Origin of the sequence: Pantoea eucrina, assembly GCF_001691555.1 — a bacterium.
GTDB lineage: Bacteria > Pseudomonadota > Gammaproteobacteria > Enterobacterales > Enterobacteriaceae > Pantoea > Pantoea borealis.
Genome location: NZ_MAYN01000007.1, coordinates 243,893 through 301,563, shown reverse-complemented (window position 1 = coordinate 301,563; position 57,671 = coordinate 243,893). Strand labels below are relative to the sequence as shown.

General features: G+C 58.3%; 35 protein-coding genes and 1 other RNA gene (1 of these 36 cut by a window edge). 10 read left to right on the top strand and 26 right to left on the bottom strand.

Annotated elements, in window-relative coordinates; genetic code table 11:
* Positions 1-783 carry the 3' portion of a tRNA-modifying protein YgfZ gene (gene ygfZ, locus BBA90_RS05435; RefSeq protein ID WP_065648266.1) on the top strand. It extends 201 nt beyond the left edge of the window, so only the last 783 of its 984 coding nucleotides appear in the window; the start codon falls outside the window, past its left edge; it ends in the stop codon at positions 781-783.
* A 50-nt stretch (positions 784-833) separates the two neighbouring features.
* Here the strand turns inward: ygfZ and trhA are convergent, their stop codons facing one another.
* A complete protein-coding gene (gene trhA, locus BBA90_RS05430) occupies positions 834-1,487 on the bottom strand; it encodes a PAQR family membrane homeostasis protein TrhA (RefSeq protein WP_065648265.1) in 654 nt (217 codons plus the stop codon).
* 175 nt (positions 1,488-1,662) lie between these two features.
* On the opposite strand from trhA, the gene BBA90_RS05425 reads away from it, so the two are divergent.
* Together BBA90_RS05425 and BBA90_RS05420 are read left to right on the top strand one after the other, a co-directional pair.
* The gene (locus BBA90_RS05425; protein WP_065648264.1) at positions 1,663-2,394 is read left to right on the top strand and encodes a MurR/RpiR family transcriptional regulator; all 732 of its coding nucleotides are present in this window, start codon (positions 1,663-1,665) and stop codon (positions 2,392-2,394) included.
* A gap of 125 nt (positions 2,395-2,519) precedes the next feature.
* Positions 2,520-3,959, top strand: coding sequence for a 6-phospho-beta-glucosidase (locus BBA90_RS05420; RefSeq protein WP_065648263.1), 1,440 nt, complete (start codon positions 2,520-2,522; stop codon positions 3,957-3,959).
* A 19-nt stretch (positions 3,960-3,978) separates the two neighbouring features.
* Here the strand turns inward: BBA90_RS05420 and BBA90_RS05415 are convergent, their stop codons facing one another.
* The 8 genes from BBA90_RS05415 to BBA90_RS05380 all read right to left on the bottom strand — a co-directional run bounded on the left by BBA90_RS05415 (position 3,979) and on the right by BBA90_RS05380 (position 14,381).
* Positions 3,979-4,722: an SDR family oxidoreductase gene (locus BBA90_RS05415; RefSeq protein ID WP_065648262.1), complete on the bottom strand. Its 744-nt coding sequence runs from the start codon at positions 4,720-4,722 to the stop codon at positions 3,979-3,981.
* A gap of 58 nt (positions 4,723-4,780) precedes the next feature.
* Positions 4,781-7,654 carry an aminomethyl-transferring glycine dehydrogenase gene (gene gcvP, locus BBA90_RS05410; RefSeq protein WP_065648261.1) on the bottom strand — a complete coding sequence of 958 codons (2,874 nt, stop codon included), beginning with the start codon at positions 7,652-7,654 and terminating at the stop codon, positions 4,781-4,783.
* A gap of 96 nt (positions 7,655-7,750) precedes the next feature.
* Positions 7,751-8,137, bottom strand: coding sequence for a glycine cleavage system protein GcvH (gene gcvH, locus BBA90_RS05405; RefSeq protein WP_065648260.1), 387 nt, complete (start codon positions 8,135-8,137; stop codon positions 7,751-7,753).
* A gap of 20 nt (positions 8,138-8,157) precedes the next feature.
* On the bottom strand, positions 8,158-9,255 hold the full coding sequence (gene gcvT, locus BBA90_RS05400; RefSeq protein ID WP_065648259.1) for a glycine cleavage system aminomethyltransferase GcvT: 1,098 nt from the start codon (positions 9,253-9,255) through the stop codon (positions 8,158-8,160).
* Positions 9,256-10,034: 779 nt separating this feature from the next.
* Positions 10,035-11,237: an FAD-dependent 2-octaprenylphenol hydroxylase gene (ubiI, locus tag BBA90_RS05395; RefSeq protein WP_065648258.1), complete on the bottom strand. Its 1,203-nt coding sequence runs from the start codon at positions 11,235-11,237 to the stop codon at positions 10,035-10,037.
* A 13-nt stretch (positions 11,238-11,250) separates the two neighbouring features.
* Complete coding sequence (gene ubiH / locus BBA90_RS05390; protein ID WP_065648257.1) at positions 11,251-12,429, bottom strand: 2-octaprenyl-6-methoxyphenyl hydroxylase; 1,179 nt, start codon at positions 12,427-12,429, stop codon at positions 11,251-11,253.
* A complete protein-coding gene (gene pepP / locus BBA90_RS05385) occupies positions 12,426-13,748 on the bottom strand; it encodes a Xaa-Pro aminopeptidase (RefSeq protein ID WP_084798748.1) in 1,323 nt (440 codons plus the stop codon). Before pepP ends, ubiH begins: the two co-directional genes overlap by 4 nt.
* Before the next feature lie 51 nt (positions 13,749-13,799).
* Positions 13,800-14,381 (bottom strand): YecA family protein, encoded by a 582-nt coding sequence (locus BBA90_RS05380; RefSeq protein WP_065648256.1) that lies wholly within the window; start codon positions 14,379-14,381, stop codon positions 13,800-13,802.
* A 170-nt stretch (positions 14,382-14,551) separates the two neighbouring features.
* Here BBA90_RS05380 and zapA point away from each other — a divergent pair, with 170 nt between their 5' ends.
* The 3 genes from zapA to BBA90_RS05365 all read left to right on the top strand — a co-directional run bounded on the left by zapA (position 14,552) and on the right by BBA90_RS05365 (position 15,847).
* A complete protein-coding gene (gene zapA / locus BBA90_RS05375; RefSeq protein ID WP_034823204.1) occupies positions 14,552-14,881 on the top strand; it encodes a cell division protein ZapA in 330 nt (109 codons plus the stop codon).
* A 39-nt stretch (positions 14,882-14,920) separates the two neighbouring features.
* Positions 14,921-15,104: non-coding RNA, 6S RNA (gene ssrS / locus BBA90_RS05370), on the top strand.
* Positions 15,105-15,244: 140 nt separating this feature from the next.
* Entirely contained in the window at positions 15,245-15,847 is a 603-nt protein-coding gene (locus tag BBA90_RS05365) for a 5-formyltetrahydrofolate cyclo-ligase (protein ID WP_065648255.1), read from the top strand.
* Between the two features lie 21 nt (positions 15,848-15,868).
* Here the strand turns inward: BBA90_RS05365 and serA are convergent, their stop codons facing one another.
* The gene (serA, locus tag BBA90_RS05360) at positions 15,869-17,107 is read right to left on the bottom strand and encodes a phosphoglycerate dehydrogenase (RefSeq protein ID WP_065648254.1); all 1,239 of its coding nucleotides are present in this window, start codon (positions 17,105-17,107) and stop codon (positions 15,869-15,871) included.
* Between the two features lie 278 nt (positions 17,108-17,385).
* The gene (rpiA, locus tag BBA90_RS05355) at positions 17,386-18,045 is read right to left on the bottom strand and encodes a ribose-5-phosphate isomerase RpiA (protein ID WP_065648253.1); all 660 of its coding nucleotides are present in this window, start codon (positions 18,043-18,045) and stop codon (positions 17,386-17,388) included.
* Positions 18,046-18,227: 182 nt separating this feature from the next.
* Between rpiA and BBA90_RS05350 the strand changes: the two genes are divergently transcribed.
* Complete coding sequence (locus tag BBA90_RS05350; protein WP_039380043.1) at positions 18,228-19,133, top strand: LysR family transcriptional regulator ArgP; 906 nt, start codon at positions 18,228-18,230, stop codon at positions 19,131-19,133.
* A gap of 39 nt (positions 19,134-19,172) precedes the next feature.
* Here BBA90_RS05350 and BBA90_RS05345 read toward each other — a convergent pair whose 3' ends face one another.
* The gene (locus BBA90_RS05345) at positions 19,173-19,907 is read right to left on the bottom strand and encodes an oxidative stress defense protein (protein ID WP_065648252.1); all 735 of its coding nucleotides are present in this window, start codon (positions 19,905-19,907) and stop codon (positions 19,173-19,175) included.
* Between the two features lie 214 nt (positions 19,908-20,121).
* Here BBA90_RS05345 and BBA90_RS05340 point away from each other — a divergent pair, with 214 nt between their 5' ends.
* Positions 20,122-21,435: an MFS transporter gene (locus BBA90_RS05340; protein ID WP_065648251.1), complete on the top strand. Its 1,314-nt coding sequence runs from the start codon at positions 20,122-20,124 to the stop codon at positions 21,433-21,435.
* On the opposite strand, the gene BBA90_RS05335 is transcribed toward BBA90_RS05340, so the two are convergent.
* The 7 genes from BBA90_RS05335 to tkt form a co-directional block, all read right to left on the bottom strand.
* Entirely contained in the window at positions 21,419-22,117 is a 699-nt protein-coding gene (locus BBA90_RS05335) for an IclR family transcriptional regulator domain-containing protein (protein ID WP_065648250.1), read from the bottom strand. The genes BBA90_RS05340 and BBA90_RS05335 overlap by 17 nt on opposite strands.
* A 77-nt stretch (positions 22,118-22,194) precedes the next feature.
* Positions 22,195-22,815: an arginine exporter ArgO gene (gene argO, locus BBA90_RS05330; protein WP_065648249.1), complete on the bottom strand. Its 621-nt coding sequence runs from the start codon at positions 22,813-22,815 to the stop codon at positions 22,195-22,197.
* Between the two features lie 131 nt (positions 22,816-22,946).
* A complete protein-coding gene (mscS, locus tag BBA90_RS05325; protein WP_065648248.1) occupies positions 22,947-23,828 on the bottom strand; it encodes a small-conductance mechanosensitive channel MscS in 882 nt (293 codons plus the stop codon).
* A gap of 297 nt (positions 23,829-24,125) precedes the next feature.
* On the bottom strand, positions 24,126-25,205 hold the full coding sequence (gene fbaA / locus BBA90_RS05320; protein WP_065648247.1) for a class II fructose-bisphosphate aldolase: 1,080 nt from the start codon (positions 25,203-25,205) through the stop codon (positions 24,126-24,128).
* A gap of 102 nt (positions 25,206-25,307) precedes the next feature.
* Positions 25,308-26,471, bottom strand: a complete 1,164-nt coding sequence (pgk, locus tag BBA90_RS05315; RefSeq protein ID WP_065648246.1) for a phosphoglycerate kinase — start codon at positions 26,469-26,471, stop codon at positions 25,308-25,310.
* Positions 26,472-26,522: 51 nt separating this feature from the next.
* Entirely contained in the window at positions 26,523-27,542 is a 1,020-nt protein-coding gene (epd, locus tag BBA90_RS05310) for an erythrose-4-phosphate dehydrogenase (RefSeq protein WP_039380059.1), read from the bottom strand.
* Positions 27,543-27,895: 353 nt separating this feature from the next.
* Positions 27,896-29,887: a transketolase gene (tkt, locus tag BBA90_RS05305; protein WP_065648245.1), complete on the bottom strand. Its 1,992-nt coding sequence runs from the start codon at positions 29,885-29,887 to the stop codon at positions 27,896-27,898.
* Between the two features lie 272 nt (positions 29,888-30,159).
* Here tkt and BBA90_RS05300 point away from each other — a divergent pair, with 272 nt between their 5' ends.
* Positions 30,160-30,915 (top strand): M48 family metallopeptidase, encoded by a 756-nt coding sequence (locus tag BBA90_RS05300; RefSeq protein ID WP_065648244.1) that lies wholly within the window; start codon positions 30,160-30,162, stop codon positions 30,913-30,915.
* Between the two features lie 45 nt (positions 30,916-30,960).
* Here BBA90_RS05300 and speB read toward each other — a convergent pair whose 3' ends face one another.
* From speB to speA, 7 genes are all read right to left on the bottom strand, one after another.
* Positions 30,961-31,881, bottom strand: coding sequence for an agmatinase (gene speB / locus BBA90_RS05295; RefSeq protein WP_065648243.1), 921 nt, complete (start codon positions 31,879-31,881; stop codon positions 30,961-30,963).
* Between the two features lie 144 nt (positions 31,882-32,025).
* Positions 32,026-33,222: an HlyD family type I secretion periplasmic adaptor subunit gene (locus BBA90_RS05290; protein ID WP_412159094.1), complete on the bottom strand. Its 1,197-nt coding sequence runs from the start codon at positions 33,220-33,222 to the stop codon at positions 32,026-32,028.
* Positions 33,223-33,245: 23 nt separating this feature from the next.
* Positions 33,246-35,426 (bottom strand): type I secretion system permease/ATPase, encoded by a 2,181-nt coding sequence (locus BBA90_RS05285; RefSeq protein WP_065648241.1) that lies wholly within the window; start codon positions 35,424-35,426, stop codon positions 33,246-33,248.
* Positions 35,423-36,874 carry a TolC family outer membrane protein gene (locus tag BBA90_RS05280; RefSeq protein WP_065648240.1) on the bottom strand — a complete coding sequence of 484 codons (1,452 nt, stop codon included), beginning with the start codon at positions 36,872-36,874 and terminating at the stop codon, positions 35,423-35,425. The genes BBA90_RS05285 and BBA90_RS05280 overlap by 4 nt, the downstream gene beginning before the upstream one ends.
* A gap of 71 nt (positions 36,875-36,945) precedes the next feature.
* Positions 36,946-51,474, bottom strand: a complete 14,529-nt coding sequence (locus BBA90_RS05275; protein ID WP_065648239.1) for an Ig-like domain-containing protein — start codon at positions 51,472-51,474, stop codon at positions 36,946-36,948.
* Positions 51,475-51,778: 304 nt separating this feature from the next.
* Entirely contained in the window at positions 51,779-52,468 is a 690-nt protein-coding gene (locus BBA90_RS05270; RefSeq protein ID WP_065648238.1) for an EAL domain-containing protein, read from the bottom strand.
* A gap of 659 nt (positions 52,469-53,127) precedes the next feature.
* Positions 53,128-55,107 (bottom strand): biosynthetic arginine decarboxylase, encoded by a 1,980-nt coding sequence (gene speA / locus BBA90_RS05265; RefSeq protein WP_075050711.1) that lies wholly within the window; start codon positions 55,105-55,107, stop codon positions 53,128-53,130.
* 788 nt (positions 55,108-55,895) lie between these two features.
* On the opposite strand from speA, the gene metK reads away from it, so the two are divergent.
* On the top strand, positions 55,896-57,047 hold the full coding sequence (gene metK, locus BBA90_RS05260; RefSeq protein WP_065648237.1) for a methionine adenosyltransferase: 1,152 nt from the start codon (positions 55,896-55,898) through the stop codon (positions 57,045-57,047).
* The last annotated feature ends 624 nt before the right edge of the window (positions 57,048-57,671 follow it).

Here is a 57,671-nt window from a genome sequence, read left to right as displayed (position 1 = left end):
AAAATGTGGAGCAACCTGCGCCTGTTTCATCGCGGCGAGGGATACGCCTATCTGGTGCGCCGCAGCCTGCGTGACCAGCAAATCGCTGAGCTGAAAAAGTATGCGGTGTTTGCCAAAGTGGCCATCGAAGCTGACGATGACGCTGTCCTGCTGGGCGTTGCCGGTTTTCAGGCGCGTGCGGCACTGGCCAATCTGTTTACGGCGCTGCCGGATGCAGAGCACGCGGTGGTGCAGCAGGATGAGAGCACGCTGCTGTGGCTGGATCAGCCTGCTGAACGTTTTGTGGTGGTGACCACGCCGGCAAAAGCGGAGGCAATTAAAGCGGCACTGGACGGTGAGGCGCAGTTCAACGACAGCAGGCAGTGGCTGGCGCTGGATATCGAGGCGGGTATTCCGGTTATCGACGCCGCCACCACCGCGCAGCTGATCCCGCAGGCAACCAACCTGCAGGCGCTGGATGCCATCAGCTTCAAGAAAGGCTGCTATACCGGGCAGGAGATGGTGGCGCGGGCAAAATTCCGCGGTGCCAACAAGCGCGCCCTGTTCTGGCTGGCGGGCAGCGCCGGTAAAGTTCCGGAAGCGGGGAGTGCAATGGAGCTGCAGATGGGCGAGCGCTGGCGGCGCACCGGCACGGTACTGAGCGCGGTACAGCTTGAGGATGGCAGCGTCTGGGTGCAGATGGTGATGAATAACGATCCGGAACCAGATGCTATCCTGCGCGCTGAAGGCGATGAGGGCGGCGAACTCACCCTTCAGCCACTGCCTTACGCACTGGACGCATAAGGCGCGTAAAGCGGGAGGCCATCAGGCGTCCCGCTTTGCGCATAACGCGTTTATTTCACATAAAAATAGATGGCACAGAAGTGCAGTACGCTGCCGCCGAGAACAAAGCCGTGCCAGATCGCATGGTTAAAGGGTATCCGGCGCGATACGTAGAAAATCACCCCCAGTGAGTAAACCACTCCCCCTGCTGCCAGCAGCCAGATACCACCGGCGGAAAGCCGCATCGCCAGCTGATAGATCACCACCAGCGACAGCCACCCCATACTGAGATAAGTCACCAGCGACAGGACCTTAAAGCGGTGCGCAATCGTCAGCTTAAAAATGATGCCTGCCAGCGCCAGGCTCCAGATCACTACCATCAGTCCGTGCGCCAGCGGCGATTTCAGCCCGACCAGCAGAAACGGCGTATAGGTGCCGGCAATCAGCAGATAGATAGCACAGTGATCAAATTTTTTGAGCCACGGCCGTGCGCGCTGGTGCGGAATCGCGTGGTAGAGCGTGGAGGCGAGATAGAGCAAAATCATGCTGCCGCCATAGAGGCTGTAGCTGGTGATGGCGGTGACGCTTGCCTGTGTTTCCACTGCCTGCGTCAGCAGCAGCACCAGACCGGCGATACCAAACAGGCAGCCAATGCCATGGCTGATGCTGTTAGCTATCTCTTCGGCCAGCGTATAGCCGGGCGTAGTGAGTGCGGGTTTTACCATGGCGCGGGGTTCCTGAAGATAGAGAGTGTTGTTTTTTTATCATCCCCAGCCTAACCGGGATCTTTTTCAGTGTACACCTGTACGCTCAACTATTTCTGTGACGAGGTGTGTCCTCCGGCACGCAACGCAATCTGGTACACTGCAGATCCCCTTTTCTGCCTGAGCGATGTCCCGCATGTTTGCACACCGCGATCTCTCCAGCCTGAACGATCTTGAGATGCAGGTTTACCATTTCATCATTAAACATCCGCAAAGCGTCAGCTATATGACCATTCGCGATCTGGCGGCGCAGGCGGGCGTCTCCACCACCACCGTGCTGCGCTTTTGCCGTAAGCTGCACTGTGACGGCTGGTCAGAGTTTCGCATTCGCTTTCGTCTGGCGCAGGAGCAGACAACGCCTGCGATCCCCTCATCGGGTCCCGGCGAAATGCTGAGTTTTTTCAAAAGTATTCATAACGCCGAGTTTGAGCAGCAGATTACGCAGGCCGCGCAGATGATCCTGCAGGCCGGGCACATTTTCTTTATTGGTGCCGGCACATCGGGCAGTCTCGGTAAATATGGCGCGCGCTTCTTTTCCAACGTGGGCAAATTCAGCCACCATATTGATGACCCTTACTATCCGGTTATGCCCGGTGCCAGTGAGAGCGCGCTGGCGATTATTCTCTCTGTTTCCGGTGAGACTGAAGAGATTTTGCGCTTCGCCAGTCAGTTCAGTCTCAACCGCTGCAAAATCATCGCCATCACCAATCACGACAGCAGCTCGCTGGCAAAAATGGCAGACTTTACCCTCTCCTATCATGTGCCGCAGATCACGCTGGCCGGGCAGCATGACCTCACCACACAGGTCCCGGTAATGTATATCATCGAAACGCTGGGACGCACGCTGGCGCGTATGCTATCTCCCTGAAAACAGCTTGTTTTTTGGCTGTAACAGGTTACATATGGCGCGCGGTGTTATAGCGTGACATTCGCCGGCTGCTTGTTACACTGCGAAAAATTCTGTTTTCACCTGACGTATGATGAGGCTGAACAATGCGTGATGATTTGCAGTTACCACAAGGGTTTCTCTGGGGCGGCGCGGTAGCCGCGCATCAGGTTGAGGGCGGCTGGGATCAGGGCGGCAAAGGCGTCAGCATTGCTGACGTGCTGACCGGCGGTGCACACGGCGTTGACCGCGTGATCACCGACGGCGTACAGCCGGGCAAACACTATCCTAACCACCAGGCGGTGGAGTTTTATTCGCACTACAAAGAGGATGTTGCGCTGTTTGCTGAGATGGGCTTTAAGTGCTTCCGCACGTCTATCGCGTGGACGCGCATTTTCCCTAACGGGGATGAAGCGCAGCCTAACGAGGCGGGCCTGCAGTTCTATGATGACCTGTTCGATGAGCTGCTGAAATATGGTATCGAACCGGTGATCACCCTGTCGCATTTTGAGATGCCCTATCATCTGGTAAAAGAGTATGGCGGCTGGGCTGACCGCCGGCTGGTCGATTTCTTTGTGCGCTTCAGCGATGTGGTGATGACGCGCTATCAGCACAAAGTGAAGTACTGGATGACCTTTAACGAGATCAATAACCAGCGCAACTGGCAATATCCGCTGTTTGGCTACTGCTGTTCCGGCGTGGTATTTACCGACCATGAGAAGCCAGAGCAGACGATGTACCAGGTCATGCATCATCAGTTTGTCGCCAGTGCAAAAGTGGTGAAGCGCGGGCATGAGATCAATCCCGATTTTCAGATTGGCTGCATGATTGCCATGGTGCCGGTCTATCCCTTCTCCTGCCATCCGGACGATGTCATGCGCGCGCAGGAGGCGATGCATCAGCGCTACGTCTTCAGCGATGTACAGATGCGCGGTGCTTATCCCGCTTACACGCTGAAAGAGTGGGCGCGCAAAGGCTATCACATTGAGATGGCTGAAGAGGATGCTGAAACCCTGCAGCAGGGCTGCTGTGATTATATCGGCTTCAGCTACTACATGAGCAACGCGGTGGATACCCGCGCCAGCGGCGTGGATGACCCGATTACCGGCTTTGACGGTGTGGTGCCCAATCCGCATGTCAAAGCCTCAGACTGGGGCTGGCAGATCGATCCGGTTGGCCTGCGCTATGTGCTGAATTCGCTCTATGAGCGCTACCAGAAACCACTGTTTATTGTGGAAAACGGTTTTGGCGCGATCGACAACGCTGATGCAGAGGGCTTTATTGCCGATGACTACCGCATCGACTATCTGCGGGCGCATATTGAAGAGATGAAAAAAGCGGTGGCGCTGGATGGCGTTGCGCTGCTGGGTTACACGCCGTGGGGCTGTATTGACTGCGTCTCGTTCACTACCGGCCAGTACAGCAAACGCTACGGCTTTATCCACGTCGATAAAAACGATGACGGCAGCGGCACCTTTGCGCGTTCAAAGAAAAAGAGCTTTAGCTGGTATCAGCAGGTGATCGCCAGCAATGGTGCCACGCTCTGACAGAATAGCGCGGCGGATATCAGAGTCCGCCGGTCACATCCAGCATGCTGCCGGTGACGTAAGCGGCGGCATCGCTGCTCAGCCAGAGGATCGCACGGGCGATCTCTTCTGGCTGCGCACCGCGGCCCAGCGGAATGCGCTGCGCCACCCGATCAACCCGCCCCGGCTCGCCGCCATCCGCATGCATGTCGGTATAAGTGGAACCAGGACGTACGCCGGTTACCCGGATCCCCTGTGCGGCCACCTCGCGCGCCAGCCCGCGGGTCAGCGTATCCACCGCCGCTTTTGACGCTGCGTAATCCACATACTCGTCCGGCGCACCGCTGTGCACGGCCCCTGATGAAACGTTCACAATCACGCCACCCTGCCCGCCATACGCCGTACTCATGCGTTTCACCGCTTCACGACAGCAGATAAAGGTTCCGGTGACGTTCGTGGCCAGCACGCGCTGAATGCGCTCAGCGCTCAGCGCTTCTACCCGGCACTGCGTAAACAGAACTCCGGCATTGTTCACCACGATCCGCAGCGCGCCCGGCTGCTCATCCAGCTGTGCAAACAGCCTCACCACCTGCGCCTCGTCGGCGATATCCGCCTGCAGCGCGCAGGCGCTGCCGCCCTGGCTGACAATCTCCGCAACCAGCTGTTCCGCATCGGCGGCCCGCTGACGATAGTTGATTACCACGCGGTAGCCCGCCTGCGCCAGCAGCAGCGAGGTGGCGCGTCCGATGCCCCGGCTGCCGCCGGTGACCAGTGCCAGATCCATATGTGCCTCCAAAAGAAAAGGACCGGCATCCGGTCCTTCCAGGGTCAGTTTACAGCACTTACTGATATTCGCTCATCGGCACACAGGCGCAGAAAACGTTGCGATCGCCAAAGACATCATCAAGCCGTTTTACCGTTGGCCAGTACTTGTTCGCGCTGCCTGCCGGAAATACCGCCAGCTCACGCGTATAGGGATGCTGCCACTCACCCACGATTTCCATCTGCGTATGCGGTGCGTTGACCAGCGGATTGTCATCAGCAGGCCACTCACCGGCGGCGACGCGATCTATCTCCATGCGGATCGCCAGCATCGCATCGATAAAGCGATCCAGCTCTGCTTTGCCCTCTGATTCAGTCGGCTCTACCATCAGCGTGCCTGCGACCGGGAAAGACATGGTCGGGGCGTGAAAGCCGTAATCGATCAGGCGCTTGGCAATATCCAGTTCGCTGATACCGGTCTGCTCTTTCAGCGGACGAATATCAAGAATACATTCGTGCGCTACGCGGCCGTCGCGTCCGGTGTAGAGGATCGGATAGGCCGATTGCAGACGACGCGCAATGTAGTTGGCATTAAGGATTGCCACTGAGCTCGCCTGTTTCAGTCCTTCTGCGCCCATCATGCGGATATACATCCAGCTGATAGGCAGAATTGAAGCGCTGCCAAACGGGGCGGCCGACACGGCACCCTGCTGCGTCAGTACGCCATCGATCTGCACCACGCTGTGCCCCGGCACAAACGGAGCCAGATGTGCTTTTACGCCAATCGGTCCCATACCCGGTCCGCCACCGCCGTGCGGAATGCAGAAGGTTTTGTGCAGATTAAGATGCGAGACGTCGGCACCGATGTAGCCAGGCGTAGTAATGCCCACCTGGGCGTTCATGTTGGCGCCGTCCAGATACACCTGACCACCATACTGATGCACAATCTGGCACACCTCGCGGATGGTCTCTTCATAGACGCCGTGAGTGGACGGATAAGTCACCATAATGCAGGAGAGCGCATCGCCTGCCTGAGCCGCTTTTTCACGCAGATCGCCGAGATCGATGTTGCCCTGTTTATCGCAGGCGACCACAACAACCGACATGCCCGCCATCTGCGCCGACGCCGGATTGGTGCCGTGTGCCGAACCCGGGATCAGGCAGAGGTTGCGCCGGCCTTCATTGCGGCTTTCGTGATAGCGGCGGATCGCCAGCAGGCCGGCGTACTCTCCCTGCGCCCCGGAGTTAGGCTGCATGCAGAGTGCGTCATAGCCGGTGAGCTGTACCAGCCACTGCGACAGCTGCCCAATCATCTGCAGATAGCCAGTGGCCTGTTCAGCGGGGCAGAATGGATGCAGTTCAGAAAACTCCGGCCAGGTGATCGGGATCATCTCTGCGGCGGCATTCAGCTTCATGGTGCAGGAGCCGAGCGGGATCATTGCCTGATTCAGCGCCAGATCTTTTTTCTCCAGGCTGTGCATATAGCGCATCATTTCGGTTTCGCTGTGATAGCGGTTAAATACCGGATGCGTCAGGTAGTCACTGCGGCGCTGCTGGCCTGCCGGGATAGCAGTACTCTCCGCGGATACGGCTGCATCAAGCGCCTCAATATCCAGCCCATGCGCGTCGCCCAGAAAAATAGCAAACAGCGCCTGTACATCTTCACGGCAGGTCGTCTCATCCAGCGTAATACCCACAGCGTTATGCATATCGCTGCGCAGGTTTACGCCAAAACTCAGCGCACGGTTCAGTACGGCGGCTTTGTCAGCAACCTCAACGGTCAGCGTGTCAAACCAGCTGGCGTGACGCAGCGTCAGCCCGCCTTGCTGCAGGCCGGTTGCCAGAATACTGGTCAGGCGGTGAATGCGTGAGGCGATGCGCTGCAGACCCTGCGGACCGTGCCAGACCGCATAGAGACCGGCGATATTGGCCAGCAGGACCTGTGAAGTACAGATATTGGAGTTCGCTTTTTCACGCCGGATATGCTGCTCACGCGTCTGCATCGCCATGCGCAGCGCGGTATTACCCGCCGCATCGCGTGAGACGCCGATAATGCGGCCCGGCATTGAGCGTTTGTGCTCATCGCGGCTGGCAAAAAAGGCCGCGTGCGGTCCGCCATAGCCCATTGGCACGCCAAAGCGCTGAGCGGAACCAAACACAATGTCAGCACCCTGTTTTCCGGGCGCCTCCAGCAGCAGCAGCGCCATGAAATCAGCGGCCACGCTTACCACAACTTTGCGACTGTTCAGCTCTGCGATCAGATCGCGGTAGTCATGTACTTCACCGCCGGTTCCCACCTGCTGCAGCAGTACGCCAAACAGATCCTCATGATCGCGTGCTTTTTCTGCCCGATCGATAATCAGATCAAAGCCAAACGTTTCGGCCCGGGTGCGTACGACATCCAGCGTCTGCGGATGAATATCATCGGCGATAAAGAACCGCGTAGCGCTCTTCAGCTTGCTGACGCGTTTTGCCATCGCCATCGCTTCAGCAGCGGCGGTAGCCTCATCCAGCAGGGATGCAGAGGCGATATCCATACCGGTCAGATCCAGCGTCAGCGTCTGGAAGTTCAGAAGCGCCTCCAGGCGTCCCTGCGATACCTCAGGCTGATAAGGCGTATAGGCGGTATACCAGCCAGGATTTTCCAGCATGTTGCGCAGGATCACCGGCGGAGTGATCACCGCACTGTAGCCCATGCCGATCCAGGATTTGTAGCGCTGATTCTGACTGGCAATCGCTTTCAGCTCCGCCAGCGCCTGCTGCTCGGTCGCAGCGTCACCCGTGGCGGGCGGGCCAGGCAGCTGAATATCCGCGGGTACGATGGCGCTAATAAGTTCACTGAGCGAACGGGCACCAATCGCTTCCAGCATGCTGGCCTGCTGTGCGGCGGTGGGACCAATATGGCGCTCAATAAATGCACCGTTATGTTCAAGCTGGCTGAGAGTCTGGGTCATTACAGTCAATCCTGCATCGGGCTGGGTTACACAAAGGACTTACAACAGGCAGATAAAGAAGAGGTGCCGCGCCGCGACACCTTCAGAGACTACCGGTTACTCATCAATACTGGCTTTATAGGCGTCAGCATCAAGCATGCTGCCGAGTTCAGCTTCATCGCTGGCTTTCAGGCGGAACAACCAGCCATCGCCATAAGGCGCGCTGTTCACCAGCTCGGGGGAGTCGGTCAGCGCCTCATTCACCGCCACAATTTCACCACTCAGCGGCGCATAGATATCGGAAGCGGCTTTAACCGATTCTGCCACTGCGCAGTCATCGCCCGCGCTAAACGTAGCGCCAACGTCTGGCAGGTCGACAAACACCATATCACCGAGCAGCTCCTGCGCATGCTCGGTGATCCCCACGGTGTAAGAGCCATCTTCCTCTTTACGCACCCACTCGTGGCTGTCGCGGTATTTCAACGTATTTGGCACATTGCTCATCGCCATTTCTCCTGAAAAATTTACTGAGCGACCGGCTTACCGGCGCGAACAAAAACGGGTTTAGTTACTTTTACCGGCATTTCGCGATTGCGGATCTCCACAATGGCCTGCTCGCCAATACCGGCAGGCACGCGCGCCAGGGCGATGCTGCAGCCCAGCGTCGGCGAGAAGGAACCACTGGTAATCATACCCTGCTGCGGTACACCCTGCTCATCGGTGAAGCGCACCGTCTGGCCACCGCGCAGTACGCCTTTCTCCGTCATGATCAGGCCTACCAGTTTTTCACTGCCCTGCTCACGCTGCGCTTCCAGCGCTTCACGTCCGATAAAATTGCGGTCGGCCGGCTCCCGGCTGATGGTCCAGCCCATATTCGCGGCCAGCGGCGAAACGCCCTCATCCATCTCCTGGCCATAGAGATTCATACCTGCCTCCAGACGCAGTGTGTCGCGTGCGCCCAGGCCGGCGGGTTTTACACCGGCAGCCAGCAGCTGCTGCCAGAACGCTTCAGCCTGGTCAGCTGGCAGCGCAATTTCATAGCCCGCCTCACCGGTGTAGCCGGTGGTGGCAATGAACAGGTCGCCTGACTGCACGCCATAAAATGGTTTCATGCCGGCAACGGCGGCGCGTTGAGTGTCATCAAACAGCGTCTCAGCTTTCTGCTGCGCATTCGGGCCCTGAACGGCAATCAGCGCCAGATCGCGACGCTCTGTCAGCGCTACGCCAAACGGTGCGGCGTGCTGCGTTATCCAGGCGAGGTCTTTCTCGCGTGTGGCAGAGTTCACTACCAGCCGAAAGAAATCTTCCTGCATAAAATAGACGATCAGGTCGTCTATCACGCCACCTGAAGCGTTAAGCATGCCGCTGTAGAGCGCCTTGCCAGGCTGCGTCAGTTTTGCAACATCATTTGCCAGCAGATAGCGTAAAAACTCGCGGGTGCGTACACCGTGCAGGTCAACAATGGTCATGTGCGATACATCAAACATGCCGGCGTCGCTGCGCACTGCGTGATGCTCATCAATTTGCGAGCCGTAGTGCAGCGGCATCATCCAGCCATGAAAGTCCACCATGCGTGCACCATCGCGCTGGTGCTGGTTAAACAGAGGCGTTTGCTGAGTCATAACCATCCTGTGAAAACAAATAAGCGGGCTCGTCTGCGCGAGAATACACGGCAACGCAAACGTTCTCTTTTCGCTGACGTTACCACTGAAAAACAGATTTAACCATAAGCAAAACGAGGTCGAAGCCGGACCTCACAGTTGCAGTGCGTCCTGTAGCATGCAGCATAATTCGCTGCCTTTGTGTGATTAACCGCGCAGATTATGCAACGTTCAGGTCATATTTCAGTAAATAAAACACTCAGACGTTGTTGATAAGTGAAAGGGTATAAAAGGGTGATGCATTATGCATGAAAATAACTAATGCGAATAAGGCAGTGAAATTAGAATAAATCAAACGAGGCATCATTATGATGCAAAGCGCTCTGTTTTAGTGCGAACAGGGAGTCAGGGAAGATTTTTTGCCGGGGCGCATTAATGCGCCCCCTGTATTTTCTCTGTAACCGTAGGGGCGCCATTTATGGCGCCCGGGATAATGCGGGTGCGAAATGTGACGTCCGCGGATGGATTTGAAACGGGGCGCATTAATGCGCCCCCTACAATAGGACGGTGCGAAATGTGACGTCCGCGGATGGATTTGAACCGGGGCGCATTAATGCGCCCCCTACGGCAAAATGGGTGCGAAACAATGATGCCCTGCATTGGGTTTTCGTAGGGGCGCCATTTATGGCGCCCGGGTTAATGCGGGTGCGAAATGTGACGTCCGCGGATGGGTCTAAACCGGGGCGCATTAATGCGCCCCCTGTGGTAAGGCGGATACGAAACAACAACGCCCTGGTTAGCTAGCGGATCCACTCTGGCAGATCGTTCAGTCCCATCGCCTGCTTCAGCAGACGCGGCTTGACGCCTGGCAGCGTATCGGCCAGCTTCAGACCGACGTCACGCAGCAGCTTTTTCGCCGGATGGGTGCCGGCAAACAGCTCACGGAATCCCTGCATGCCGGCCAGCATCAGCGCTGCGCTGTGCTTGCGGCTGCGTTCATAGCGGCGCAGTGAGAGGTGCTCGCCGATATCACGGCCCGCCTGATGCAGCCGGCGGATTTCACCAATCAGCTCGGCCGCATCCATAAAGCCTAAGTTCACGCCCTGCCCGGCCAGCGGATGAATGGTGTGCGCGGCATCGCCGACCAGCGCCAGACGGTGGGCGGCAAAATTGCGCGCATAGCGTGCCGTCAGCGGGAACGTTTTACGCTCGCTCTCAACGCTGCATAATCCCAGACGCATATCAAAAGCCACTGAGAGCTGCTGATTAAACAGCGCTGCCGGCATCGACTGCAAACGAGCCGCTTCCTGCGGAGCAAGTGACCAGACGATTGAGCACAGATGCGGATCCTGCATTGGCAGAAAAGCGAGAATGCCTTCGCCATGAAACACCTGACGCGCGACGGCATCATGCGGCATATCAGTGCGCACATTGGCGACCAGCGCATGGTGCTCGTAATCCCAGAACGTCAGCGGGATATCCGCTTTTTCACGCAGCCAGGAGCCGGCGCCGTCGGCGGCAATCATCAGCCGGGCGGTCATCATGGTGCCATCTTCCAGCGTGATAAACGCTTCATTATCACCAAACGCGACCTGCTGCAGCCGGGCCGGTGCAAACAGCGTGACGTCTTTGCACTGGCTGGCGCGCTGCCACAGCGCACTGTGAATAACCTCATTCTCGATAATATAACCAAGATGTGACAGCCCCTGCTGCTCATCATCAAAGCTGACGGATCCAAAGCTATCCTGATCCCACACTTCCATACCGTGGTAGGCGCTGGCGCGCAGGGCGAGGATGGATGACCAGACATCCAGCTTCTGCAGCAGCCGTTCACTGGCGGCATTAATAGCGGATACCCGGATCGACGCTGCCGCTGCCGAATCAAACTGCGGTTCCGCCGCTTTTTCCAGTACCGCGACGCGCAACCCGCTTCCCTGCAAACCGCAGGCCACTGCCAGACCGACCATGCCGCCACCGGCAATCACCACATCAAATGTTTGCATTGCTGCCTCTTTATTAACGCTTTACCCAGCCGAGCGTACGCGCGGCCAGCGGATGTTGCAGCCAGGGGAGGTGATCCATCGCCACCAGCCCGATATTTCGTCCTGCAACCAGCGGTGCATAACGGTTAGCGAACAGGCGCACCAGGCCGTCTGTCACGCCAATTGTTGCCGCGCGATCGGCCTGACGCCGGGCGGCAAAATGCTGCAGCACCGCATAACTGCCGGGATCCTGCCGCTGGCGCCAGGCGCCGGCCAGCGTTTCCGCCAGTGACATGACATCGCGCAGACCAAGGTTAAAGCCCTGACCAGCGATTGGATGCAGCGTCTGGGCGGCATTACCGACCAGTGCCAGCCGGTGCGTGACCTGACGATCGGCTGTTTGCAGCGCCAGCGGATAAATTTCACGCTGCCCGGCATGGGTAAAGCGTCCCAGCCGCCAGCCGAATGCGCGCTGCAGTTCGCGCAGGAAGGTTTCCTCATCCCACGCCCGCACGCCGGCTTCTGCCGCTGCCGGATGGCACCACACCAGCGACATCCGATTGCCGGACATCGGCAGCAGTGCCAGCGGCCCGTGTGGCGTAAATCGCTCAAATGCCTGTCCCTGGTGCGGCAGCTGAGTAGAGACATTAGCAATCACCGCCAGCTGCTGATAGTCGTCGCGCTGCCACTGAATACCGCATGATGCAGCCAGCGATGAGCGCGATCCATCTGCAGCGACCAGCAGCGAACCTTCCAGCGTGTCGCCGCTGTTAAGCGTCACCTGCACACGCGCTTTATCACGCGTCACCTGCGTCACGTAATCCGGGCAGCGCAGCGTAACGCCGGGCGCCTGACGGAGACGTTCAAACAGCCGCTGTCCGACATCAAACAGCTCTACCACCTGCCCCAGCGCAGCCAGCTTATACGCCTCTGCGCTGAGCTGTACAAAGCCGCTGTGACCGCGGTCAGAGACATGAATGCGGGTGATCGGCGTGGCACAGTCCGCCAGCAAACGCCAGAGGTCAATCGCTGCCAGCTGCTGGCAGGTGCCGGCAGCCAGCGCAATCGCCCGGCCATCAAAACCGGGGTGCGCACGACTGGCCGGCTCGCTGCGCTCAATAAGCGTGACCGGCAGCCTGCCCTGCGTAAGATGCGAGATCGCCAGCGCCAGCGTGGCACCGGTCATACCCCCGCCTGCAATCAGGATCGTCATACGCCGCGCGCCGCTGCCATCAGCGCTTCAATCGCGTCCGGATCTTTCACCACGCTATCGGTAAGATTCTCGTGGCCCGTCGCCGTGATCACAATGTCATCCTCGATGCGCACGCCGATGCCGCGATACTGCGGCGGCACGCTGGCATCAGGCGCTATATAGAGGCCAGGCTCGACCGTCAGCACCATGCCCGGCTCCAGCGCCCGGTCACGGCCTGGCGTACCGTAATCACCGACGTCATGCACATCCAGCCCCAGCCAGTGGCCCAGACCGTGCATGAAGAAAGGGCGATGCGCCTGCGCTTCAAACAGCTCATCGATATTGCCGTCAAGAATGCCGAGATCAACAAGACCGGTGATCATGATACGGACGACTTCATCATTCACATCATGAATACTGACGCCAGGCCGGAACATCGACAGCGCTTTATGCAGCGAGGCCAGCACAATGTCATAGACTTCCCGCTGCGCCGGCGTAAACCTGCCGTTTACCGGAAAGGTGCGGGTAATATCCCCTGCGTAACCGTGAAACTCACAGCCGGCGTCAATCAGCACCAGATCGCCATCGCGCATTGCGCTTTCGTTTTCGGTGTAGTGCAGGATGCAGCCGTTTTCTCCACTTCCGACAATGGTGTTATAGGAGGGAAAGCGCGCACCGTGGCGGGAAAACTCATGATGGATCTCCCCTTCAAGCTGATACTCATACATGCCAGGGCGACACTGCTGCATGGCACGGGTATGCGCCAGCGCGCTGATTTTTCCCGCCTGGCGCAGGATCTCAATCTCTTCCGCGCTCTTAAACAGCCGCATCTCATGCACCCAGGGACGCCAGTCAGTCACGCTAGCCGGTGCACTAAGATTCTGCCGGAAACCACGACGCAGCTTGTCCAGCGCGCTAAACAGCAGCTGGTCAGCGTGCTCATATTCGCCCTGTGCGTGGTACACCACGTCAAGGCCGTTTAGCAGCAAGTGCAGCTGTTCGCTAATATCATCCCACGGCAGTGCACGATCAACACCCAGCTTTGCTGGCGCCGCATCCTGCCCCAGTCGGCGACCAGACCACACTTCGGCAGTGAGATCGCGTATGCGGTTAAACAGCACGCTGTGGTTATGATGTTCATCGCTTTTGATCAGCACCAGCAGCGCCTGTGGCTCGTTAAACCCGGTGAAATACCAGAAGTCGCTGTTTTGCCGGTAGCTATATTCGGTGTCGTTGCTGCGCGTGACTTCAGGTGCTGCAAAAATCAGCGCCGCGCTGCCGGGGGCCATCTGCGCAATCAGCGCCTGACGACGCTGATGGAACTGTTCCAGTGTGATCATAGTTGCACTCCCTGTTGATAACGGGCAGCCAGGCTGCCCGCGATGACGCGCTTAGTGTAGCGTAGGTTTCTGCACTTCCGGTGCGGTTGGCGTATGCGGACGCGTGAAAGTGTCGTGGCACAGCAGCGCTGCGACGCGCACATACTCAATCACCTCTTCCAGCGACTGCTCCAGCTCTTCCTGATCTTCATCTTCTTCGTAGCCGAGCTGAGCAATCGTACGCAGATCGTCAATCGCTTCGCCGGTTTCACCGGTGACTTTATCCAGTTTAGGTTGCGTCACACCCAGGCCAAGCAGGAAATGGTTTACCCAGCCCGCCAGCGCGTCAGCCCGGTCAAAAACGGTAATATCTTCTTCATCCGGCAGCATCAGCTGAAACAGAAAGCCATCCTCTTCCAGCGTACTGGTCAGACTGTCATGCAGAGCCTGCAGCGGCTGTGCCAGGCTCTGTGAGAAGGCCATGCCTTCGTTAGCCAGATCGTGCACCAGCGTCTTCCAGCTGGCGTCCTGATTGCCGCCACACAGGATGCCACACAGCAGTCCATGCATTTCGGCAGGCGTCATGCCCACACCCTGCTGAGAGAGGGCTGCGGCCAGCGCGTTGTAAGTGGGTGTTGCGTTCTGTAAAGACATAAGCTTTGGTCGTCGTTGGCAGAATAAGTTCGTGATATGCTACCACCAGGTGCCTCAGGGTTTCCAGAAAAGGGGGTTGTATCTTCTTACCCGCGTCTATATAGTTGCGCACCTTCCGGACCAATGGCGAGCCGGGTGGAGCGAACGAAGTAATCAGTCAGGATGGTGGCATGTCTGCACAACCGGTAGATATACAAATTTTTGGTCGTTCTTTGAGAGTAAATTGTCCGCCTGAACAGCAGGATGCGCTAAATCTTGCCGCAGAGGACCTCAATCAACGGTTGCAAGATTTAAAAGTTCGCACTAGAGTCACAAATACAGAGCAACTGGTGTTCATCGCCGCGTTAAACATCTGCCACGAGCTGGCGCAAGAGAAAGGTAAAACGCGCGACTATGCAGCAAACATGGAACAACGTATCCGCATGCTGCAGCAGACGATTGAACAGGCTTTAGTTGAGCAGGGTCGTATTACCGACCGCCAGGGCCCTAAATTCGAATAATACTTCATGGTTCTCATGCCAGAGCAACGATGAAGTCCTGTTTCTCTGAGATGTTTGCAAGCGGGCCAGTCCCCTGAGCCGATATTTCATACCAACAGAGTGTGACGCTCTGTAGCCTGTGAGCATGCTCGGTTCGTCCGAGAAGCCTGATGGTTGCGACGGCATACTCACCTTGAACCAAGGGTTCAAGGGTTACAGCCTGCGGCGGCATCTCGGAGATCTCTTTTCTGTTTTACCCGGCATCATTACAGGTGGTGTCACAGCGGCAGACGCGACTGCCGCTGCCACCTGAAGTCAGCCCCCCTTCCCCCTCTTTTGCATGATATAGTCAGCGCACGCTAACCCATTTCTGCAGGGAACATTATGTCAGCTACTGATTACACCGAACGTCAGCTGCTGCGTCAGCACATTCGCCATCTGCGCCGGCATCTGACGCCTGAACAGCAGGCTGACGCTGCCGAACGGCTGGCTGAACATGCGGTTAACCTGGCGCCCGTCTCAGCAGCACAACATATTGCGCTGTTTCTCTCCACCGACGGTGAAATCAATACCCGGCCGCTGATTGCCCGCCTCTGGCAGCAAAAAAAAGCGGTTTATTTGCCGGTACTGCATCCGTTTGCGCCAGGGAATCTGCTGTTTTTGCGTTATACCCCTGAAACACAGCTGGTCATGAATAAGCTGCGCATTCCGGAGCCGCCGCTGGATATTACGCAGATGGCGACGCTGGATCGGCTGGATGTCATGCTGGTTCCGCTGGTAGCGTTTGATGAGAGTGGACAACGGCTGGGAATGGGCGGCGGCTTTTATGACCGCACGCTGCAGAACTGGCAGCGCCATGGCTGCCTGCCGATAGGCATTGCTCACGACTGCCAGCGCGTTGAGGCGCTGCCGGCAGCCGCATGGGACATCCCGCTACCGGCCGTGCTCACGCCGGCAAAACTGTGGCAGTGGGATGCGTCGTTCTGACGGGCGCCTGCCCGTCACTTATCAGTAGAGCAGACGGGCGCGCATCGTGCCCGGAATCGCACGCATCAGCTGCAGCGCTTTATCCGCAACATCTTTTTCGGCGTCGATATCAATTACTACGTAGCCGAGCTGAGGCGAGGTCTGCAGGAACTGGGCCGCGATATTAATATTCTGCTCAGCGAAAATCTGGTTAATCGCAGTGAGAATACCCGGACGGTTTTCGTGAATGTGCAGCAGACGACTGGCGCTGGCGCCGTGCATTGGCAGCGACACCTCCGGAAAATTAACTGCAGAGAGCGTTGAGCCGTTATCAGAGTATTTTGCCAGCTTACCCGATACTTCCAGGCCGATATTCTCCTGCGCTTCCTGCGTGGAACCGCCAATGTGCGGCGTCAGAATAACGTTATCAAACTCGCACAGCGGTGAATTGAACGGATCGCTGTTGGTTGCCGGTTCAGTCGGGAAGACGTCAATGGCTGCACCCGCCAGATGTTTGCTGGAGAGCGCATGACACAGCGCCGGGATATCGATGACGGTGCCGCGAGCAGCGTTGATCAGCAGCGCGCCCGGCTTCATCAGTGCCAGCTCTTCTGTGCTAATCATGTTCTGGGTTGAGGCGGTCTCCGGCACATGCAGGCTCACCACATCACTCATATTGAGCAGATCTGACAGGTGACGCACCTGCGTAGCGTTCCCCAGCGGCAGCTTGTTTTCAATATCGTAAAAGAAAACGTGCATGCCCAGGCCTTCCGCCAGCACGCCAAGCTGCATGCCGATATGCCCATAGCCAATGATGCCCAGCTTTTTGCCGCGCGCTTCATAGGAGCCGGTTGCCACTTTGTTCCAGATACCGCGGTGCGCCTTGGCGTTCGCTTCCGGAATGCCGCGCAGCATCAGCAGCATCTCCCCGATCACCAGCTCAGCTACGGAGCGGGTATTAGAGAAAGGTGCGTTAAATACCGGAATACCGCGCTGCGCAGCGGCGTTAAGATCGACCTGATTGGTGCCGATGCAGAAGCAGCCAACCGCTACCAGCTTCTCTGCTGCGGCGAAAATCTCTTCCGTAAGCTGGGTGCGGGAGCGGATACCGATAAAGTGCGCATCACGGATTGAGGCTTTCAGCGATTCTGCATCCAGCGCCCCTTTGTGAAACTCGATGTTGGTATAGCCTGCCGCGCGAAGATTTTCCAGCGCGCTCTGATGCACGCCCTCCACCAGCAGAAATTTAATTTTGTCTTTATCCAGTGATACCTTTGCCATTTCCCGACCCTATTCAGAATTCAACGTGGAGTGCCATAAGATTACCTTCTGCCAAAATAACAAATTCTGGCAATGCGGCAATACAAACGATTGCGACTGCGGCAGCACGCTCCGGCTTTCGGGCAGCACAAATCCATACAAAATCGCAGGATGCCGGAAGCAGAGAGCAGGAATCGGCTCTCCATGCCCTGTTTGTGACATAAGTCACTAAATTCAGGCCGGTAAAGAAAAGCAGAATTAGCCGGGTAAAAAACGGCGCGTCAGGCGCGCCGGAGAGATCATTTGAGAATAGTTTTGACGCCATCCGGTGTGCCAATCAGCGCGACATCAGCGCCCCGGGTGGCAAACAGACCCACCGTGACCACGCCCGCCAGCGCATTAATGTTTTTCTCCATGGTGACGGGATCGAGGATCTGCAGGTTGTGCACGTCGAGAATGATGTTGCCATTATCGGTCACCACCTGCTGCCGATACTCTGGCTGGCCGCCAAGCTTCACCAGCTCGCGCGCGACATACGCTCGCGCCATCGGGATCACTTCAACCGGCAGCGGGAAACGACCAAGAATATCAACCTCTTTGGACGCATCCGCGATACAGACAAACTTTTGCGCGACCGCTGCCACAATCTTCTCGCGCGTTAGCGCTGCGCCACCGCCCTTGATCATCTGCATATGCGGGTTGATCTCATCGGCACCATCGACATAGACCGCAATATCATCCACGTCGTTAAGATCGAAAACCGGTATGCCCAGCGATTTCAGCTTCAGGGTGGAGGCTTCAGAACTGGAGACCGCCCCCTCAATCTGGTGCTTCATGGTGGCCAGCGCGTCGATAAAATGCGCGGCCGTTGATCCGGTGCCTACGCCAACAATGGTGCCTGGCTGCACATACTGCAGCGCCGCCCACCCTACCGCTTTTTTCAGTTCATCCTGGGTCATGGTATGTTTAAAACCTGTGCGACATCAAAGTGCGCGTAGTATAAAACAACGCGCTGTAAAAGTGCGCGACTCACGCGCCACCGATTTATACCTTTGGAAGCCAGTCCGCAAAAATACAGCTGCCGCACAGTGCGGCCATTTTGTGGCATAGTACTTTCCACCCTGAACGAGAGAGAACCATAATGAAACGCCCGGATTACCGCACGCTTCAGGCGCTGGATGCAGTTATTCGTGAGCGCGGCTTTGAGCGCGCTGCACAGAAGCTTTGTATTACCCAGTCAGCCGTATCGCAGCGTATCAAGCAGCTGGAAAACCTGTTTGGTCAGCCGCTGCTGGTACGCACTGTTCCGCCCCGCCCCACTGAACAGGGGCAGAAGCTGCTGGCGCTGCTGCATCAGGTTGAGTTGCTGGAAGAGGAGTGGCTGGGTGACGATCAAAGCGGGACCACGCCGCTGCTGCTCTCGCTGGCGGTTAACGCCGACAGTCTTGCGACCTGGCTGTTGCCGGCACTGAAAGATGTGCTGGCGGACTCCCCGGTACGGCTGAATCTGCAGGTGGAAGATGAAACGCGCACGCAGGAACGGCTGCGTCGTGGCGAAGTGGTAGGCGCCGTGAGTATCCAGCCGCAGCCGCTGCCAAGCTGCCTGGTTGATCAGCTGGGGGCGCTCGACTATCTGTTTTGCGCCTCGCCCGATTTTGCCGCCCGCTACTTTCCTAACGGCGTCACGCGATCTGCTTTGCTCAAGGCACCGGCGGTGGCGTTTGACCATCTGGATGATATGCATCAGGCGTTTTTGCAGCAGAATTTTGATCTGTCACCGGGCAGCGTACCCTGCCATATTGTCAATTCGTCAGAGGCGTTTGTGCAGCTGGCGCGGCAGGGATCGGTCTGCTGTATGATCCCGCATCTGCAGATTGAGCGCGAGCTGGCCCAGGGCGAGCTGGTGGATCTGACACCCGGGCTTTATCAGCGCCGAATGCTCTACTGGCACCGCTTTGCGCCAGAAAGCCGGCTGATGCGCAGCGTCACCGATGCGCTGATTGCCCACGGACATCGGGTATTGCGTCAGGATGAGGTCACAGCCTGAGCATAGCGCAGCGGCAGGCGCCGCTGCGGCAGTCAGCTATCAGGGCGTAGCGGCGTTTGGCTTAATTTCAAACACTACATCGACCTGATCGTCAAAGTGGATACTCTGCTGTTCATACGTCTGCTGCGCAGTGGTATCCGCGGGTGCGGCGGCCGCTTTGTACATGCGCGCCATCGGCATTGGCTGATAGTTAGCCACATGATAGCGAATACTGTAGACCTGACCCAGCTTCGCGTTGAAACCTTCAGCCAGCGCACTGGCCTGCTGCGTAGCGTTAGCAATGGCGGCTTTACGCGCCTGCTCTTTGTAGCTTTCTGCGTTTGCCACGCCCAGTTCAACGGTGCGGATTTCGTTCAGACCTGATTTTAGCGCGCCATCCAGCAGATCGTTCAGCTTATCCAGCTGACGCAGCGTCACTTCCACCTGGCGTACCGCGCGGTAGCCTTTCAGTACCGACTTACCCTCTTTGGTATAGTCATATTCTGGCTGGGTACTCAGATTAGCCGCATCGATATCTTTCTTTTCAATACCGCTCTTTTGCAGGAAATCAAAATATTGCGCCACGCGCGCGTCAGCCTGCTTTTTGGCATCAGCGGCTTCTTTAGAGGCGACGCTGACCATGATTGAGAGCGTCGCCATATCCGGACGCGCATCCACGCTTGCCTGACCGGAAGTGACCACATGCGGTCCTTCAGGAACCTCTCCGGCCTGAACCATGCCCGACAGTGCGCCCGTACTCATTGCGGCGACCAGCGCCAGTGCTTTCAGTTTCACAAACTCCTCCTTGGAAATCGGGTTACCGGCTGCCACTATGGCGAAGCCGCTAACACTTTACTATGCGTGATGCTCTGAGTTTACGCCGACAGAAAAGTTCGTTCGCGCTGCGTTTTAACCTGCTGCCGGCTGCAAACTTATCACTACAGAGTTGTCAAAAAGAGTATTGTACGTTTCGCTTGATAAATACTTTTTGTTTTCAGGAGCTCTGCTCATGGCACCCGATCCATTAAGCCCTGACGCGCCTGCTGCTGGCGTGCGCGTCGGACGTACGCGTTTTCTGATGCTGACGCTGGTATTTGTGAACATCATTATCAACTATATGGATCGCGCTAATCTGGCCGTGGCAGCGCCAGCGCTGAGCGCTGAATTGCAGCTCACTCCACTGCAAATGGGGCTGGTTTTTTCTGCATTTGGCTGGATCTACGCCGCACTGCAGATCCCGGGCGGCTGGCTGATTGATCGGTTCGGTGCGCGTATGGTGTATGGCGTAGCGATGATCGGCTGGTCGCTCATTACCCTGCTGCATGTTTGCGCCAGCAGCGCAGCGGCGCTGGTGGGACTGCGGCTGGGCGTCGGCGCGCTTGAAGCCCCGGTGATGCCGGCTAACAACCGTATTATTTCCGGCTGGTTTCCGCTACACGAGCGCGCCAGCGCCATTGGCATTTACTCTTCAGCGCAGTTTGCTGGCCTGGCCTGCGTGACGCCGCTGCTGTTTCATATCGAGGCTGCGTTTGGCTGGCGCGGGCTGTTTGCTACCACCGGTCTGACCGGCATTCTGTGGGCTGGGGTCTGGTTTGCGTTCTATCGCGAGCCTGGCGAACATAAACGTGTATCCGCCGCAGAGCGCGCCTGGCTGCTGGAGAACGGTGCGCTGCCCGACAGCGCATCGGCCGGGCGTACACCGCTGCGCCTGAGTGATATGCAGCAGATGCTGCGCAACCGCCAGCTGCTGGGCATCTGTCTGGGCCAGTTTTCGATTTCCGCCACGTTCTGGTTCTTTCTGACGTGGTTTCCGACCTATCTGGTCCGGTACCGGCATATGGATTTCATTAAAAGCGGCTATGTCGCCTCGCTGCCTTATCTGGCGGCGTTTTGCGGTGTACTGCTGGCGGGATTTATCTCCGATTATCTGATGCGGCGCGGCGTTTCAGCGGGCGTGGCGCGCAAGCTGCCGATACTGCTCGGACTGACGATGACGCTGTTTATTCTCGGCGCCAGCTACACGGATAATACCACGCTGATCGTCCTGTTTATGTCGCTGGCCTTTTTCGGCAACGGGCTGGCCACCATTACCTGGGTGTTTGTCACTACGCTGGCACCGCGTCATCTGGTCGGGCTGGCAGGCGGCATGTTTAACTTTACCGGTGCGCTCTCCGCAATCGTTGTGCCGGTTGCGATTGGCGCACTGATCGACGGCAGTGATTTTGCTCCGGCGCTGATGTTCATCGCTGCGCTGGCGCTGGTGGGGATCGGCAGCTATCTGTTTATCGTTGGCCGCCCCGAAGAGATTACTGCTCGCCGGTGATCTTCTGCGCCAGCGCTTTCAGCTGCGCCACCCGTTGCGCCAGATGCTCATCATCCGTCTGCCAGATTTTAGCGAACGCCAGCGCCGCGCGATTATGCGTGATCGGCAGCGCCATACCAATCTCACCATCATCACGCTGCCAGATAAGATGATCGCTCTGGCGTTTGCGTGCCAGCAGAGGTGCCATCTGCGTCCACTGCGCCGGGTCAAAACGCGGCTGCAGCTGCACATCAGGCTCTGCGGCCAGCAGCGCCATGCCAATCACCGACTGCCACGCTGGCAGCATGCGAAATCCGGCCAGCGCCTGACTGGTGCGGGTGCGTTCACCGGGTTCCGAGTGCCAGATATAGATGACCTGATCCTCCCACAGCACGCCCAGCGCCACCACGATATCGTGCGGTGCATACAGCTCCAGCTGCGGCAGCGCCTGCGCAAACAGTGAGGACCCCCGAATCGCCTGCGCGGCCAGCGCGTGCACGCCCGGGCCCGGCAGATAGCGACGCTGCTCATCCTGAACGGTGAGGCCGATCGATGCCATGGTCATCAGCAGACGGTTAACGCGCGTGCTGTTCATTCCCATCTGACGCGCCAGCTCACGCCCGCCAATGGCTCTGTCGCTGGAGACCAGGTACTGCAGACAGCGGATGCCGTCAATCAGGCTCTGGTTAGGTTGAGAAGACATGGGTCACCTCCGGGCGCTAAAAACTCAATCTTAACAGCCTCGCCGCGTCAATAATGCCCCCCTGCGCGTTTTACTTTTTAATCTGTCAGCCCCTGCTGCGCCAGCTGGAAAGCGATAAGCCACATGACGCTGCCAACCAGCAGATTAATAATGCGCTGCGCACGCGCGGTGCGCAGTCGTGGCGACAGCCAGGCCGCCAGCAGCGCCAGACCATAAAACCAGATAACGGAGGCGCTGACGGTGCCCAGCGCGAACCAGCGACGGGCATCGGCAGAAGGCAGCTGACTGCCGAGGCTGCCCAGTACGACAAACGTATCCAGATAGACATGCGGATTGAGCCAGGTCACAGCCAGCATCGTGGCAATAATGCGCCAGCGTCCCTGTTTCAGCGTGCTGTCCTGCTCCAGCGCAATACCGCCGCGCCATGCACTACGTAATGCTCCCCAGCCATACCAGAGCAGAAACGCAACGCCTGCCCAGGTGATCAGCGTCAGCAGCAGCGGTGACTGATGCAGCAGCGCGCTGCCGCCAAATATGCCGCCGCAGATCAAGGCAATGTCGCTCAGGGTACAAAGCGTAGCGGTCATCAAATGATAGTGACGCTTGATGCCCTGATTCATCACAAAAGCGTTTTGCGGGCCCAGTGGCAGGATCAAGGCAGCGCCCAGCGCCAGCCCCTGCAGATAAATTGCTAACATGCTGAATAACCTGGAAAGAGAAGAAGATGGGCGCAGTATATTAGCAGGAAGATATTAGCGGAAATTGAAAGATTTAATCGGCCATTAGTTCGATTAATAAGAAAGGCACCCGCAGGTGCCTTATGCTGATGTTATTTTGTCAGGTTAACCGGCTGCTCCTGCTCTTCGCGCCTGACCTGGTGCAGATGCACATCCATCTGCGGATAAGGGATGCCGATGCCGTTCGCATCCAGCGTACGCTTAAAGTTTTTCATCAGGTCCCAGTAAACGTTCTGCAGGTCACCGCTTTTGCTCCAGCAGCGCACCACAAAGTTCAGTGACGAAGCCGCCAGTTCATTCAGGCCGATCTGGATACCCATATCTTTCAGCACGCGCTCATCCGCTTCCACGACGTCACGCAGCAGAGCGATCACCTGATCGACATCCGCATCGTAGGCCACGCCAATAATAAATTCGTTGCGGCGGATCGGCTCACGGGAGAAGTTAATGATATTGCTGGCGATGATTTTGCCGTTCGGCACCACCACCATTTTACCGTCTGCGCTTTTCAGCGTGGTTGAGAAGATCTGCACATTCTGAACCGTTCCCATCACGCCACCGAGATCAACAAATTCGCCGGTACGGAACGGACGGAAAGTCACCAGCAGTACACCTGCCGCCAGGTTGGACAGCGAGCCCTGCAGCGCCAGACCCACGGCCAGACCGGCCGCACCCAGCACGGCGATCACTGACGCGGTCTGTACGCCAACGCGCCCCAGCGCTGCGATGATAGTAAATGCGATAACGCCATAGCGGACTAAGGCTGAGAGAAAATCGGCCACGGTCGCGTCGATATGGCGTGCCACCAGCAGACGATTCACGCCTTTTGAGACAATACGCGCGATGATCATGCCAACGATAATAATCGCGATTGCTGCCACGATATTGACCGCATAGCTCAGGATCAGCGCCTGGTTACGCACCAGCCAGCCACCTGCACTGTTAATGCCATTTACGACATCTAAATCTTCCATTTGTCAGCCCTGTTGTTGAGTTTCCCGCGGGAAATTACAAAAACGGCCAGATTGACTCCGGCACTCCAGGCTACAAGGTTAAACAAAAACAGGGGGAAGCGCCAAAATTAAGCTGATTTAACATTATATTGGGGAGAAAACATACCGGAATCGATGCAGATCAGAGCAGAGTAACCTGCAGACTGGCGGTAACTGTGCATCAGAATGAGACGAACTGGCGTGTGCGTTTGTCTGGAAGAGAGTGCAGCGGAAACGCATAAAAAAGGCCCCTGCAGGGGCCTTTTTACTGCAGCGAACTTACAGTACGTCGACTGCGTTCAGCTCTTTAAACGCCTGCTCTAAGCGCACAACCATTGAGGATTGTGCCGCACGCAGCCAGACGCGTGGGTCATAGTATTTCTTGTTCGGGCTGTCCGGGCCGTTCGGGTTGCCCAGCTGCGACTGCAGGTACGCTTCGTTAGATTTGTAATACTGCAGAATACCGTCCCAGGTTGCCCACTGGGTATCGGTATCGATGTTCATTTTGATCACGCCGTAGCTGATAGACTCTTCAATCTCTGCCGCAGAAGAACCGGAACCGCCGTGGAATACGAAATCCAGCGCGTTATGCTCCAGACCATGCTTCTCGCACACATATTTCTGTGAATCGCGCAGAATGGTTGGGGTCAGCTTCACGTTGCCTGGCTTGTACACGCCGTGCACGTTGCCGAAAGAGGCCGCAATAGTGAAACGCGGGCTGATTTTGCTCAGCTCGGTGTAAGCGTAATCCACATCTTCTGGCTGGGTGTAGAGGGCTGAAGCATCCATATGGCTGTTATCCACGCCATCTTCTTCACCCCCGGTACAGCCGAGTTCGATTTCCAGCGTCATATCAATTTTCGCCATACGCGTCAGATATTTGCTGGAGATCTCGATGTTCTCTTCCAGCGACTCTTCAGAGAGGTCGATCATGTGTGAAGAGAACAGTGGCTTACCGGTTTTTTTGAAGTGCTCTTCACCGGCATCCAGCAGACCGTCGATCCACGGCAGCAGTTTTTTCGCACAGTGGTCAGTGTGCAGAATAACCGGCACACCATACTGCTCTGCCATCAGATGCACATGGTGCGCACCGGCGATAGCGCCGAAAATTGCTGCGCCCTGTGGTTTGTCGGTTTTGAAACCTTTACCGGCGATAAATGCAGCACCGCCGTTGGAGAACTGAACGATGACCGGCGCTTTAACTTTGGCAGCCGCTTCCAGTACCGCGTTAATGGAGTCCGTGCCGACGCAGTTAACTGCAGGCAGAGCGAATTTGTGCTCTTTCGCTACCTTGAAGACTTTCTGAACGTCATCACCAGTGACAACGCCGGGTTTTACGAAATCAAAAATTTTAGACATGGTTGTGTCCCGTTTCGTTACCGTTCATTCCCGAAGGGAATGGGATTTATTTGCCCCGGACGGGGCCAGTTTTAAGGCAGCGCCGGAGCGCTGCCCCCAGAATTACTGCTTAGCGCGCTCTTCCAGCATCGCCACTGCAGGCAGTTTTTTGCCTTCCACAAACTCCAGGAACGCCCCGCCGCCGGTTGAGATGTAAGAGATCTTGTCTTCGATACCGAACAGATCGATAGCCGCCAGGGTGTCACCGCCGCCTGCAACAGAGAATGCCTCGCTGTCTGCAATCGCATTAGCCACGATTTCGGTGCCTTTACGGAAGTTCGGGAACTCAAATACGCCTACCGGACCGTTCCACAGAATCGTTTTGGCCTCTTTCAGAATCTTCGCCATGTTCTGTGCGGTTTCATCACCGAAGTCCATAATCTCTTCGTTATCCTGCACTTCTGAAACCTTTTTCACGGTAGAAGGTGCAGTTTCAGAGAATTCCGTGCCCACACGGGAATCGGTCGGAACCGGAATACCGTACTGGTCACGCAGGCCTTTAGCCGCTTCAACGAAGTCCGGCTCGTAGAGTGATTTACCGACGTTGTTGTCGATAGCCACGAAGGTGTTTGCGATGCCGCCGCCAACAATCACGGTATCCGCAATTTTGACCAGCGACTGCAGGACATCAAATTTGGTCGATACTTTTGAACCACCGACGACGGCAACCAGCGGACGCTCCGGATTGCTCATTACTTTACCCAGCGCTTCCAGCTCAGCAGAAAGCAGCGGGCCGGCGCAGGCGACTGGCGCAAATTTGCCTACGCCATGGGTTGAAGCCTGTGCACGGTGGGCGGTACCAAACGCATCCATTACAAAGACATCGCACAGCGCGGCATATTTCTTCGCCAGCGTCTCGTCATCTTTCTTTTCGCCTTTGTTAAAGCGTACGTTTTCCAGTACTACCAGCTCGCCCGCTCCCACTTCAACGCCGTCAAGATACTCTTTTGCCAGCGTAACCTGGGTACCGTTCAGTTTCTCTTTCAGATAGTTAACAACCGGCAGCAGCGAGAACTCTTCATTGTATTCACCTTCAGTCGGGCGACCGAGGTGAGAGGTAACCATCACTTTTGCGCCCTGTTTCAGTGCCGCTTCAATGGTAGGCAGGGAAGCACGGATACGTGCGTCAGATGTCACTTTTCCTTCTTTCACTGGCACATTGAGATCGGCACGGATCAGAACACGCTTACCAGCAAGGTCCAGATCGGTCATCTTAATTACAGACATGGTGAATCCTCTCGTTGATTCTCGTAAGTTTTGCCAGACGCCATCCGCGTCTTACCTGAAACCGCTTGCGGCCATTGCTAACGTAGTATCGATCATCCGATTAGCAAAGCCCCATTCGTTGTCACACCAGACCAGCGTCTTGATCAGGTGATGACCGCTGACCCGCGTCTGCGTACCATCAACGATGGCACTGTGCGGATCGTGGTTAAAATCTACTGAGACTAACGGTAATTCCGTATAGTCAACTATACCACGAAATGCCCCTGCTGATGCGTTTTGCAGCAGCGCATTGACCTCACACGCCTTTACCGCCGCCCGCACCGAGACGCTCAGATCAATCGCCGTCACGTTGATAGTGGGTACACGCACCGCTATCGCTTCGAAGCGATCGTTGAATTTCGGAAAAATGCGGGTGATGCCGGCAGCCAGCCGCGTATCGACCGGAATGATCGACTGACTCGCTGCACGGGTGCGGCGCAGATCGCTGTGATAGGCGTCGATCACCTGCTGATCGTGCATCGCTGAGTGGATCGTGGTCACTGTACCGGACTCGATCCCAAAGGCATCATCCAGCAGCTTGATCACCGGAATAATGCAGTTGGTGGTACAGGATGCGTTAGACACAATGCGGTCAGTTTGTTTAAGAGCCTGTTCGTTTACGCCGAACACAACGGTTGCGTCCAGATCGTTGCCGCCCGGATGCGAAAACAGAACTTTTCTGGCGCCCGCCTGCAGATGCGCCTCACCGTCGGCGCGGCTGCCGTAAACGCCGGTGCAATCCAGCACGACATCAACGTCCAGCTGCTGCCACGGCAGCGTGCCGATCTCTGCCTGGTGCAGGATGCGAATAGTGTCTTCCCCTACCCACAGCAGATCGCGCTCCTGACGCACGTCGAAGGCGAAGCGACCGTGGCTGGTATCGTACTTCAGCAGATGCGCCATGCCGGCGGCGTCTGCCAGCTCATTAATCGCAACGACCGTGATTTCCGCCCGGCGTCCCGTTTCATATAGCGCACGCAACACATTGCGTCCGATACGACCAAAGCCATTGATAGCAATACGAATGGTCATCGCTTTTCCTGCAACTGCACCTCTGAAATGTGCCAGATACCTTGAGCGTTTCATGCCATTTTGTACAGGGAATTCTTCCGCAGCGCCTGACGCGATGCGCAGGGATTCGGCAGCAACTGAAACGGTTCAGCCAGAATAAAGCATGCGAGGAATAACCGGAATGATTGCGATCAAGGATGGTGATGATTATTGGATCTGCGTCACAAAAATGAGGCGATTAAACAATTACTGCAGGAATAATTGAAACGTTTCAGGCGGCGAAAGAATATGAAATAAAACAGGGTGCGCATCAATGCGCACCCTGTAGCTCACGATATCCGGTTTGTTAAGTCGCCCGTTAAGGCGACCACGGATTACAGAATAGATTTTGCGGTGTTTACCACATTCTCAACGGTGAAGCCGAACTCTTTAAACAACAGCTCTGCCGGCGCAGATTCACCAAATGAGGTCATACCGACCACCGCGCCGTGCAGGCCGGTGTATTTGAACCAGTAATCGGCAATACCCGCTTCAATGGCAACGCGCGCACCAACTGCTTTCGGCAGCACCGCTTCACGGTAGGCGGCATCCTGCTTATCGAACGCATCCGTTGATGGCATGGAGACCACGCGCACATTGCGGCCTTCGCTGCTGAGTTTGTCAGCGGCAGCCACCGCCAGCTCAACTTCAGAGCCGGTAGCGATCAGGATCAGTTCCGGCGTGCCGTTGCAATCTTTCAGCACATAGCCACCGCGGACCACGTTTGCCAGCTGCTCAGCGGTACGATCCTGCTGCGCCAGGTTCTGGCGGGAGAAGATCAGCGCTGACGGGCCATCCACGCGCTCAATGGCATATTTCCACGCGACAGCAGACTCAACCTGGTCACAGGGACGCCACAGGCTCATGTTTGGCGTCGTACGCAGGCTGGCCATCTGCTCAACCGGCTGGTGCGTCGGGCCATCTTCACCCAGACCGATGGAGTCGTGGGTGTAAACCATGATCTGGCGGATCTTCATCAGTGCCGCCATACGCGCCGCGTTGCGGGCATATTCAACAAACATCAGGAAGGTCGCGGTATAAGGCAGGAAACCGCCGTGCAGCGCAATGCCGTTGGCAATGGCGGTCATACCGAACTCACGCACGCCATAATGGATGTAGTTACCCGCTGTGTCTTCGTTGATCGGTTTAGAACCGGACCACATCGTCAGGTTGCTGGGTGCCAGATCGGCGGAACCGCCGAGGAACTCCGGCAGCAGCTTGCCAAAGGCTTCAATCGCATTCTGTGACGCTTTACGGCTGGCGATTTTAGCCGGATTCGCCTGCAGCTGCTCAATAAACTGCTGCGACTCTGCCTGCCAGTTAGCAGGCAGCTCATTGTTAACGCGACGTGTAAACTCTTCCGCCAGTGCCGGGAAAGCTGCCGCATAGGCTGCAAACTTCTCATTCCAAGCGGACTCTTTCGCCTGGCCTGCCTCTCTGGCATCCCACTGCGCATAGATATCGGCCGGGATCTCAAACGGCGCATGGCTCCAGCCCAGCTGCTTACGCGTCAGCGCAATTTCATCGTCGCCCAGCGGCGCGCCGTGTGAATCGTGCGTGCCCGCTTTGTTGGGCGAGCCGAAGCCGATAACGGTTTTGCACATCAGCAGTGACGGCTTGTCAGAGACGCGCTTCGCCTCTTCCACAGCCTGTTTGATTGCTTCTGCGTCGTGACCATCCACGCCGCGCACAACATGCCAGCCGTAGGCTTCAAAACGTGCTGCAGTGTCGTCGGAGAACCAGCCATCAACGTGACCATCAATTGAGATACCGTTGTCGTCATAGAACGCGACCAGCTTGCCCAGCTTCAGCGTGCCGGCGATAGAGCAGACTTCGTGCGAAATCCCTTCCATCATGCAGCCGTCGCCCATGAAAACATAGGTATGGTGGTCTACGATATCATGACCCGGGCGGTTGAACTGTGCGGCCAGCGTACGCTCGGCGATCGCAAAGCCCACGGCGTTGGCGATGCCCTGGCCCAGCGGGCCGGTGGTGGTTTCCACGCCTGGCGTGTAGCCATATTCCGGGTGACCTGGGGTTTTAGAGTGCAGCTGGCGGAAGTTCTGCAGCTCGCTCATTGGCAGATCGTAGCCAGCAAGGTGCAGCAGGCTGTAGATCAGCATAGAGCCATGCCCGTTCGAGAGCACGAAGCGGTCGCGATCTGCCCACTGCGGGTTAACCGGGTTGTGATTCAGGAAGTCGCGCCACAGCACTTCAGCGATATCCGCCATGCCCATCGGGGCACCCGGGTGTCCCGATTTAGCTTTCTGTACTGCGTCCATACTTAACGCACGAATGGCGTTGGCAAGCTCTTTACGAGAGGGCATGTTCTACTCCAGATCGGATTAAGGCTCCGCCGCGCTTAACGTATTGTAATTAATCAGTTATAAGGCGAAGCGTGAAAGAAGTCGCCCATCAATGTACATGAAAATCGGCACAAAAGTACATGCATCCGCGTGCTAATTATCATGGCTGCGATTGCATTTTAAGCCGCGTCTGCTAGCAACCGCGAAACGGGCGCGCTATAAACATCGGGTTTATACATCTGGCCTGCTTTCAGGTGTGTGTTTTTACGACGAGTGACTTAAAGGATGATGATATGAAAATCCGGGCTACGGTTACGGCAATGGGAGTGGCAGCGCTACTGAGCGGCTGTCAGGGTTTTGATAACAACGCGCTGCTGCAGTCGGGCGCGCAGGCGTATCAGGCCTACTCACTCAGTGATGCGCAGGTAAAACAGCTGAGCGATCAGTCCTGTGCGCAAATGGATAAAGACAATCAGGTGGCAGCCGCAAACAGCAGTTATCAGCAACGCCTGAATAAGATCGCTGCCGCACTGGGCGACAATATCAACGGCACGCCGGCGAACTACAAGGTGTACGTTACCAAAGACGTCAACGCCTGGGCGATGGCTAACGGCTGCATCCGCGTTTACAGCGGCCTGATGGATATGATGACCGACAATGAAGTAGAAGGCGTACTGGGCCATGAGATGGGGCACGTCGCGCTGGGCCACACGCGTAAAGCGATGCAGGTTGCCTTTGCCACCGAAGCCGCACGCGGTGCCGCCGCATCGGTTGGCGGTATTATTGGTTCGCTGTCGCAGTCGCAGCTGGGCGATATCGGCGAGAAGCTGGTTAACGCGCAGTTCTCGCAGACCCAGGAGTCGCAGGCAGATGACTACTCGTATGATCTGCTGAAAAAGCGCGGTATCAACCCGCTCGGTTTAGCCACCAGTTTTGAGAAGCTGGCAAAGATGGATCAGGGACATCAGAGTTCGATGTTTGACTCCCATCCTGATTCAGAAGCGCGCGCGCAGCATATCCGCGATCGTATCGCCGCAGACGGTAAATAAGCGCCTGATGCAGCCCTCCTCCCGCCGGGAGAAGGGCTGCCACTATCAGCCTTTGTTCGCTGCCTGCACGTGCAGCATATCCAGCGCCAGCGTGGCCGCTGCCAGCGAGGTCAGATCGGCGTGATCGTAGCCTGGCGCCACTTCCACCAGATCCATACCGACGATATTCATCCCCTGCAGGCCGCGAACCAGTTTGGTCGCTTTGTCACTGCTCAGCCCGCCAATTACCGGCGTACCGGTGCCTGGCGCGTGCGCCGGATCGAGGCAGTCAATATCAAAGGTCAGGTAGACCGGCAGGTCGCCCACGGTGCGCTTCACTTCCGCCAGAATATCATCCACGCTGCGATCGTTAACCTGTGCCGCATCCAGCACGTTAAAGCCCAGACTCTTATCAAATTCAGTACGGATACCGATCTGCACCGAGTGCTGCGGATCGATCAGCCCCTCTTGTGGCGCGGTGAAGAACATGGTGCCGTGGTCAAAGGTCGGGCCGTTGGAATAGGTGTCAGTGTGCGCATCGAAATGCACCAGCGCCATTTTGCCGAAATGCTTCGCGTGGGCGCGCAGCAGCGGCAGCGTAATGTAGTGGTCGCCGCCAAAGGTCAGCATGCGCTTGCCGCTGGCCAGCAGTTTTTCCGCATGCGCCTGCAGTTTGTCAGAGAGATCCTGTGAGTCACCAAACGCGTAAACCAGGTCGCCACAGTCCACGACTTTCAGGCGCTGACGCAGGTCGAAGTCCCACGGCCAGCGGCACCCTTCCCACGCCAGGTTAGTTGAGATCTGACGAATTGCTCCCGGCCCCAGACGGCTGCCCGGACGGCCCGACGTAGCGGCGTCAAACGGCACACCGGTGATCACCCACTCTGCGTCGCTGTCGTACGGCTGGAAGTTGAGCGGAAAACGCATGAAACCAAAGGCGTTGGAAACCAGGGAGTTGTCATACTGATTGCCCAGGGTGTTGTACATAATTCATCCTCTTTACGTCAGGCCTCACCGGCCTGATTACGGGTCAGGTATAAAAAAATCCCTTCCGCGTCGTCAGGCGTGACGGGGAAGGGATTGATGGCGTGATTATCGCCGGGAATATTCTCCCCTGCAATCCTCATCCGCTTAGCGTTCGCGCATCGCCTCTTCGGCTTTGTTAAACGGCTTGACCAGATAATCCATCACGGTTTTCTCGCCGGTTTTGATATCCACCGTGGAAACCATACCGGGTGTGATAGAAAAGCGCCGGCCCGCTTTGTTCTGCACATAGTCGTTATCGGTACGGATAAACACCCGATAGTAGTAAATTTCTGGTTTAACCTCATCCTGAATGGTGTCCGGCGAGATGCTCTCCACCACGCCATTAAGACCGCCATAAATGGCGTAATCATAGGCGGAGATCTTCACCACCGCGCGCTGCCCCGGATGGATAAAAGCGATGTCGCGTGGCGAGAGGCGCGCCTCCACCAGCAGCCTGTCGTTAAGCGGGACAATGTTCATCAGTTCGCCATTAGGCGGCACCACGCCGCCAACCGTGGATACTTTGATATTTTTAACGATGCCGCGCATCGGTGCACGAATCGTCAGGCGCGTTACCGTATCTTCCCGCCCTTTGATCACTTCCGCCAGGCTGTCCGCTTCCGCGCTCGCTTTGGCCAGCTCCTCGCGCGCCTGGACATAATATTGTGAGCGCATATCGGTCAGCTTCAGTTCCAGATCGGATTTCTCACGCTGCAGGCGCAGCACCTCCACGTTACTGGCTGCCCCGCTCTTTGCCAGCCGCTGCGTAATCGCCAGCTCGCGGTTAGCCAGCGCCAGCGACGCCTTAAACTGCTTTGTGGCGTCGTTGAGCTGTGCCCGTTTAGTCGTATAGAGGCGGGTTTCTGCCGCGATCAGATCGGGCCAGCCGCTGAGCTCGTCCGGAAAGGTCAGCCGGGTATCGTTGACCTCTGCCCGCAGGCGCGACGCCGCCGCCAGCGCGGCACGGTAGCGTGCCGCACTCTCCCCTACGCTTGACTGCGAACGGGTAGGATCGAGGCGCGCCACCACCTCACCCGCCTGCACCTGATCGCCTTCATGCACATACAGCTCCGTCAGAATCCCCCCCTCCAGCGACTGCAGCACCTGTTCGCGCGAACTGGGGATCACCTTGCCGGTCCCGGTTGAGACTTCATCCAGCACGCCAAACCACGCCCAGATCAGCGCGACCAGCATCAGCGCGGCGCTGATCACAATCAGCCGCACGGCACCGCTGTAGTGGGTCTCCGACTTCAGTTCGCCCAGCAGATCGTCTGACGCGTCTGTTTCAGCAGCCGTTATCAGCCGCAGTTTTGCCGGCAGCTGCTTCATGCGTTCACCTCCGGCAGATTTCCGCCGCTGCGCGCCGGCGGCAGCGCTTTCTCTTTCGGACTGTCCATGACCAGCTGCCCCTCTTTCAGCACCAGTATCCGATCCACCAGCGACAGAATCGCGGCACGATGAGTCGCAACGATCAGCGTGCGGCCATTCAGCCACGCGCCGAGGCGCTCAATAAACTCTTTTTCAGTGTGGTCGTCGAGCGCGGCCGTGGGTTCATCCAGCAGCACAATATTGGGATCGCGCAGCAGCATACGCGCCAGCAGCAGCGACTGCCGCTGCCCGCCGGAAAGACCGGTTCCCCCCTCCATGATCGGGTGATCCAGCCCCAGCGGCAGACGACGAATAAATTCCGCCCCGCCGCTCACCGTCAGCGCAGAGAATATGGCGTCATCGGTAGCGTGCGCCGCGCCGAGAGTCAGATTTTCGCGCAGCGTACCGTGAAACAGACGCGCGTTTTGCGTCAGCAGCCCGACATTGCGCCGCACGTCAGCCACGTCAATATGCGGCAGGCTAAGGTTATCAAGCCGCAGTTCACCACTGACCAGATCCATGCCGCCCGCCATCGCCTGCAGCAGCGTGGATTTACCGGAGCCGTTGCGGCCCAGTACCGCAATACGCTCGCCTGGCTGAATAGTCAGGGATTTAATGCGCAGCGCCAGGGTCAGCGAGTCGCTGTAGTAGCGAAACATGGCGTCGGTAAACTGATAGTGGCCAAACAGCACCGGGCAGTGGATACGCGTCTCATCGCTGCTGTTCTCTACCGGCAGGTTCATCAGGCCGTCAAGGCTGGTTTTCGCTGCCCTGACCTGTTGCCAGCGCGCCAGCACGCCGCACAGCGTCGCCATCGGCGCAATCATGCGTGAGGAGAGCAGCGACGCCGCCACAATTGCCCCGGTCGTGATATCACCGTTGATCACCATCGGCGCGCCCACCACAATGACGCTGGCATAAACCAGGCCCTGCACCGTTACGCCCCAGCTGATGAGCGAGTGCATCACTTTACGCATCTCGACCCCTGACTGCGCGGTGATACGGATATAGCTGTTCCACTGCTGCAGAAAGCGATCTTCCGCCTGCATCAGCTTGATATCCTCCAGCCCCTGCACGCTCTCCACCAGCACCGCATTACGCAGCGTGGACTCTTTCAGCGCCTGCTGCGCCAGCTTCGCCAGTTTTTTCTGGCTGAGCAGACCCGGCAGCACCATCAGCAGCACCGCCACCGGGGCGATCCACGCCAGCTGCGGCGCAATAATGGCCATCACCAGCAGAAACAGCAGGAAAAATGGCATATCAACGATCGCGGTAACGGTTGTCGAGGTTACCATTTCCCGGATCGCCTCCAGCTCACGCAGCTGAGAGATAAAAGTTCCGGTAGAACGAGGCACCACGCTGTTGCGCAGCCGCAGCGCATGACCAAAAACCCGATCGGAGACGCGCATATCGGCGCGCTTGCCCAGCAGATCGGTGACGTGATCGCGGCCCACGCGCAGAATATAGGTAAACACCACGGAGATGATCACGCCAGCATAGAGCACATAGAGCGTGGGGTAGGATTGCGCCGGGATCACCCGATCATACACCTGCATCGAAAAGACGATCCCGACCAGCGCCAGCAGGTTGATCAAAAAGGACGCCAGCATCACGTAGCCATAGGGACGCAGATCGTGCAGCACCAGCCGCCGCAGCCAGTCCGGGCGCACGGTAGCCAGATAGCGATCGACCCGACTATCTTTCGCCGCCGCCACCGGCCGCAGCGCCGCCACCACGCTGAGGGCGGGCAGCAGATCGGTGAGCATCACCGGCGTCGGCTGTTCATCGCCGGAAAAGTGGACCCGTACGCGGTCATCGCCATCAAATGCTGTGATCACGCCGACCTGGCCGTCATTCAGCTCTACCGCCAGCGGCAGGCGCCAGCGCGTGATCTCCCGGCTCTCCTCTGCAAACAGCTGCAGCGACAGGCCCGCCTGGCGCGCCAGATGGCGCAGCGCTTTATCGCGCGTCTGTTTGCCCTGCCACTCTGCCGCCGCCATGATCATGCCCGGCGAACAGGGCAGCCGGTAGTGGGTGGCGATTTGAATGATTGCCGTGGCCCAGCCGTTAAGCGGCAGCTCGCCACCGCCGCTGGCGGGCTGGCCCTCAGGCGCGTCCGGGATCGGTAATTGGGTCATGGCTGGATCTCCACGGTCTGGATGCGCTGATGATTAAGCGTAAAGGCTGAACGTATTTGTCCGGTGCTGTAGAGGCAGTCGAGCTGCAGCGATCGCAGCTGGCTGATGGTCTGCTGTAGCGTAAAGCGGGTCTGCCACACTTCCTGTTCTGCATTCAGCACGTCCAGCAGCGGGCGCGTGCCGAGCTGCAGATACTGATCCTGATAAAGCTGGCGGGTTTTCTCGCCCAGCGCCTGCTGACGCCCCATGATCGCCAGACTCTGCGACAGGCTAAGCGCTTCATTCTGCGACTCACTCAGCTGCTGACGCGCTTTCAGCCGCGCGGAATTGACCGCAGCGTTCGCCGCCTGCAGCGCGCTGGCGGCGGCGTCGCGCGCAGCGGTAATCCCGCCCCCCTGATAAAGCGGCATCTCTACTTTGATAAAAGCAGAGTACTGCGTGCGATCCAGCGACTGATTGCCGGCGTAGTGATCATTGAGATAGTGCGTGACCTGCGGTTCCAGCGAGATGGTCGGCAGGTTCTGTGCGCTGGCATTATCAAGTTTGGCCTGCGCCTGACTAGCCTGCGCCCACGCGGCCAGCACCGCCGGGTTGCTTTTGTCATCCGCTTTGCCACTGGCGCAGCCGCGGGTCAGCGTCGCGGGAAACTGGTCGCTGACCTGCTTTACCAGCGGCCAGCCCAGATAGGTAGCTAAGGTTGCGCGCCAGCGGTTAAGGCTCGCCTGATACTGCGTCAGGGTGGTGCGCGCGCCTTCAATACGCGCATCGGTCTGGGTCGCGTCGGAGAGCGAAGCGGCGCCCTCCTCATTACGCTGCCGTGCGAGGACACCAATCCGGCTCAGGGCGCTGAGCTGATCGCGGGCAATCTTTACCAGCTGCTGATAGCCCTGCACCTGAACCAGGGCAGCTGCGGTATCGTGCGCCACGCTGTCGATGCTCACCAGCACGTTGGCCTGCTCCTGCGCCACGCCCGCTTCAGCAGAGCGCACCGAGCTGCTGACTTTGCCAAAGTCATAGAGCATCTGCGACACCGACAGCACAAATGACGGACTGAAGCCGCTGCCGCTGTAACTGTTGCTATAGCCGTTATTCATGCCCCCGCTGATTTGCGGATAATATTTTGCTTTGGCCACGTCGACCTGATTCGCCTGCTCCAGCATGGTGCCGATCGCCTGCGTAATATCCGGATGCCACTGCACCGCGCGCTGTACCGCCTGTTCAATTGTCAGGGTATCCGGCACGCTGGCCAGCGCGGGTCCGGCGACTTCGCCGGCAAGCGATGGCAGTTCCTGCTGCTGAACCAGCTCGCTTTGGGTAATAGAACCTGCACGCATCAGCGTGTCACTGGCGGCACTGAGATGCGCACTGTAAAACAAGAGAAAGCCCGCGCTTACTGCGGCGGGCAGAGAGGAACGGCGAAAGGGTGCGCCGGATTGCATCAGATCCATCGATTATCCACCAGTCAGAATAGAGAAAGGGCACCTCCTGTGCCCGTGATGCTTCCCTGCGTCACACACCACTATGCCGTGTGGTTTTGGTGCGGTTGCTGCAGCAGCTCCTCCAGTGACACGTTAACGCCTTCCAGCGTAATCAGCTGCGTAGTGCTGTAGCCCGTCCCGCTACCGTCACGATCGATTGAGAGTACGGTGTTGCCATCAGAAGTATGGTCCACTTTCACGAAATCATTAATATTACTTGTGGAATCATTCCAGCCGATCAGCAGTTCACTGATATCAACCTTGTCTCCCTGGGCGACGTTAAAGTCGGTCCAGGTGTCGTGGCCGTTGCCGCCAGTGGCGTCAGCGCGATCCAGCAGATGATAAACCAGCGTATCCGTGCCGGTGCCACCGGTGATGGTGTCATCGTAGGCGCTGCTGGTCAGCGTATCGTTACCGCGGGTGCCGTTAATGGTCGGGTGCAGCTCAATGGTAAAGCTGTGACTGGTCAGGGTGCCGTCCCGGCCCGCCAGGGTGTAACTGAACACCTCCTTATGCGTAATGTTCTGTACGTTAACATCCGCATTCAGTGAATAGGTGTAGCTTCCGCTGGCGCTGACCTGCAGCACGCCGAACTCACCGGCCACCTGCGTCATGCCGGCCGCTCCTACCGTGGTTTCTGCCCCCAGAGCATTAGTGATGGTTAAGGTTCCGCTGTGCGTACCGGCACTGTCGGCCCAGATGCTGCCGCTCGCGTCATGCTCAGCGCTGCTGCTTTCCGCCAGCAGGCTGGTAGCGGCAAACAGCGTGGCCGCCGGGCCGTTATGCAGCGTTACCGTTAGCGTGGCGGAGGTCACTGTGCCGCTGGCGTCCCTTACCGAATAGGTAAAGGTATCCGTCGCTGGCAGCGTATCGATATTCAGGCCCGCTTTCAGCGCATAGGTGTAGTTACCTCTCGCATCCAGGGTCAGCGTACCGTAGCTGCTGGTGATCACCGTATTACCCGTGCCGGCAACCGTTGCGCCGCCCGCCGTTGTAACCGCCACGCCGGCCGGCACCGTACCGGCTATCGAACTGGTGTCATTTGCCAGCAGATTACCGGTGACGGTGGCCGCCGTGGTCACTGCCAGCGTGGTGTAGTCTGACACCGTACTCACGATAGTGGTGGGCAGCACGCTGAGGTTGGTATTCGCGCCGACCACTACCGCGTAGTTGCCGGTACTCAGGTTGGTGTAGGTGACGTTACCGCCGCGAATCGTTCCGATTGAGAGCAGAGAACTGATGTAGTTGCTCTGCGAACTCACCAGCTGCCAGGAGCCGTTACTCAGCTGCGTGTAGAGGTTCAGCGAGTAGTTAGCCGCCACCCCGATGCTGTTTACGGAACCGTAGAGCGTTACCGTGCGGAAATCGTCCTGACCCACATTGAAGATATAGGCGTTGCCGTTATTGAGCACGCTGGCACCCAGTATGGATCCGACTCCCAGAGTAAGCAGTGCAGTGTGCGAAGAGTTCACGGTGCCGTTATTAACGGTGGCCTGGGTGGTAGTATAATCGACCTCGTTAACATCGCTGGTCGCCACAACGCGAATGGCCCCCAGCAGCGACGCCGACGGCGAAACGTTGCCCGCCCTGTCGCTCTGCGTCACCGAGAGCGTAGCACCGGTGGTCTGCGCAGTGCTCAGCGCCACTGACCAGCTGCCGCCGGTGCCCACCGTGGTGGTCCCGAGCGAGGCACCGCTGGCATCACGCACCGTCACCGTTGCGCCGACCTCACCGCTGCCGGTGACGCTGGTACCGGCGCTGTTGATCAGCAGCCCGGATACCGCCGCCGGCGGCACCGTATCCACGGTAACCGTCGTCGCCACATTACTGCTGCTGACGTTACCTGCCGGATCGGTCACCGTGGTGCTCAGGGTATGCGCCCCGTTGCTCAGCGCCGCAGTGGTAAAGCTCCAGCTGCCGCCGGTGCCCGCCGTGACGGAACCGAGCGCAGTCGTGCCGTCAAAAATGGTCACCAGCGCGCCCGCTTCTGCCGTGCCGCTCAGCGTCGGCGTGGTATCACGCGTAAAGGCGCCGCTGGTCAGCGTCACCGGCGTGCTGCCCGCATCGTCGGTGATGGTAAGCGTGCTGGCCGCCGGTGCCACGGTGTCAATCCGCAGCGTGACCGAAGCCTGCGGACTGACGTTGCCCGCTGCGTCGGTCTGCGTCACGTTCAGCGTATGAGCGCCGTTACTCAGCGCAGGTGTGATAAAGCTCCAGCTGCCGCTGCCGCCGACGGTCGCGGTTCCCAGCAGCGTGGTACCGTCGTAAACGCTGATGCGTGCGCCCGCCTCGCCCGATCCACTCAGCAGCGGTGTGGTGTCATTGGTCACGCCGTTATTGGGGATCGCGATCGCCGTGCTGCCATTGTTATTAGCCAGCGTCAGTCCGGTTACGGCAACCGGCACCGTGGTGTCGATAATCGCCGTTGAGCTGATGCTGCTGCTGACGTTCCCCGCGGCATCAGTGGCGGTGATGCTGAAGGTATGCGATCCCTCGGAGAGCGCTGTTCCTGGCGTAAAGCTCCAGCTGCCGCTGCCGCTGGCAGTCACTGAACCCAGCACGGTAGTGCCATCGCGCACAATCACCAGACTGTTTGCCTCTGCCGTACCGCTCAGCGTTGGGGTGCTGTCGCGCGTCGCGCCGCCATTTGCCACCGTTGTATTGTTGATGTCGTTCGTGACCACCAGCGAAGGCGCAGCAGGCGCCACGGTATCCACGGTAATCGCTACCGCCGGCGTCGCCGGGCTGACGTTGCCTGCCGCATCGCGTACCGTGGTGCTCAGCGAATGCACGCCGTTGCTCAGCGCGCCTGGCGTAAAGCTCCATGCACCGTCGCTGCCTGCCACCACAGAGCCCAGCGTCGTACTGCCGTCATACACGGTAACAACCGCGTTCGCCTCTGCCGTGCCGCTCAGCGTTGGTGTGGCGTCATTAGTGACCGCGCCATTTGCCAGCGGTCCGGTCACCGGCGCCACATCATCCGTGATCGTCAGGTTGCTGACGGCTGCCGGTGCCACCGTATCCACCGTCAGCGTAATGCTGGCTGGCGGACTGACGTTCCCGGCGGCGTCGGTCTGGGTTACGTTCAGGGTGTGGATGCCTTCACTCAGCACCGGGCTGACAAAGCTCCAGCTGCCATTGCTGCTGACAATTGCCGTACCCAGCGCAACATTCCCGTCAAGGATAGTCACGCGTGCGCCCGCTTCGCCGGAGCCGGTCAGCAGCGGCGTGCTGTCACTGGTTACACTGTTGTTGGGGATAGCGATCGCCGTACTGCCGTTGTTGTTGGCGGCAGCCAGGCCGGTAACCGCACCTGGCGCAACGGTATCAATGATCGCCGTTGAGCTGACGCTGCTGCTGACGTTGCCTGCTGCATCGGTGGCAGTGATGCTGAAGGTATGCGATCCCTCACTCAGCGCTGTAGCTGGCGTAAAGCTCCAGCTGCCGGTACCGCTGGCGGTGACGGAACCGAGTAGCGTGGTGCCGTCGCGGATAATCACCAGGCTATTGGCCTCGGCGCTGCCGCTCAGGGTTGGCGTGCTGTCGCCGCTTGCCGCGCCGTTCGCCACCGTGGTGTTCGCCACGTCGTTGGTCACAACCAGCGTTGGCGCAGCCGGTGCCACGGTATCCACGGTGATCGCGACCGTGGGCGACGCCGGGCTGACGTTGCCCGCCGCATCACGGACCGTCACGCTCAGCGCATGCGGGCCGTTATTCAGCGCGGGCGAAGTAAAGCTCCACGCGCCGCTGCCGTCGGCAGCAACGGACCCCAGTACCGCGGTGCCGTCATAGACGGTGACAATGCCCCCCGCCTCTGCCGTGCCGCTCAGCACCGGCGTGGCGTCGTTGGTTACGGCACCGTTAACCAGAGGTCCGGTATTTGGCGCGGCGTCATCAGTGACCACCAGGTTGCTCACTGCGACTGGCGGAGTAGTATCAACCGTCAGCGTCAGCGTTGCATTCGGGCTGACGTTACCGGCCGCATCGCTGGCCGTAACGTTAAAGGTGTGTGCCCCCTCTGCCAGCGCCGGCGTGACAAAACTCCACGCCCCGCCGCTGCCCGCCGTTACCGATCCGAGCACGGTATTGCCGTCACGGATCGTCACCACGCTGCCCGCCTCTGCCGTTCCCCTGAGCAGCGGCGTGGCGTCACTGGTGGTACCGCCGGCGGCAATCGCCACCAGCGCGCTGCCGTTGTTGTTGGCCGCATTCAGACCGCTTACGGCAACCGGCGCCACGTTATCAACAATCAGCGTGGTGCTGGTCGCGCCGCTGACGTTGCCTGCCACATCGGTGGCGGTGACGCTCAGGGTATGCAGCCCCTGACTCAGCGTTGTGCTGACATAGCTCCAGCGTCCCTCCGCATCAGCGGTCACCGAGCCCAGCACCGCGGTGCCGTCGCGTACCGTGACAACGGCGTTCGCTTCTGCCACGCCGCTTAAGGTCGGCGTCGCATCGCTGCTGTAGCCACCCGCCGGTATGGTTGCGCTGGTCACATCGTTGGTCACCACCAGCGTTGAGGTCGCTGGCGCAGTGGTATCCACCACTACGGTAAAGTTCACCGGCGCACTGCTGCTGCCCGCCGCATCGCGTACCGTGACGCTGAGCGGATGCGTGCCTTCGCTCAGTGCGGCAGGGGTGAAGCTCCAGGCTCCGTCGCCGTTTGCCACCACCGATCCCAGCACCGTAGTGCCTTCGCTGATCACTACCACGCTGTTTGCCGCGGCGCTGCCGGAGAGCGTTGGCGTGGTGTCGTCCGTCGGCGTACCGCTGGTCAGCACGCCCTGAATTGCGCCGGCGTTATCCGTTACCGTCAGTCCCGTAACCGGTGCGACCGCTGCGGTTAGCACGGTAAAGCTGATATCGCTCACCGGGCTGACGTTGCCCGCCGCGTCGGCGGCACTCACGCTCAGCGTGTGCGGACCATCCGCCAGCGCGGCGGTGGTAAAGCTCCACGCGCCGTTGGTGCCGGCGGTTACCGAGCCGAGCACGGTGGTGCCGTCCCGCACGGTAACGATGCTGCCCGCCTCAGCGGTACCGCTCAGCTGCGGCGTGTTGTCGCTGGTGGTGCTGCCAGCCGCGATAGTCAGCGGCGTGCTGCCGTTGTTATTGACCGCCGTCAGGCCGGAGATAGCCGCCGGCGCCACGGTATCCACCACCACCGTGGTGACGGCAGAGGCGATACCGGTATTACCGGCCACATCGGTGACACGCACGCTCAGGGCGTGGCTGCCCTCGCCCAGCGCGACAGGGGTAAAGCTCCAGGCGCCCGCGCCGCTGGCGATAGCGGTACCGAGCAGCGTGGTGCCGTCATACACGCTGACCGTGGCGTTTGCCTCCGTGGTGCCGCTCAGCGCTGGCGTACTGTCGTTGATGGTTGCCCCGCTGGTGAGCGGCGTATCCGAATCACCCGCGGTGACGTTCACCGTGCCGGCCGCAGGGGCTACCGTATCGACCGTGATGTTCAGCGCGCCGGAGCGATCGCTGACGTTGCCCGCCGCATCGGTCACCGTCACACTAAGCGCGTGCGCGCCCTGGCTCAGCAGCGGCAGCGTGGTGCTCCATGCGCCGTCGCCGTCGGCACTTACCGAAGCAATTACCGTATTACCATCGTAGATGGTCACCAGGCCGCCCGCTTCCGCCGTGCCGCTGAGCTGCGGCGTACTGTCGTTAGTCACGCTGTTATCGGCTACCGGCACCGGCGTGGCGCCGTTGTTATTGGCCGCCGCGAGATCGGTTACGGCATCGGGTACAACGGTATCGACAATGAAATTAATCACCTCTGACGGATCGCCAGGATTGCCGGTTACATCCGTGCTGATGACGGAAATTGCGTGCGGTCCCTCCCCCAGCGTTGGCGTGAAGTCCCACTGTCCGTCAGCGTTAATTTCAGCGCTGCCAATCGGCACACCATTATCAAGAATAGACACGGTGCCATTTGCCGGGCCCGTTCCCTGCAGGACCGGCGTGTTGTCACGGATATCGGCCCCGTCTGCTACCGTTACCAGCGTGCTGCCGCTGTTATCGGTGATCTGCAGCGTACTGTCGACCGGTGGCAGATTGGCTTCAACGGTCAGCGTGAAGGCGTTGGTAGCCGGGCTGACGTTACCCGCCGCATCGGTCACGGTGAACGTAAAACTATGCACGCGGTTTGAGAGCGCAGCGTCTGGCGTAAAGCTCCAGCTGCCGTTTTCGTCAGCGGTGGCGGTTCCCAGCAGCACGTTGTCGTCATAAACCGTTACCGTGCTGCCCGCCTCCGCCGTGCCGCTGAAGACCGGGAGATTATCGTCAGTAGTAGCGCCTGACGTCAGCGGACCTTCAGCGCCGCCAACGCTGTCGGTGACAAGCAGATCCGGGATAGCGTCCGGCACCGCCGTATCAATAGTGATGCTGACCGGCCCGGTAACCGGTCCGGTGGTGCCCGCCGCGTTGCTGACTGAGACGCTGAAAGCGTAGGTTGCATCGTCCAGCGCCGCGGATTCATAACGCCAGACGCCGTTCTCACCCACGGTGGTGCTGCCGACAATATCGCCATCCTGAATGATATTAACCACCGTGCCGGCGACGCCGGTCCCGCGCAGCACCGGCGTGCTGTCACTGGCGAAGCCGTTGTTCGCGACCAGCACCGGCGTGTTGCTGGCATTGTTGTAGATATCAAAGCTCAGCACCGCGGCTGGCGTACTGGTATCGACCGTGAAGCTGACCGTCGACGCCACCTCGCTGACGTTGCCCGCTACATCGGTGGCGGTCACCGTCAGAGTGTGCGCCCCTTCTGCCAGCGCCGTGGTGTTGAGGCTCCAGGCCCCCTGAGGATTAGCGGTGGTTCTGCCAACCTCCTGCGCACCGTCATACACAATGATGGTCGCCCCTGCCTCTGCGGTACCGCTGATGAGCGGCGTCGCATCAGGAGTTACGCTGTTGCTATTAATGGTTACCGGCGTCGCTTGTATATCATTCTGCAGCAGCAGATCGCCTGCCGGCTGCGGCGCAGTGGCATCAATATTGATGGTCAGCGCACCGGACGGTGCGCTGACGTTGCCCACTTCATCGGTGACCGTGGCGCTCAGCGTGTGCTGGCCGTCGGTCAGTACCGGTGAGCTGAAGCTCCAGTTGCCGTCGCCGTCCGCCGTCACGGAGCCAATCACCACGCCGCCGTCATACAGCGTAATCAGGCTGTCGGGTTCCGCGGTGCCGCTCAGCAGTGGCGTATTGTCCGTGGTCAGCGCGCCGTTTGTCAGAGGCTGCGGTGTCGTACCGTTGTCGTTACTGACCACCAGCGATGTGGCATCCGGCAGCGTGGCGTCCACGGTAAAGGCGACAGGATCAGAAGCCGGACCGGTGTTACCGGCCGTATCGGTCACCGTGGTGGTGAGGCTGTAGCTGCCATCGTCCAGCTGCGGCAGCTGATAGCTCCACTGTCCGTTACTGCCGGTGGTCACGCTGCCAACAATGTCGTTTCCGTCCAGAATCGTTACCACGCTGCCCGGCTCTGCGGTGCCGCTGAGGAACGGCGTATTATCCGTGGTGATGCTGCCGCTGGCGATCGCCACCGGCGTGGTGCCGTCGTTGTTCGTCAGCGCGATGTTCGCTGCCACCGCCGGCGGCGTGGTATCAACGATCGCACTGAAAGTCACCGGTGCGCTGACGTTACCAAGCGTATCGGATGCCGTGGCGGTAAAGGTGTAGCTGCCGTCCGCCAGCGCGGTGGCAGGCGTAAAGCTCCAGCTTCCCTGTCCGTTTACCGTAGTGGAACCCAGCAGCGTACCGCTCTGATCGGTAAGGGTAATAATGCTGCCCGCATCCCCGCGACCGCTGAACAGCGGCGTGCCGTCATTAGTCAGACCGCCATTGGGAACGGCTACCGGCGCAGTGCCGTTATCATTACTCAGCGTCAGCTGCGTAACGGCGGAAGGCGCCGTGGTGTCCACGGTAAAGGCGATCGGCGCACCCGGCGCGCTGCTGTTACCAGCAGCATCGGTGACCGTCACGCTCAGGCTGTGCGGGCCGTCGCTGAGGATCGGCGAGAAGCTCCAGTTACCCTGTGCATCGGTCGTGGTGGTACCGAGGATCAGATTGCCATCAGATACAACGATGGTGCTGCCAGGCTCTGCGCGACCGGAGAACTCAGGCGTGTTGTCACCGGTGGTGGAACCGGGCGCGATCACCTGCGGCGTGGCGCCATTGTTGTTCACCAGCGTGGTCGCAGTGGCTGCGCCCGGTGCGACCGTATCCACGGTAAAGGTTATCGTGGGTGAAGCGGGGCTGGTATTCCCGGCGGCGTCGCTGACAACGGTGCTCAGGTTGTGCTCACCCTGCGTCAGCGCGCCAGCTGTAAACTGCCAGCTGCCGCTGCTGTTCACGGTAACCGAACCGATTTGCGTAGCGCCGTCATAGATCAGCACCACGCTGCCCGGCTCGGCTGAACCGATCAGCTGCGGCGTCGCGTCGTTGGTCACGTCACCGCTGTTGATCGGCACCAGCGTACTGCCTTCATTGTTGTTAACCAGCACGTTCTGCGCTGCTTCCGGTGCCTGCGTATCCACATTGATTGTGGTTATCGCCGAAGCCGGACTGACATTGCCTGCGGCGGTGGTCTCCGTGATGCTTAGCGCATAGCTGCCGTCATCCAGCGCAGCGGGCGTAAACTGCCAGCCGCCATCGCCATCGGCGACTACGCTGCCGATGGCCGTATCACCGTTATAAACCGTGATCAGACTGCCGGCGGCGGCGGTACCGCTGAGCTGCGGCGTACTGTCGCTGGTATAACCGTTGCTGGCAACCGGCGCGCCTTCCCCGGTGGTAACAGCGAAGACAGGTGCAGCCGGCACGCTGGTATCCACCGTCAGGGTCACCGAGTTGCCGGTGATACTGACGTTACCTGCGGCATCGGTCGCGGTCGCACGCAAAGTATGCTCACCGTCGGTCAGGGCGGTGTCGGTCAGGCGCCAGGCCCCGTTCGCGTCCGCCCGCACAGAGCCGATAGCGGTTGTTCCGTCATAAAGCGTTACCAGGCTGCCCGGCTCCGCGCTGCCGCTCAGCACCGGCGTGGCGTCATTGGTTACGCCGGTAAGCGGTGCATTATTGTCATCTGTCGCTGCCAGATTGACCACTGCACCAGGGGGGGTGGTATCGATAGTGAAGCTATAGGCAGGCGACGCCGCGCCGGTGTTGCCGGCGGTGTCAGTCACCCGCGTGGTCAGGCTGTAATTGCCCTCAGCCAGCGGCGCATCCGGCGTGAAGCGCCAGTTGCCGTCATCGCCTGCGGTCACGCTGCCCAGCACCTCGCCGTTGTTATACACGGTTACAAGGCTGCCCGCTTCCGCCGTGCCGCTCAGCACCGGCGTGGTGGTATTCGTCGCACCTGCCTCGTCGACAGGGCGCGCCACGCCGCCCGCCTCATTGCTGACCTGCAGATCGCCCGCAGCGGCGGGTGGCGTGGTATCGATGGTAAAATTCAGCGGTGCCGACGGTGCGCTGACGTTACCCGCCGGATCGGTAACGGTGGTGGTCAGGCTGTAATCGCCCTCAGACAGTGCCGCCTCCGGTGTGAAACTCCAGTTGCCTTGTGTATCGGCGGTCACGCTGCCCAGCACCGTGTCGCCATCGGAAACGGTGATCAGCGCACCCGGTTCGGCGCTGCCGCTCAGCACCGGCGACGTCGTGTTGGTCACGCCGTTATTGACCGGCAGCGGCGTTTCTCCGTCGTTGTTACTGAGCTGCAGCCCGCCTGCAGCCGCAGGCGGAATGGTATCGACGGTAAACACCAGCGCCGGTGAAGGTTCGCTGACATTGCCCGCCGGGCTGGTTACCGTAGCCGTCAGGCTGTGCTGACCTTCACTGAGCGGCGACTCAGGCGTAAAGCGCCACGTGCCGCCGTCCTCCGCGACCACGCTGCCCAGCACCGTGGTGCCATCCCGTACCGTTACCGTACTGCCCGCAGCCGCCGTGCCGCTCAGCACCGGCGTGGTATCGCTGGTGGCACCGCTGGTGACCGCCACCAGCGTGCCGTTGCTGTCATTGCTCAGCACCAGTTCATCCGCTGCTGCCGGCGGCGTGGTTTCAATCGTAAAGTTAAGCGGCGCAGAGTCATCGCCGCTGTTACCCGCTGCATCCGTGACCGTGGTAGTGAGGCTGTGTGGCCCGGCTGCCAGCGGCGTTTCCGGCGTAAAGCGCCACGCTCCGTCGCTGCCCGCGCTGACGCTGCCCAGCAGCGTGCCGTTATCATAGACGCGGACCGTGCTGCCGGGTTCAGCGCTGCCGCTCAGCGCCGGTGACGTATCGTTAGTTACGCCACCCGCATTAATGGCGTTACCGTTTTGATCGTTATTCAGCTGCAGGCCGTTTGCCGCAGCAGGCGGTGCGGTATCGACAGTCAGCACCAGCGGTGCGGAAGGCGCACTGCTGTTCCCCGCCGGTGAGGTGGTGACGGCCGTCAGGCTGTGATCGCCGTCAGAAAGCGGTTCGTCTGGCACAAAACTCCAGGTTCCCCCTTCTCCCACGGTAACGGAGCCCAGTACCTCATCACCATCAGAAACCGTCACTACGCTACCGGGGGCCACGCCGCTGCCGCTCAGCCGCGGGGTGGCGTCATTCGTCACGCCATTGCTGACCGGAACCGGCGTGTTACCTTCATCGTTAGCCGCCTGCAGCGCAGCGGGCGCCGCCGGGGCAGTCGTATCGATGGTAAACACCACTGGCGTGGAGGCTTCTCCGCTATTACCAGCCGGATCGGTAACGACCGTGGTCAGGCTATGCTCACCCGGCTGCAGTACCGGTGACGTAAAGCTCCAGCTGCCGTCGCTGCCGGCGGTGGTGCTGCCCAGCACGTTATCGCCATCAGAGACGGTGACGGTACTGCCCGGCTCTGCGCTTCCGCTGAGTACCGGCGTGGTGCTGTTGGTGATGCCGGTAATTTCGTTGCCGCTTTGCCCGTTGCTCAGCAGCAGATCGCCGGCGCTCGCTGGTGCAGTGGTATCGACAACCATATTAACCGGTGCACTGACCGGCCCGGTGTTGCCCGCCGCATCGGTCACGGTGGTGGTGAGACTGTGCGGGCCTTCATCCAGCGGCTGCGGTGGCGTAAAGCTCCAGTTGCCGTCGCTGTCTGCCACGGCACTGCCCAGCACGTCGCCATTATCGGAAACGGTAACGATGCTGCCCGGCTCGGCGCTGCCGCTGAGGGTCGGGCTGGTTTCATTCGTGGCGCCGCCCGCCGGCAGGGCGTTACCGTCCTGGTTGTTCAGCTGCAGACCGCTGGTAGCGGCAGGTGGCTGCGTATCGACTGTGACCGCCACCGGAGCAGAGGCGGGGCCGGTATTACCGGCCGCATTGGTGACGGTGCTGGTCAGCGCGTGATCGCCATCGCTGAGCGGCGGCGTGGTATAGCTCCAGTTGCCGTCGGCATCCGTGGTCGTGGTACCCAGTACCGTATCCCCGTCGCGGACAGTCACCGTGGAGCCAGGCTCCGCGGTGCCGCTCAGCGTCGGCGTAGTGAGATTTGTGCTGCTGCCAGGCGCAACCGGATCGCCGTTCTCATTGCCGAGCTGGACGCCGGACGGCGCGGCAGGCACGGTGGTATCGATGGTGATATTAATGACCGGCGAGGAGGTCTCTGCCCCCGTCGTGCTGGTTGCCACGGCACGGAATGCATAGGTGCCGTCGGCTAACGCGTCAGGCGTAAAGCGCCACTGGCCGTCTCCGTCAGCGACCACGCTGCCCAGCAGCGTGGTGCCGTTATAAAGTCTGACTACATCACCGGCGGTGGCGACGCCGCTCAGCACCGGGGTGTTATCGCCAGTGCTGTCGTTATCGGCCAGCGTAACCAGCGTGCTGCCCCTGTCATCCGTTATCTCCAGCGAACTGGTTGCCGGCACGCTGCCGGCATCAACCGCCAGCGTAAACGCCGGTGACGCCGGACTGACATTTCCTGCGGCATCGGTGACGGTGGTGGTGAGATTATGCTGTCCATTGCTCAGCGCCGGCAGCGTCAGGCTCCAGTTGCCGTCGCTATCAGTGGCGGCGCTGCCAAGCAGCACGTCGCCGTCATAAACGCGCACCACGCTGCCCGCTTCAGCCGTTCCGCTCAGCGTTGGCGTATTGTCATCGGTGAACTGGCCTGAGGTCAGCGGACCGGTATTACTGCCCGCATTATCAGTAACCTGCAGATCGCTGACTGCCGCTGGCGCGACGGTATCTACGGTAAAATTCAGCGGCGCAGAGGCGGGGCTGCTGTTGCCAGCCAGATCGGTCACGGTGGAGGTCAGGCTGTGGCCGCCCTCGCTCAGCGGCGGCGTGGTAAAGCGCCAGCTGCCGTCGCTGTTGGTGGTTACGCTGCCCAGCACGGTGTCGCCATCACGAATTGTCACCAGCGCCCCCGGCTCCGCCGTGCCGCTCAGCACCGGCCGGGCGTCGTTAACGGTGCTGTCCGGCGTAATGCTGACCACGCTGCTGCCGTTGCTGCCGGTTAAGGTCAGATCGTCAGCCGCCGCCGGCGCCACGCTATCAACGGTGATATTCAGCGGCGCGCTTTGTGTAACGTTGCCTGCGGCATCGGTGGTGCGCAGGTAGAAACTGTGCAGGCCCTGAAACAGACTGCGCAGGGCAAACGACCACTGGCCGTTGCTGTCGGCTACGACACTGCCGATTTCCGTTGTCCCGTCAAAGAGCGTAATCAGGTTGCCCGGTGTGCTGACGCCGCTCAGCGTTATCTCATCACTGCGCGTGGTCGCACCATCGGTCAGCGGCTGCAGTGTATTATCACCGGTGCCTGTCGCCTCCAGCGGTGTCGTCGCAGGCGGCAAATCCGCCTGAACATTGAGCGCAAAAGGCGCACTCGCCGGCCCCGTATTACCGGCCGCGTCAGTGCTGGTAACGGTGAGGCTGTGTGCGCCGTTGCTGAGCGCAGGCGTGGTAAACTGCCAGCTGCCGTTAACATCGACCAGCGCAACCCCGAGCAGCACGTTACCGTCATAAATGCTGACCGAGGCACCCGGCTCTCCGCTGCCGCTCAGCACGGGCGTATTGTCATCGGTGGTGGCGTTTTGCGCCAGCTCAACCTGGCTGTCGCCTGCGTCGTCAAAGACCTGCAGATCGGTTATCGCCTCCGGAGCCGTGATATCAACTGTCAGCTGCAGCGGCGCAGAGGCGGGTCCGGTATTGCCTGCGGCGTCTGTCACGGTGGTGGTAAGCGTATGGTTTCCTTCACTCAGCGCCGGGGTGGTAAAACTCCAGCGCCCGTCACTGTCTGCAATCGCGCTCCCCAGTACCGTTGTGCCGTCGCGTACGGTGATGACGCTGCCTGGTTCGGCGCTGCCGCTGAATACCGGCGTGGTATCACGGGTAGCGCCGTTAGTGGCAATCGGGGTAATGGTGCCGCTGCTGTCGCTGCTGAGCAGCAGATCGCCCGCGGCGGCCGGCAGCACCGTATCAATAGTTATGGTGAGCGTGACGGATGAAGCGGTATTCCCGGCGGCATCAGTGGCAACGGCACGGAAGGCGTAGCTGCCATCCGGCAGGGCGGCCGGCGTAAAACTCCACTGCCCGCTCGCATCGGCCAGCGTGCTGCCAAGCACGGTAGTACCGTTATAGAGCGTCACCAGCTCATTGGCGCCAGCCAGCCCGCTCAGGGTCGGCGTGGTATCACGCGTGCTGGCACCGTCAGGAAGCGTACGCAGCACAGGGCTGCTGTCGTCAGTAATCTCCAGGGTGCTGCTGGTCGGTGCAATGCCTGCCGCTACATTAATCACGAACCCGCTGGTGGCGGGACTGACATTGCCGGCCGCATCGGTGACCGTCACGCTCAGCGTGTGGCTGCCGTTATTCAGTGCCGGTGTGGTAAAGCTCCAGCGCCCGTCGGCTCCTGCTGTGACGCTGCCAAGCAGAACAGACCCGTCATACACCCTGACAGTGGCACCCGCTTCTGCCGTGCCGGTCAGGGTTGGCGTATTATCATCGGTGGTTTGCCCGTTGAGTAATGGACCCTGGCTGTTGCCGACATTATCGCTGACGACGATATTTTCAGCCGGAGCAGGAGCTGTGGTATCGCCATTGCCGGGATCGGTTCCGCCATTGCCAGGATCGCCACCGGGATTGTTGCCCCCGTTACCGGGATTGGTGCCGCCGCCGGGATTATCCGTATCACCGCCGCCACCACCGCCGCCACCACCGCCTGTCGCAAACAGCGCCCCGATACCTGCCAGAGCCGCCCCGCCGATACCGAAGGCCGCAATCGTGCCGTTATCCGTTACGTTTTCTGCCAGCAGGCCTTCTGTGCTGTCGATTGACACATACTGAAAGCCCTCTGTGCCGGGATCCTCAACCCACCATAGCGCACCGCGATCGTCCTGAAGGACCAGATCGCTGTCGCCATTGGCGCTGTAAAAATCATGAATAACAAGTGTTTCACCCGATTTAGTAGTCACTACTAAATCATTGCCATTGCGTGTGAAAGCCTTAATGTCAGCCTGATTCAGATTAAGTTTAACCACACTGGGTGCGTTCAGCGTAATCTGATTACCGCTCACTTCATTAGCAATTGTCCCGCCTTTAGGCGTGATAGAGATATTGTTCATGTTATCGGGATCCCGCGCAGATATAAGTTTATGAGCGTGAATAGCACGCCCGGTATCATCAGATACCGCTTGCTATCGCGAGTAATTCAGGGAATTACTCACATTCTTCATCGGCCGTTCTTATTTCAGTAAGCGAATAAGCACAGCGCTGAACAGGTTTAATTGCGGATTCAGAAAGGACATCAGGCGTTATGCGGGATACAGAAGCGTTATTCAGGCGGGGTAATAAGCGAAGCAGGTTCTCTTATCATTTCACCAAAGATCACTTTCTGCGCAGACCATAATCGCAAAGCTGTGTGCTGAATTACGCAAATAAATCATCAAGATAAACACTCGGCCAGTGATAGCCCTGCATGCCATAAACAGGCTTACGCGCAAGCAGGTCAACATAGTGTTGATTTTCCACACCCTCAACAATAACGCCGCGGCATAATTGATTAAGGTGATTAAGCAGAATGTCAAAGGTGCGGTCTTCGCTGAATTGCCAGAAAAACGCTTTATCAATCTTGACGATCTCAAATATTCCGCTGTCAAGCATGGTCAGGCTTGAATAACCCGGACCAAAGTTGTCAAGCCAGAGAGGAGCCGGCGTAATTTTTGCTACGCCTTTCAGGGTTAGCAGATCTTCGCTGCTAAAACGCGAAGTGAAAAATGCAGAAATTTCCAGCCGCAATAATGCAACAGACGCCAGTTTTTCCTGAATGACTTTGTCTGCAAATATGCCGGCAACAATATCTCTGTCTACGTTTACGCTGATAACCTGGTTAAACCCCTGCTGACTAAGCTGAATAATATTTTCGACCTGGTGAAGGAATAGCTGCCATTTTTCATCGGCAGAAAGCAGAGAGAAAAAACGCTCTTCTCTGTCGGGATCGTGTTGTGTAGTTATCGCTTCTTTTGCTTTAAAACGTGTCAGCAGCTCCCATGAAATAATCTCGCCAGTCAGGCTGTAAACAGGTTCCAGCAAGAAAACCGGATTAAAACGCTCGGTCATGGCACCCTTCCTGAAGACGCTGCGGACAAAGCCTGAAAGATCAGACCTGCTGATGTAATTCAAAATAAAAATATCGACAAAACTTACTATAGCAACTGAAGACTAGCCTGCAATTTACATTTTGAAAAATTGTTTTCAGCTAAAAATGGCCCTTAAACAATAGTCAAAACCAATCATTTTCAGACAACCGCTCCGGTAAGTTTCTATAAATGGCCTAAAAATAAAGACAAGTATCCTGCTGCACCTGAGCATCTGCGCCTTAAAGCAGACTACATTGCTGATTTTAAGCTAAATTTGTACTGGAAACGTAGCATGAGCCATGGCGCGCCTGAGCAATAACAGTGTTACTTTCAGAAAGTGCGCTCCAATAAACACGCCAGATAAAACCGTGCGTAAAAAAGATAACATTCATAAAAATCATAAATAAATACTGAGATAAAAATAAGCGAAACATTAAAAAAGTTGTTATTAAATCAGAAGGAGGATGAGTACAGGGAGCACTGCTGACAGAGGATATTGATTTTTAAGCCAAACTGATAAAGCAGAGACAATGGCAGGAAATAAAAAGCAGTAATGGCGTAAATAGCGTATTACGTCACAAATCAGAAAAAATTCACGTTAAAAAAAAGGGCCCCGCAGGGCCCGCTATCAATTATCGATTATTCATCTTCAAGATAGGTATAGCCATACAGACCACTTTCAAACTCGGCAAGGAACTGCGATCGCAGATCTTCATCTATATCCTGCTGCTGCTTCACCTGATCGCGGAACAGGGTCATGAGATCGTTCGGGTTGAGCTGCACATACTCAAGCATGTCAGCCACCGTATCCCCTTCGTCTGATAACTGCACTTCAACGCTGCCATCCTCAAAGGCAAACACATCCACCGCTTCAGTGTCACCAAACAGATTATGCATGTTGCCGAGGATCTCCTGATAAGCGCCGACCATAAAGAAGCCCAGCATCGGCGGATTATCCACGTCATATTCAGGCATCGGCATGGTAGTGGCGATCCCGTCACCGTCAACGTAATGATCGATTGTCCCGTCGGAGTCACAGGTAATGTCCAGCAGCACAGCGCGGCGCTGTGGCATCTTATTCAGGCCTTCCAGCGGCATAACCGGGAAAAGCTGATCGATACCCCAGGCATCCGGCATCGACTGAAACAGCGAGAAGTTAACGTAGATTTTATCTGCCATACGCTCCTGCAGCTCATCGATAATCGGGCGATGCGCACGATTGCTCGGATCCAGATGCTGCTGGATGTAGTGACAAATGCTCAGATAAAGCTGTTCGGCCCAGGCGCGCTGCCCCAGATCGTAGGTGCCTGATGAGTAGCCGGTATGGATATCAAACAGATCCATCTGGCTGTCGTGCAGCCATTCACGCAGCGAGCGGCGCACGTTGGGCTCATGCATCTCCTGCCAGGTGTCCCACAGGCTCTGAATCGGGCGCGGTGCATCCGTATCAGGCGCGACCGGCGTGCTGAATTCATTACGCTCTACGCCAATAATGTTAGAGACCAGCACGGTGTGGTGAGCCGTTACGGCTCGTCCTGACTCGGTGATCACCGTAGGATGTTCAAGACCATGTTCTTCACAGGCGTCGCCGATAGCCCAGATGACATTATTGGCATATTCATTCAGCCCATAGTTCACCGAGCAATCAGACTGAGAGCGGGTTCCTTCGTAGTCCACTCCCAGGCCGCCGCCCACATCGAAACATTTGATGTTGACGCCAAGCTTAGCCAGTTCAACATAGAAGCGGGCTGACTCACGCACGCCAGTGGCAATATCGCGGATATTCGCCATCTGCGAGCCAAGATGAAAGTGCAGCAGCTGCAGGCTGTCGAGGCGTCCCGCTTTGCGCATGATATCAACCAGCTGCAGCACCTGAGACGCTGCCAGACCAAACTTCGATTTCTCACCGCCGCTGGACTGCCACTTACCCGAACCCTGCGAGGCCAGGCGCGCACGGATACCGAGACGCGGCACTACGTTCAGACGCTCTGCCTCTTCCAGTACCAGACGCACCTCGGTCATTTTTTCCAGCACCAGGTAGACTTTGTGGCCCAGCTTTTCACCGATCAGCGCCAGTCGGATATATTCACGATCTTTATAGCCATTACAGACGATGACAGTACGCGTTTTGCCCGCGTGTGCCAGTACCGCCATCAGCTCTGCTTTTGAACCCGCCTCAAGGCCCAGGGGTTCGCCGGAGTTAACCAGTGACTCAATCACGCGCTTATGCTGGTTGACCTTGATCGGATAAACCAGGAAGTAGTCGCCTTTATAGCCATAGGATTCACGCGCGCGCTTAAACGCCGCGTTGATGGAGCGCAGGCGATGCTGCAGGATCTGCGGAAAGCAGAACAGTGCCGGCAGACGCTGACCGTCTGCTTCGCGCTCTTTGACCAGCTTTGCCAGGTCAACGCGCACCTCGGGCCGATCGGGATCCGGGCAAACGCTGATATGACCCAGCTCGTTTACGTCGTAATAGTTGTTGCCCCACCAGGCGATGTTATAGGTGCGCAGCATACGGCTCGCTTCCTGATCGCTCATCGCCACCTCCTGCATGGAGCGGAGGACACCCTGTTCGCCAGCTGACGAACCCTTGATATTCTTCATGTCGTCAGACATCGCGAACCTCAGTTTTCTGTTGAAATAATAGAGAGTTATCAGGTACTGCTGGTGCGTTTGCGGCTAAAAACTTATTCATCCTGCGTGTCCCGCCTCATCAGGTTGCCCTGGGTGTTACTGCCAGTAAGTGTAAAACATCGTGCTGCAGTCAGTAAAAATCCGTGCGGATTTGGTATGGCTGCGAGGGTAAACCGTGCACGCGTGCCGGCGTCTGATATCAGCCGCAGTTTAGTGGCTATGCGTGTCGCAAGGGTGATTGCACGACGGCAAACATCGACAGAAAGAACAGGAAGAGTGAACAGCAGAAAGAGAGGCCAGCGCGCAAAATATGCACTGTGAACCAGAGAGCAGATCGGGACGGTTCATTACTTTACTCACCTCCAGCGCCTGCGGGCAGCATGCGGAAACGGAGCGGAAAAAAATCAGACACGGTATCTGATCGTGCAACGCCTGACGGCGTTCTGGCAACAATAGCGGCGTTTTATACCGCCAGCCGCGTAAAATTGCAAAATCTTTGTCCCCGCCCTGCGCGCGCTGTCAGCAAAAGCTTCCAGCAAGCCGCTTTTTGAAACAACCGGAATCAGAAAAAGCTCTGGTAAAATGCACATCGGGTAACCTAAAATAGCCGTCCAGATGGTTTTCCATCTAAACTGAATAAGTTCCAGGCGGTGTGAGCCTGGCGTGCTGACACTCCCTGCTGCTCGTGGCTTTGCCTGAAGGGGCGCTAAGCAGGTTTTTCACTGGCGCTATGCAGTCGAATTCAACCCATTTCTAAGGTAAAGAACAGAATGGCTAAACACCTTTTTACATCTGAGTCCGTATCAGAAGGACATCCTGATAAGATCGCTGACCAAATTTCCGATGCCGTGCTGGATGCCATCCTCGAACAGGATCCTAAAGCGCGCGTGGCCTGCGAAACTTACGTCAAAACCGGTATGGTACTGGTGGGCGGTGAAATCACCACCAGCGCCTGGGTCGATATCGAAGAGATCACCCGCAACACCGTACGTGAGATCGGCTATGTTCATTCTGATATGGGCTTTGATGCCAACTCCTGCGCCGTACTGAGCGCTATTGGCAAGCAGTCACCTGATATTAATCAGGGCGTAGACCGTACCGATCCGCTGGAACAGGGTGCAGGCGATCAGGGCCTGATGTTTGGTTACGCAACCAACGAAACCGATGTACTGATGCCCGCGCCGGTGACCTATGCGCACCGTCTGGTGCAGCGTCAGGCCGAAGTGCGTAAAAATGGCGCACTGCCGTGGCTGCGTCCGGATGCCAAAAGCCAGATCACTTTCCAGTATGACGGTGGCAAAATTGTTGGTATCGACGCTGTCGTGCTCTCAACCCAGCATTCGGAAGAGGTTTCTCAGGCCGATCTGCGTGAAGCCGTAATGGAAGAGATCATTAAGCCGGTACTGCCCGCTGAGTGGATCAACGCCAGCACTAAATACCATATCAATCCAACCGGTCGCTTCGTTATTGGCGGACCAATGGGTGACTGTGGCCTGACTGGCCGTAAAATCATTGTGGATACTTACGGCGGTATGGCTCGTCACGGTGGCGGTGCTTTCTCCGGTAAAGATCCGTCAAAAGTTGACCGCTCTGCAGCCTATGCAGCGCGCTACGTGGCAAAAAACATTGTTGCTGCCGGCCTGGCCGATCGCTGTGAGATTCAGGTTTCCTACGCTATCGGCGTGGCAGAGCCAACGTCAATCATGGTAGAAACCTTTGGCACTGAAAAAGTGGCGACCGAACAGCTGACGCTGCTGGTTCGTGAATTCTTTGACCTGCGCCCTTATGGTCTCATTCAGATGATGGATCTGCTGAAACCTATCTATAAAGAGACCGCCGCCTACGGTCACTTTGGTCGCGAGCACTTCCCGTGGGAGCAGACCGATAAAGCCGCCCTGCTGCGCGAAGCCGCCGGCCTGTAAGCGCACACTCCTTTATGTAATAGCCCGCTCTGAGCGGGCTTTAATAGCCCGCTCTGAGCGGGCTTTTTTGTGCCTGAACGTACCCCGCCGCTCTGATTTCGTAAATCATCTGATTCCAGGGGCGCATGAATGCGCCCCCTACGGAATATTTTTGCAGGGGCGGCATTTATGCCGTCCTGGCCACGTGCATCACCTGAACCCAGGGGCGCATGAATGCGCCCCCTGCGTGCCGTGCCATTGTAGGGGCGGCATTTATGCCGTCCTGGCCGCATGCATCCCCTGAACCCAGGGGCGCATGAATGCGCCCCCTACGGAATATTTTTGCAGGGGCGGCATTTATGCCGCCCTGGCCGCGTACATCACCTGAACCCAGGGGCACATGAATGCGCCCTCTGCGTGCCGTGCCATTGTAGGGGCTGCATTTATGCCGCCCTGGCCGCGTGCATCACCTAAACCCAGGGGCGCATGAATGCGCCCCCTGCGTGCCGTGCCATTGTAGGGGCGGCATTTATGCCGCCCTGGCCGCGTACATCACCTGAACCCAGGGGCGCATGAATACGCCCTCTGCGTGCCGTGCCATTGCAGGGGCGGCATTTATGCCGCCCTGGCCGCGTACATCACCTG

What these genes read in the sequence shown, in the direction of transcription:
- trhA (WP_065648265.1), bottom strand. Translation starts at nt 1,487, where the DNA reads ATGGTAAAACCCGCACTCACTACGCCCGGCTATACGCTGGCCGAAGAG.
- BBA90_RS05425 (WP_065648264.1), top strand. Translation starts at nt 1,663, where the DNA reads ATGTTTGCACACCGCGATCTCTCCAGCCTGAACGATCTTGAGATGCAG.
- BBA90_RS05420 (WP_065648263.1), top strand. Translation starts at nt 2,520, where the DNA reads ATGCGTGATGATTTGCAGTTACCACAAGGGTTTCTCTGGGGCGGCGCG.
- BBA90_RS05415 (WP_065648262.1), bottom strand. Translation starts at nt 4,722, where the DNA reads ATGGATCTGGCACTGGTCACCGGCGGCAGCCGGGGCATCGGACGCGCC.
- gcvP (WP_065648261.1), bottom strand. Translation starts at nt 7,654, where the DNA reads ATGACCCAGACTCTCAGCCAGCTTGAACATAACGGTGCATTTATTGAG.
- gcvH (WP_065648260.1), bottom strand. Translation starts at nt 8,137, where the DNA reads ATGAGCAATGTGCCAAATACGTTGAAATACCGCGACAGCCACGAGTGG.
- gcvT (WP_065648259.1), bottom strand. Translation starts at nt 9,255, where the DNA reads ATGACTCAGCAAACGCCTCTGTTTAACCAGCACCAGCGCGATGGTGCA.
- ubiI (WP_065648258.1), bottom strand. Translation starts at nt 11,237, where the DNA reads ATGCAAACATTTGATGTGGTGATTGCCGGTGGCGGCATGGTCGGTCTG.
- ubiH (WP_065648257.1), bottom strand. Translation starts at nt 12,429, where the DNA reads ATGACGATCCTGATTGCAGGCGGGGGTATGACCGGTGCCACGCTGGCG.
- pepP (WP_084798748.1), bottom strand. Translation starts at nt 13,748, where the DNA reads ATGATCACACTGGAACAGTTCCATCAGCGTCGTCAGGCGCTGATTGCG.
- BBA90_RS05380 (WP_065648256.1), bottom strand. Translation starts at nt 14,381, where the DNA reads ATGTCTTTACAGAACGCAACACCCACTTACAACGCGCTGGCCGCAGCC.
- zapA (WP_034823204.1), top strand. Translation starts at nt 14,552, where the DNA reads ATGTCTGCACAACCGGTAGATATACAAATTTTTGGTCGTTCTTTGAGA.
- BBA90_RS05365 (WP_065648255.1), top strand. Translation starts at nt 15,245, where the DNA reads ATGTCAGCTACTGATTACACCGAACGTCAGCTGCTGCGTCAGCACATT.
- serA (WP_065648254.1), bottom strand. Translation starts at nt 17,107, where the DNA reads ATGGCAAAGGTATCACTGGATAAAGACAAAATTAAATTTCTGCTGGTG.
- rpiA (WP_065648253.1), bottom strand. Translation starts at nt 18,045, where the DNA reads ATGACCCAGGATGAACTGAAAAAAGCGGTAGGGTGGGCGGCGCTGCAG.
- BBA90_RS05350 (WP_039380043.1), top strand. Translation starts at nt 18,228, where the DNA reads ATGAAACGCCCGGATTACCGCACGCTTCAGGCGCTGGATGCAGTTATT.
- BBA90_RS05340 (WP_065648251.1), top strand. Translation starts at nt 20,122, where the DNA reads ATGGCACCCGATCCATTAAGCCCTGACGCGCCTGCTGCTGGCGTGCGC.
- BBA90_RS05335 (WP_065648250.1), bottom strand. Translation starts at nt 22,117, where the DNA reads ATGTCTTCTCAACCTAACCAGAGCCTGATTGACGGCATCCGCTGTCTG.
- argO (WP_065648249.1), bottom strand. Translation starts at nt 22,815, where the DNA reads ATGTTAGCAATTTATCTGCAGGGGCTGGCGCTGGGCGCTGCCTTGATC.
- mscS (WP_065648248.1), bottom strand. Translation starts at nt 23,828, where the DNA reads ATGGAAGATTTAGATGTCGTAAATGGCATTAACAGTGCAGGTGGCTGG.
- fbaA (WP_065648247.1), bottom strand. Translation starts at nt 25,205, where the DNA reads ATGTCTAAAATTTTTGATTTCGTAAAACCCGGCGTTGTCACTGGTGAT.
- pgk (WP_065648246.1), bottom strand. Translation starts at nt 26,471, where the DNA reads ATGTCTGTAATTAAGATGACCGATCTGGACCTTGCTGGTAAGCGTGTT.
- epd (WP_039380059.1), bottom strand. Translation starts at nt 27,542, where the DNA reads ATGACCATTCGTATTGCTATCAATGGCTTTGGTCGTATCGGACGCAAT.
- tkt (WP_065648245.1), bottom strand. Translation starts at nt 29,887, where the DNA reads ATGCCCTCTCGTAAAGAGCTTGCCAACGCCATTCGTGCGTTAAGTATG.
- BBA90_RS05300 (WP_065648244.1), top strand. Translation starts at nt 30,160, where the DNA reads ATGAAAATCCGGGCTACGGTTACGGCAATGGGAGTGGCAGCGCTACTG.
- speB (WP_065648243.1), bottom strand. Translation starts at nt 31,881, where the DNA reads ATGTACAACACCCTGGGCAATCAGTATGACAACTCCCTGGTTTCCAAC.
- BBA90_RS05285 (WP_065648241.1), bottom strand. Translation starts at nt 35,426, where the DNA reads ATGACCCAATTACCGATCCCGGACGCGCCTGAGGGCCAGCCCGCCAGC.
- BBA90_RS05280 (WP_065648240.1), bottom strand. Translation starts at nt 36,874, where the DNA reads ATGGATCTGATGCAATCCGGCGCACCCTTTCGCCGTTCCTCTCTGCCC.
- BBA90_RS05275 (WP_065648239.1), bottom strand. Translation starts at nt 51,474, where the DNA reads ATGAACAATATCTCTATCACGCCTAAAGGCGGGACAATTGCTAATGAA.
- BBA90_RS05270 (WP_065648238.1), bottom strand. Translation starts at nt 52,468, where the DNA reads ATGACCGAGCGTTTTAATCCGGTTTTCTTGCTGGAACCTGTTTACAGC.
- speA (WP_075050711.1), bottom strand. Translation starts at nt 55,107, where the DNA reads ATGTCTGACGACATGAAGAATATCAAGGGTTCGTCAGCTGGCGAACAG.
- metK (WP_065648237.1), top strand. Translation starts at nt 55,896, where the DNA reads ATGGCTAAACACCTTTTTACATCTGAGTCCGTATCAGAAGGACATCCT.